This is a genomic window from Cypionkella psychrotolerans (genome assembly GCF_001294535.1).
Classification (GTDB): domain Bacteria; phylum Pseudomonadota; class Alphaproteobacteria; order Rhodobacterales; family Rhodobacteraceae; genus Cypionkella; species Cypionkella psychrotolerans.
Genome location: NZ_LGIC01000066.1, coordinates 56368 through 112434 on the forward strand (window position 1 = coordinate 56368; position 56067 = coordinate 112434).

54 protein-coding genes and 1 riboswitch (2 of these 55 cut by a window edge) are annotated in these 56067 nt (G+C 62.3%); of the genes, 32 read left to right on the forward strand and 22 right to left on the reverse strand.

What is annotated here, in order from left to right; genetic code table 11:
* The 7 genes in view from cobJ to AKV04_RS15130 are tightly spaced (at most 3 nt apart) and all read right to left on the reverse strand, a layout consistent with a single transcriptional unit that may run on beyond the window.
* Positions 1 to 7: the 5' end (the start) of a precorrin-3B C(17)-methyltransferase gene (gene cobJ / locus AKV04_RS15100; protein WP_054007256.1), read on the reverse strand. 725 nt of this gene lie to the left of the window's left edge; 7 of the gene's 732 nt are visible here — the first part of the coding sequence; it begins with the start codon at positions 5 to 7; its stop codon lies off the left edge, out of view.
* Positions 4 to 741, reverse strand: coding sequence for a precorrin-2 C(20)-methyltransferase (locus AKV04_RS15105; RefSeq protein ID WP_054007257.1), 738 nt, complete (start codon positions 739 to 741; stop codon positions 4 to 6). The genes cobJ and AKV04_RS15105 overlap by 4 nt, the downstream gene beginning before the upstream one ends.
* Positions 742 to 1371, reverse strand: coding sequence for a precorrin-8X methylmutase (locus AKV04_RS15110; RefSeq protein ID WP_054007258.1), 630 nt, complete (start codon positions 1369 to 1371; stop codon positions 742 to 744). It abuts the gene before it with no gap.
* Entirely contained in the window at positions 1371 to 2546 is a 1176-nt protein-coding gene (gene cobG, locus AKV04_RS15115) for a precorrin-3B synthase (protein ID WP_054007259.1), read from the reverse strand. Before cobG ends, AKV04_RS15110 begins: the two co-directional genes overlap by 1 nt.
* Positions 2543 to 5785 (reverse strand): cobaltochelatase subunit CobN, encoded by a 3243-nt coding sequence (cobN, locus tag AKV04_RS15120; protein ID WP_054007260.1) that lies wholly within the window; start codon positions 5783 to 5785, stop codon positions 2543 to 2545. Before cobN ends, cobG begins: the two co-directional genes overlap by 4 nt.
* 3 nt (positions 5786 to 5788) lie before the next feature.
* Positions 5789 to 6823, reverse strand: a complete 1035-nt coding sequence (gene cobW, locus AKV04_RS15125; RefSeq protein ID WP_054007261.1) for a cobalamin biosynthesis protein CobW — start codon at positions 6821 to 6823, stop codon at positions 5789 to 5791.
* Positions 6816 to 7181 carry a DUF1636 family protein gene (locus AKV04_RS15130; protein WP_054007262.1) on the reverse strand — a complete coding sequence of 122 codons (366 nt, stop codon included), beginning with the start codon at positions 7179 to 7181 and terminating at the stop codon, positions 6816 to 6818. Before AKV04_RS15130 ends, cobW begins: the two co-directional genes overlap by 8 nt.
* Positions 7182 to 7265: 84 nt before the next feature.
* A riboswitch (cobalamin riboswitch) is annotated at positions 7266 to 7466 on the reverse strand.
* A gap of 39 nt (positions 7467 to 7505) precedes the next feature.
* Here AKV04_RS15130 and cobO point away from each other — a divergent pair.
* Both cobO and AKV04_RS15140 read left to right on the forward strand, forming a co-directional pair.
* Positions 7506 to 8165: a cob(I)yrinic acid a,c-diamide adenosyltransferase gene (gene cobO, locus AKV04_RS15135; RefSeq protein WP_054007263.1), complete on the forward strand. Its 660-nt coding sequence runs from the start codon at positions 7506 to 7508 to the stop codon at positions 8163 to 8165.
* A gap of 275 nt (positions 8166 to 8440) precedes the next feature.
* Positions 8441 to 9886, forward strand: coding sequence for a cobyric acid synthase (locus AKV04_RS15140; RefSeq protein ID WP_054007264.1), 1446 nt, complete (start codon positions 8441 to 8443; stop codon positions 9884 to 9886).
* On the opposite strand, the gene bluB is transcribed toward AKV04_RS15140, so the two are convergent.
* The 5 genes from bluB to AKV04_RS15165 are packed head-to-tail and all read right to left on the reverse strand — an operon-like array spanning position 9883 to position 13832.
* Positions 9883 to 10506, reverse strand: coding sequence for a 5,6-dimethylbenzimidazole synthase (gene bluB / locus AKV04_RS15145; RefSeq protein ID WP_054007356.1), 624 nt, complete (start codon positions 10504 to 10506; stop codon positions 9883 to 9885). The genes AKV04_RS15140 and bluB overlap by 4 nt on opposite strands.
* A complete protein-coding gene (gene cobD, locus AKV04_RS15150; protein WP_054007265.1) occupies positions 10506 to 11465 on the reverse strand; it encodes a threonine-phosphate decarboxylase CobD in 960 nt (319 codons plus the stop codon). The genes bluB and cobD overlap by 1 nt, the downstream gene beginning before the upstream one ends.
* A gap of 8 nt (positions 11466 to 11473) precedes the next feature.
* The gene (gene cbiB / locus AKV04_RS15155) at positions 11474 to 12415 is read right to left on the reverse strand and encodes an adenosylcobinamide-phosphate synthase CbiB (protein WP_054007266.1); all 942 of its coding nucleotides are present in this window, start codon (positions 12413 to 12415) and stop codon (positions 11474 to 11476) included.
* Positions 12412 to 13233 carry a hypothetical protein gene (locus AKV04_RS15160; protein WP_054007267.1) on the reverse strand — a complete coding sequence of 274 codons (822 nt, stop codon included), beginning with the start codon at positions 13231 to 13233 and terminating at the stop codon, positions 12412 to 12414. Before AKV04_RS15160 ends, cbiB begins: the two co-directional genes overlap by 4 nt.
* Positions 13230 to 13832, reverse strand: a complete 603-nt coding sequence (locus AKV04_RS15165; RefSeq protein WP_235815653.1) for a histidine phosphatase family protein — start codon at positions 13830 to 13832, stop codon at positions 13230 to 13232. The genes AKV04_RS15160 and AKV04_RS15165 overlap by 4 nt, the downstream gene beginning before the upstream one ends.
* Before the next feature lie 67 nt (positions 13833 to 13899).
* On the opposite strand from AKV04_RS15165, the gene cobU reads away from it, so the two are divergent.
* Genes cobU through cobS form a run of 3 tightly spaced genes read left to right on the forward strand, consistent with a single transcriptional unit; the run spans position 13900 to position 16174 of the window.
* Positions 13900 to 14418, forward strand: coding sequence for a bifunctional adenosylcobinamide kinase/adenosylcobinamide-phosphate guanylyltransferase (gene cobU / locus AKV04_RS15170; protein WP_054007357.1), 519 nt, complete (start codon positions 13900 to 13902; stop codon positions 14416 to 14418).
* A complete protein-coding gene (cobT, locus tag AKV04_RS15175) occupies positions 14415 to 15422 on the forward strand; it encodes a nicotinate-nucleotide--dimethylbenzimidazole phosphoribosyltransferase (protein ID WP_054007269.1) in 1008 nt (335 codons plus the stop codon). Before cobU ends, cobT begins: the two co-directional genes overlap by 4 nt.
* Positions 15419 to 16174: an adenosylcobinamide-GDP ribazoletransferase gene (gene cobS, locus AKV04_RS15180; protein WP_054007270.1), complete on the forward strand. Its 756-nt coding sequence runs from the start codon at positions 15419 to 15421 to the stop codon at positions 16172 to 16174. The genes cobT and cobS overlap by 4 nt, the downstream gene beginning before the upstream one ends.
* 71 nt (positions 16175 to 16245) lie before the next feature.
* On the opposite strand, the gene gltX is transcribed toward cobS, so the two are convergent.
* Entirely contained in the window at positions 16246 to 17580 is a 1335-nt protein-coding gene (gltX, locus tag AKV04_RS15185; RefSeq protein ID WP_054007271.1) for a glutamate--tRNA ligase, read from the reverse strand.
* A gap of 95 nt (positions 17581 to 17675) precedes the next feature.
* On the opposite strand from gltX, the gene AKV04_RS15190 reads away from it, so the two are divergent.
* The 3 genes from AKV04_RS15190 (at position 17676) to AKV04_RS15200 (ending at position 19747) form a co-directional block, all read left to right on the forward strand.
* The gene (locus tag AKV04_RS15190; RefSeq protein WP_054007272.1) at positions 17676 to 18086 is read left to right on the forward strand and encodes a metallopeptidase family protein; all 411 of its coding nucleotides are present in this window, start codon (positions 17676 to 17678) and stop codon (positions 18084 to 18086) included.
* 119 nt (positions 18087 to 18205) lie between these two features.
* Entirely contained in the window at positions 18206 to 18781 is a 576-nt protein-coding gene (locus tag AKV04_RS15195) for a hypothetical protein (protein WP_054007273.1), read from the forward strand.
* 12 nt (positions 18782 to 18793) lie between these two features.
* A complete protein-coding gene (locus AKV04_RS15200) occupies positions 18794 to 19747 on the forward strand; it encodes a 1-phosphofructokinase family hexose kinase (protein ID WP_054007274.1) in 954 nt (317 codons plus the stop codon).
* Here the strand turns inward: AKV04_RS15200 and AKV04_RS15205 are convergent.
* The gene (locus AKV04_RS15205; protein WP_054007275.1) at positions 19744 to 20055 is read right to left on the reverse strand and encodes a YnfA family protein; all 312 of its coding nucleotides are present in this window, start codon (positions 20053 to 20055) and stop codon (positions 19744 to 19746) included. The genes AKV04_RS15200 and AKV04_RS15205 overlap by 4 nt on opposite strands.
* Positions 20055 to 21713: an NAD+ synthase gene (locus tag AKV04_RS15210; protein ID WP_054007276.1), complete on the reverse strand. Its 1659-nt coding sequence runs from the start codon at positions 21711 to 21713 to the stop codon at positions 20055 to 20057. The genes AKV04_RS15205 and AKV04_RS15210 overlap by 1 nt, the downstream gene beginning before the upstream one ends.
* A gap of 126 nt (positions 21714 to 21839) precedes the next feature.
* On the opposite strand from AKV04_RS15210, the gene AKV04_RS15215 reads away from it, so the two are divergent.
* Entirely contained in the window at positions 21840 to 23357 is a 1518-nt protein-coding gene (locus tag AKV04_RS15215) for an MORN repeat-containing protein (protein WP_082351667.1), read from the forward strand.
* A gap of 28 nt (positions 23358 to 23385) precedes the next feature.
* Here the strand turns inward: AKV04_RS15215 and AKV04_RS15220 are convergent, their stop codons facing one another.
* Entirely contained in the window at positions 23386 to 24027 is a 642-nt protein-coding gene (locus AKV04_RS15220) for an SDR family NAD(P)-dependent oxidoreductase (protein WP_054007358.1), read from the reverse strand.
* A gap of 672 nt (positions 24028 to 24699) precedes the next feature.
* On the opposite strand from AKV04_RS15220, the gene AKV04_RS15225 reads away from it, so the two are divergent.
* From AKV04_RS15225 to AKV04_RS15265, 9 genes are all read left to right on the forward strand, one after another.
* The gene (locus AKV04_RS15225) at positions 24700 to 26334 is read left to right on the forward strand and encodes a 2-isopropylmalate synthase (RefSeq protein WP_082351661.1); all 1635 of its coding nucleotides are present in this window, start codon (positions 24700 to 24702) and stop codon (positions 26332 to 26334) included.
* A 185-nt stretch (positions 26335 to 26519) separates the two neighbouring features.
* Positions 26520 to 27557, forward strand: a complete 1038-nt coding sequence (locus tag AKV04_RS15230) for a rod shape-determining protein (RefSeq protein ID WP_054007360.1) — start codon at positions 26520 to 26522, stop codon at positions 27555 to 27557.
* Between the two features lie 40 nt (positions 27558 to 27597).
* Entirely contained in the window at positions 27598 to 28527 is a 930-nt protein-coding gene (mreC, locus tag AKV04_RS15235) for a rod shape-determining protein MreC (protein ID WP_054007278.1), read from the forward strand.
* Positions 28520 to 29110 carry a hypothetical protein gene (locus AKV04_RS15240; RefSeq protein WP_054007279.1) on the forward strand — a complete coding sequence of 197 codons (591 nt, stop codon included), beginning with the start codon at positions 28520 to 28522 and terminating at the stop codon, positions 29108 to 29110. Before mreC ends, AKV04_RS15240 begins: the two co-directional genes overlap by 8 nt.
* Positions 29107 to 31092 carry a penicillin-binding protein 2 gene (gene mrdA / locus AKV04_RS15245; RefSeq protein WP_054007280.1) on the forward strand — a complete coding sequence of 662 codons (1986 nt, stop codon included), beginning with the start codon at positions 29107 to 29109 and terminating at the stop codon, positions 31090 to 31092. Before AKV04_RS15240 ends, mrdA begins: the two co-directional genes overlap by 4 nt.
* 7 nt (positions 31093 to 31099) lie before the next feature.
* A complete protein-coding gene (gene rodA / locus AKV04_RS15250) occupies positions 31100 to 32239 on the forward strand; it encodes a rod shape-determining protein RodA (RefSeq protein ID WP_054007281.1) in 1140 nt (379 codons plus the stop codon).
* Positions 32240 to 32243: 4 nt separating this feature from the next.
* Positions 32244 to 32867 carry a DUF1345 domain-containing protein gene (locus AKV04_RS15255; protein ID WP_054007282.1) on the forward strand — a complete coding sequence of 208 codons (624 nt, stop codon included), beginning with the start codon at positions 32244 to 32246 and terminating at the stop codon, positions 32865 to 32867.
* A 17-nt stretch (positions 32868 to 32884) separates the two neighbouring features.
* Positions 32885 to 33817 (forward strand): 2-hydroxyacid dehydrogenase, encoded by a 933-nt coding sequence (locus AKV04_RS15260; RefSeq protein ID WP_054007283.1) that lies wholly within the window; start codon positions 32885 to 32887, stop codon positions 33815 to 33817.
* Positions 33818 to 33965: 148 nt separating this feature from the next.
* Complete coding sequence (locus tag AKV04_RS15265) at positions 33966 to 34973, forward strand: DMT family transporter (protein WP_082351662.1); 1008 nt, start codon at positions 33966 to 33968, stop codon at positions 34971 to 34973.
* Here AKV04_RS15265 and AKV04_RS15270 read toward each other — a convergent pair.
* On the reverse strand, positions 34903 to 35772 hold the full coding sequence (locus tag AKV04_RS15270) for a MurR/RpiR family transcriptional regulator (RefSeq protein WP_054007361.1): 870 nt from the start codon (positions 35770 to 35772) through the stop codon (positions 34903 to 34905). The two genes, AKV04_RS15265 and AKV04_RS15270, sit on opposite strands and share 71 nt — an antisense overlap.
* Positions 35773 to 35962: 190 nt before the next feature.
* Here AKV04_RS15270 and AKV04_RS15275 point away from each other — a divergent pair, with 190 nt between their 5' ends.
* From AKV04_RS15275 to AKV04_RS15295, 5 genes are all read left to right on the forward strand, one after another.
* Positions 35963 to 36733, forward strand: a complete 771-nt coding sequence (locus AKV04_RS15275; protein ID WP_235815654.1) for an N-formylglutamate amidohydrolase — start codon at positions 35963 to 35965, stop codon at positions 36731 to 36733.
* Between the two features lie 90 nt (positions 36734 to 36823).
* On the forward strand, positions 36824 to 38188 hold the full coding sequence (locus AKV04_RS15280) for a glutamine synthetase family protein (protein WP_054007362.1): 1365 nt from the start codon (positions 36824 to 36826) through the stop codon (positions 38186 to 38188).
* 73 nt (positions 38189 to 38261) lie between these two features.
* Positions 38262 to 39641, forward strand: coding sequence for an aldehyde dehydrogenase family protein (locus tag AKV04_RS15285; protein ID WP_054007285.1), 1380 nt, complete (start codon positions 38262 to 38264; stop codon positions 39639 to 39641).
* A 3-nt stretch (positions 39642 to 39644) separates the two neighbouring features.
* Entirely contained in the window at positions 39645 to 40805 is a 1161-nt protein-coding gene (locus AKV04_RS15290; RefSeq protein ID WP_054007286.1) for an iron-containing alcohol dehydrogenase, read from the forward strand.
* A gap of 65 nt (positions 40806 to 40870) precedes the next feature.
* Positions 40871 to 42112, forward strand: coding sequence for an NAD(P)/FAD-dependent oxidoreductase (locus AKV04_RS15295; protein ID WP_054007287.1), 1242 nt, complete (start codon positions 40871 to 40873; stop codon positions 42110 to 42112).
* 144 nt (positions 42113 to 42256) lie between these two features.
* Here AKV04_RS15295 and AKV04_RS15300 read toward each other — a convergent pair whose 3' ends face one another.
* The 3 genes from AKV04_RS15300 to AKV04_RS15310 all read right to left on the reverse strand — a co-directional run bounded on the left by AKV04_RS15300 (position 42257) and on the right by AKV04_RS15310 (position 44323).
* Positions 42257 to 42916, reverse strand: coding sequence for a TerC family protein (locus tag AKV04_RS15300; RefSeq protein WP_054007288.1), 660 nt, complete (start codon positions 42914 to 42916; stop codon positions 42257 to 42259).
* 121 nt (positions 42917 to 43037) lie between these two features.
* Entirely contained in the window at positions 43038 to 43334 is a 297-nt protein-coding gene (locus AKV04_RS15305) for a hypothetical protein (protein WP_054007289.1), read from the reverse strand.
* 2 nt (positions 43335 to 43336) lie between these two features.
* Positions 43337 to 44323: a 2-hydroxyacid dehydrogenase gene (locus tag AKV04_RS15310; RefSeq protein ID WP_054007290.1), complete on the reverse strand. Its 987-nt coding sequence runs from the start codon at positions 44321 to 44323 to the stop codon at positions 43337 to 43339.
* Positions 44324 to 44421: 98 nt separating this feature from the next.
* Between AKV04_RS15310 and AKV04_RS15315 the strand changes: the two genes are divergently transcribed.
* The 7 genes from AKV04_RS15315 (at position 44422) to AKV04_RS15345 (ending at position 52440) form a co-directional block, all read left to right on the forward strand.
* A complete protein-coding gene (locus AKV04_RS15315; protein WP_054007291.1) occupies positions 44422 to 44967 on the forward strand; it encodes an SH3 domain-containing protein in 546 nt (181 codons plus the stop codon).
* A gap of 88 nt (positions 44968 to 45055) precedes the next feature.
* Complete coding sequence (locus tag AKV04_RS15320) at positions 45056 to 45964, forward strand: cation diffusion facilitator family transporter (protein ID WP_054007292.1); 909 nt, start codon at positions 45056 to 45058, stop codon at positions 45962 to 45964.
* A 189-nt stretch (positions 45965 to 46153) separates the two neighbouring features.
* Positions 46154 to 46798 (forward strand): TetR/AcrR family transcriptional regulator, encoded by a 645-nt coding sequence (locus AKV04_RS15325; RefSeq protein ID WP_054007293.1) that lies wholly within the window; start codon positions 46154 to 46156, stop codon positions 46796 to 46798.
* Entirely contained in the window at positions 46795 to 47982 is a 1188-nt protein-coding gene (locus AKV04_RS15330) for a pyridoxal phosphate-dependent aminotransferase (RefSeq protein ID WP_054007294.1), read from the forward strand. The genes AKV04_RS15325 and AKV04_RS15330 overlap by 4 nt, the downstream gene beginning before the upstream one ends.
* Positions 47979 to 49547, forward strand: coding sequence for a 5-guanidino-2-oxopentanoate decarboxylase (locus AKV04_RS15335; protein ID WP_054007295.1), 1569 nt, complete (start codon positions 47979 to 47981; stop codon positions 49545 to 49547). Before AKV04_RS15330 ends, AKV04_RS15335 begins: the two co-directional genes overlap by 4 nt.
* Positions 49548 to 49673: 126 nt before the next feature.
* Positions 49674 to 51038, forward strand: a complete 1365-nt coding sequence (locus AKV04_RS15340; protein WP_054007296.1) for an aspartate aminotransferase family protein — start codon at positions 49674 to 49676, stop codon at positions 51036 to 51038.
* 7 nt (positions 51039 to 51045) lie between these two features.
* Positions 51046 to 52440, forward strand: coding sequence for a glutamine synthetase family protein (locus tag AKV04_RS15345; RefSeq protein WP_054007297.1), 1395 nt, complete (start codon positions 51046 to 51048; stop codon positions 52438 to 52440).
* A 129-nt stretch (positions 52441 to 52569) separates the two neighbouring features.
* Here the strand turns inward: AKV04_RS15345 and AKV04_RS15350 are convergent, their stop codons facing one another.
* Positions 52570 to 53283 carry a sirohydrochlorin chelatase gene (locus tag AKV04_RS15350; RefSeq protein WP_054007298.1) on the reverse strand — a complete coding sequence of 238 codons (714 nt, stop codon included), beginning with the start codon at positions 53281 to 53283 and terminating at the stop codon, positions 52570 to 52572.
* Between the two features lie 217 nt (positions 53284 to 53500).
* Here AKV04_RS15350 and AKV04_RS15355 point away from each other — a divergent pair, with 217 nt between their 5' ends.
* Positions 53501 to 54532 (forward strand): phosphotransferase, encoded by a 1032-nt coding sequence (locus AKV04_RS15355; protein WP_235815655.1) that lies wholly within the window; start codon positions 53501 to 53503, stop codon positions 54530 to 54532.
* Positions 54529 to 55848, forward strand: coding sequence for an aspartate aminotransferase family protein (locus AKV04_RS15360; RefSeq protein WP_054007299.1), 1320 nt, complete (start codon positions 54529 to 54531; stop codon positions 55846 to 55848). The genes AKV04_RS15355 and AKV04_RS15360 overlap by 4 nt, the downstream gene beginning before the upstream one ends.
* Before the next feature lie 68 nt (positions 55849 to 55916).
* Here AKV04_RS15360 and AKV04_RS15365 read toward each other — a convergent pair whose 3' ends face one another.
* Positions 55917 to 56067, reverse strand: the end of a protein-coding gene (locus AKV04_RS15365; RefSeq protein ID WP_054007300.1) for an endonuclease/exonuclease/phosphatase family protein. The gene runs 728 nt beyond the window's last position; 151 of the gene's 879 nt are visible here — the last part of the coding sequence; the start codon falls outside the window, past its right edge — the gene reads right to left on this strand; its stop codon occupies positions 55917 to 55919.

Sequence of the window (56067 nt, forward strand, 5' to 3'; positions counted from 1 at the left end):
CGCTCATTCGACACCGCCAATTTCCGGGCGGCGGCCTTGGCCGTGGACCAGCACGATGGCGAAATACGGGCAATCGGTGACATCGACTTCGGACAGCCGGGCGATGCGTTGGGTCGGCATGGTGCCGCGTTCAACCAGCCATGCATCGTTCAGCCGCCCAGCGTGCTCCAACGCGGCGCGCACTTTCGGCAGATTGCGGCCAGTTTTCATAATCACCATCGCGTCAGAGCGCTGCATATGGGTGATCAGATCGGCCTCGGGCAGCGTCGCCATCAACACCGACAACACATCATCGCCCCAAGTAAAGGGGGTGCCAACGGCGTTCCAGCAGCCTGTCATACCCGTGATGCCAGGGATCACCTCGACCTCGGCGCGGCCTTGCAAGCGGGTGTGCAGGTGCATGAAAGAGCCGTAGAAGAACGGATCGCCTTCGCAGAGCACGATCACATCGGCGGTCGTCGCGACCTGTGCCAAACGGTCGGCCCAATCATCATAAAACTGCGCCAAAGCATGGTTATATTCCGGACTGTCGAACGGCATTTCCGTGGTGACAGGGTATTCCATCGCATATTCGACAACACCCGATGCCAGCATCCCCTGCACGATCTGCCGCGCTTGGCCTGCCCGCCCCGCCTTGCGGAAATAGGCGACATGCGCCGCCGCCCGGATCAATCGGTCAGATTTCACCGATATCAGATCGGGGTCGCCGGGGCCAAGGCCTGTGCAGATGATCTTGCCCATTCACTCCACCCGGCTTGCAAGCGCGTTGATCGCGGCCACGGTGATCGCCGAGCCGCCCAGCCGCCCGCGCACGATCAGGGACGGCACCGGAAGCACCTCCATCAATGCCGCTTTCGATTCCGCCGCCCCGATGAAACCGACCGGGCAGCCGATGATCGCGGCAGGGCGCGGGCAAGCGGGGTCTTCCAGCATGTTCAGAAGGTGGAACAGGGCAGTGGGGGCATTGCCGATGGCAACAACGGCCCCGGCGAGGTGGGGACGCCAAAGCTCCAAGGCGGCGGCGGAGCGGGTATTGGCCATTTCCTTCGCCAAAGCGATCACCGCAGGGTCATGCAGCGTGCAAATCACCTGATTGCCCGCAGGCATCCGGCCCCTTGTGACGCCTTCGGACACCATCCGCGCATCACATAGGATCGGCGCACCTGCTTCCAGCGCAGCCCGCGCCGCAATCGCCATGCCTTGGGAAAATTCGATATGCGCCTCAAGCCCAACCATTCCGGCGGCATGGATCATCCGCACCGCGACGATTTCTTCTTCGGGCGTAAATCGGGCGAGATCGGCCTCGGCGCGGATCATCGCGAAGGAACGGCGGTAAATCTCGGCACCATCGGTGATGTAGCTGTGCGGCATCAGGGGAACTCGTTCAGGATATTGGTTTCGGTGAGGTCATCGGCGGATAGCCCTTCGCGCAGCGGAGTGCCAGAGGCGGTGCCGTTGCGGATCAGGGAGAAGCCTGTGGGGGTGGCCGTCAGGGTCAGGGGCGCTGCGGTCGGGTGGGCACAGCCTTTGGCACAGCCCGAGACATGCAGGGTTTCAGTGAGTTTCGGGGCCAAAGCGCGGGCGAGCGGGCGGGTGGCGGCATGGGCTTGCAGGCAACCGGGGGCACCGGTACAGGCGATCACCCGCAACATCGGATCATCGGCGCGGGTGATCAGACCGGGGATTTGCGGGGCCTCGGTCAGCCCTTCGATCAGCAGCATCCGCCAAGGTGTGACGCGTAGAGGGCCTAGGTCGCCAAGCTGGGCGAGGGTTTCGGCCTGCATCTGGCCAAACTCAAAGCCGACCAGTTGGCCTTGCGCGAATGTGCCCGGTTTGGGAGGCGGGGCGTTCCCAAGCATTGCATCGCTGCCTTCCCTAAACCGCAGGGGCAGGCGATCATGCCGGGTATTTCGAGGTTCATTTTGCCAAAGCCGGACCATTCTTCCGCGCCCGCCTTCGACCCCGCCACTGTCCACAAACCAGCGCGCCAATTCTAGTGCGGCGGTTGCGGCAGCTTCCGGAGTATCGACCATTGCGCCAGTGACGAAACTTTCGCCGCGCACCAACCAGCCAGACAGGTGCCACTCGATGCGAATATCAACGGAGGCTGTTCGGATGGTGGAAGACTTGGCAAGATCAATCGAAAAACCAAACTTGCCCGGCAAATTGGGCGCATCTTGAGCGCTAAGTGCTCGGGCCAACGCCGCAGCGATCTCTTGCGAGCCATCCCCCTCCGTCCAAAACGGCGAGACGATAATGTTGCGGCGGGCCTCATCGGTCGCATCGGTGTCGATCAAATCGAACCCGCGCAGGCCGTCGATCAGGGCAGGATGGCTGGCGTCGGTGACGCCGCGCAGTTGCAGGTTGGCGCGGTTGGACAGATCAATCAGCCCGCTGCCATGCAGGGCTGCAAGCTGGGCAATGCCTCGCGCCTGATCGGGGGTTAGACGCCCCCCACGCGGGCGGACACGCACCACCAAGCCATCCCCGGATTGCATCGGGCGCAAGGCTCCGGGGCACCAACCTTGGATGACGGGCGTGCTCATTCCCCTGCCCCCATCATGGCCGCGATGGAATTGCGGCGCGTGATCCACAGGCCTGCATCCTGCAACGCCTGAAACCGCGCACGCAGCGCGGCGAGGGCAGCAGGGTTTTCCGCTGCCATAAAGGCCACCAGATCGGCACGGCCCAAAGTGGCTTCGTGATACAAATCAAAGAGATGCGCGGGCACGCTGCGGGTCAGATGTGCGTAGGCGGCGAGGTTGTCCAAGGTCGCCGTCACTTCGGCAGCGCCCCGGAAGCCGTGCCGCATCATGCCGCTCGCCCAATCTGGATTGGCGGCGCGGGCGCGCACCACGCGACCGATTTCCTCGGCGACAAGCCGGGCTTTCGGGGCATCGGGGCGGGTGGCGTCGATGTGGTAAAGCGCGGGCTCGGCGGCTCCGATCGCGGCCATGGCGGCGGCGAAACCGCCCTCATGGGCGGCATAATCGGGGGCCAGAAGGATGTCGGTTTCCACCAGATCCTGCACATGGGCATAACCGTCAGCGGCCCGCAGGCGGTCTTCCAAAGCGGCCCGGTTGTGCTGGATTTGGCCTTTGGCATCAACGGTCCAATCCGAGCCTGACAGCCAAGCCTCACCCGCCGCAGCACGTCCTTCTGGGGTGTAATCCTCTAACGCAGGCTCCATCCCCATACCGTAAAGCCCCGGTTTCGGGCCGAACACACGGGGACCAGCGGTGATGTAGGGGTTCATATCCGGGGCTTCATCGCGCAGCGATAGGGCTGAGGCCCCGGCGTCGAACAACTGACTGAGCCCGCCGAACACATCGCGGAACAGGCCGGAGACGCGCAGTGTCACGTCAATGCGGGGGCGGTCCAGCAAGGCCAGCGGAACGATCTCAAAGCCGGAAACCCGCTCAGAGCCCTCATCCCATTTCGGCGCAAGCCCCGCCAGATGCAGCGCCATCGCCAGTTCTTCGCCCGCCGTCCGCATGGTGGCAGACCCCCAAAGGTCGATCACCAGCCCCTTCGGCCAGTCGCCCTTATCCTGCAAATGGCGTCGCAGAAGTTCCTCGGCCAGCTTCACACCTTGGGCATGGGCGGCACGGGATGGCACGGCGCGGGGGTCAACGGAGTAGAGGTTGCGGCCTGTCGGTAGCACATCGGTGCGGCCGCGCCATGGGCTGCCAGAAGGACCTGCATTGACACGACGGCCCGCAAGCGCGGTCAGCAAGCCCTCAGTTTCGCCGGGCGCTTGGCCGTAGATATGCAACCCGTCGCCGAACTGGCTTTCCTTGATGTCGCAGACGAAACGGTCAATCCGGGTGATCGCCTCGGCGGGGCTGGCGTTTTGGTCAAGGCCAAGGTCAGCCTCAACCCCCGAGGCTTGTGCCTCATCCCGAATGGTAGCGATCAGGCGGTTGCGGCGGGACGGGTCTAGGCCGTCGGCGGTGGAGTATTCGTCGAGCAGGCGTTCGAGGCGGAGCAGGTTTTCGGGGGTGGCACTTTGCGCCAAAGGCGGTGGGACATGGCCTAACGTGACAGCCCCGATACGGCGCTTGGCTTGGGCGGCCTCGCCGGGGTCGTTGACGATGAACGGATAGACCACGGGCAGCGGTCCGGTCAGGGCTTCGGGCCAGCACTCGGTGGACAGGGCCACCGATTTCCCCGGCAGCCATTCCAGCGTGCCATGTGCGCCGATGTGGATCAGGGCGTGTAGGTTTTGCGCGCGCAGCCAGAGGTAAAAGGCGACATAGGCGTGACGCGGGGTGCGGGATAGGTCGTGGTAGTCGGTTTCGCGGCGGGTCACGGTGCCGCGTTCGGGTTGCAGGGCGATCAGGGCTTGGCCTGCAAGGGTGGCGGCGAAGTGGAAGTGGCCGTTGTGGGCGGCGGGGTCGGATTCAGGTGCGCCCCATGCCGCGCCGAGAGCGGCTTGGAGGGGTTCTGGCAGGCTGGTGAGGGCGGTTTTGTAGGCGTCGAGCGGCCATGTCAGGGTTTCGGTGGTCAGGGCTTGGGCGAGGTTTTCGGCGGGCTGAACTGCGTAGCCTGCGGCGGCTAGGGCCGTGGTCAGGGCCTCGGTGCTGGCGAGGGCATCAAGGCCAACGGCATGGGCAATCTGGTCGGGACGGCCGGGATAGGTGGACAGGATCACTGCCAGTTTGCGCTGCGGCGCAGGCGTGGTGGCAAGGTGTTGCCAGCCGAGGATGCGGTCCACCACGGCATTGATGCGCATAGGATCGGCGCGGTGGGCGAAGCGCGAGAATTGCAGATCGGGGTCGCGTTTTCCCGGCGATTTGAAGCTGACCACGCCCACAAAGATGCGGCCATCGACCTCGGGCAGGACAACGTGCATGGCGAGGTCGGCGGGGGAGAGGCCACGCTCGGAAGCGCTCCAGTCGCGCTTGCGGGCGGTGGAGAGGGCGACTTGGAAGACGGGGCAGCCAGTGGCATCTAGGGGAGTGGTGCCGTCGGTGCCGCGGGCGGAAAAGGCGGTGGCGTTGACGATGGCGGCGGGGTTCAGATGGGCTAGGGCGGCGCGCAGGAAAGCGTCGGCTCCGGTGGCTTTCAGCGAAGGGGCGAACAGGCCGTAGGCTGCAAAGCCACGCGCACGGAAGGCGCGGATCAGGGCATCGACGGGGTCGGTGTCGGCGGCGGTGACGTAGCTGCGGTAGAAGGTGATGGCGATGGCATGGCCTGCAGCAGCGGGCTGAGGGATCACGCCAAGATCGGGGTCATACCAGCCGCAATCGGGGACGGTTTTGTCACCCATCACCGGGCCTGCGTAGAGGCCAGCGGCAAGGGCAAGCTGTGCCAAAGCGGCTTGGGCGGCGACTGCGCCTCCGGCATCGCACAGGGCCGAGAGGCGGCGCAGGGTGCTGATGGGCAGGGTGGAATGGGCGTCGAGCGTCTTATCCTCACGGCCATCTGCAGGCAGGACGGCCAAGGCGATGCCCTGACGACGGGCGAGGTCTTGCAACTGCATCAACCCGTAGGGCCAGTAATTCTCGCCGCCAATCAGCCGGACAAGCATGCCTTTGACGCCGGGCAGGGTCTGCTGCACATAGGTATCGACCGACATTGGGTGTTGCAGCGCCACCAGATTGGCAAGGCGCAGCGTCGGCAGCCCTGCCCCACTTTGCGCAGAGCGGTGCCAGCCTGCCGCGAAAGCCCCCAGATCACTGTCGGAAAACGACAAAACCACCAGTTCGGCCGGGGTCTGACCCAGATCGAACGGGGTTTGCGTATCCTCCAGCCCATGGCTTTCGCGGAAGACGACATGCATGGTTCAGGCCCCCAGAACCGCGCGAATGGCGGCGAGATCAACGTGGTTATGCTCGGCGATCACCACAAGCTGGCCTTGGCGGGGGGCTGACCCCCACGGGCGGTCAAACTGATGTCGCACCCGCGCGCCCACCGCCTGAACCAGCAGGCGCATCGGTTTGCCGGTGACAGCGACATAGCCTTTGACGCGCAGGATGTGCTGTTCATCCGCAAGGCGATGGATCGCGGCCACCAGCGCATCAACATCACTGATCTCGGGCAGATCAATCACCACGGTGTCGAAATCGTCATGCTCGTGATCATCATGACCATCGTGATGCGAGGGACGCGCGGCGAGATCATCCTCGGCCTTTGCGTTCAGGCCAAGGATCAAAGCGGGGTCAATGATGCCTTCGGACATCGACAAGATCGGGATCGAGCGCGGAGATTCCGCCATGATTACGGCGCGGGCAGCGGCAAGGCCAGCTTCCCCCGCCAGATCGGCCTTTGACATCAGGATAATGTCGGCGCAGGCGATTTGATCCTCAAACACCTCGGACAGCGGGGTTTCGTGATCAAGGGAGGGATCAGCGGCTCGTTGGGCATCCACCGCTTCTACATTAGGCGCGAAACGGCCAGCGGCGACCGCCTCGGCATCGGCCAAGGCGATCACGCCATCAACGGTGATTTTCGAGCGGATCGCAGGCCAGTCGAACGCCTTCAACAGCGGCTTCGGCAGCGCCAGACCAGAGGTTTCAATAATGATGTGATCGGGGCGGACGGGCAGCGCCATCAGCGCCTCAATCGTCGGAATGAAATCATCGGCGACGGTGCAGCAGATGCAGCCATTGGCGAGTTCGACGATATTCTCCACCGGGCAATTCGCATCGGCGCAGGATTTCAGAATGTCGCCATCGACGCCAACGGTGCCAAATTCATTGACCAGAATCGCAAGGCGCTTGCCCTGCGGGTTCTGCATCAGATGCCGGATCAGCGTGGTTTTGCCCGCCCCCAGAAAGCCGGTGATCACAGTGACGGGGATTTTTGCAAGATCAGACATCGGGAAGCTCCAAAGGGGGAATACGGGCAAGGCTTTGCTTGCGGAAAATCACCGGGCGCGCACGCCACGGCACGATACCATCGGGGGCGGCGAGATAGGCGGCGGCACCGAGAAGAATATTAGGTGCATCGGCCTCGGTCAGACGGCCATAGACATAGGACCAGCGTCCGGGGGCTGAAAGCGCCACCGCTGCACCAGAATTGCAGGCGGACAGACAGGGGACGCCGACGATGCGCAGACCCTCGGGAATGTCGCCCGCCAACAAGGCCGCATGCAGCCGTGCCCCCGGCAGCGCTTCACCGTCTTCTACGACCTCTCCGGCCTTACAGGTGGTGCAGACATGCAGCGTTACAGTCATCGGCCTATCCAAATTGAGCGATGGGATGGCCAGAAAGGCACGGCCAAGGGGCCTTGCCTGCTGGTTGCGAAACACCCCGTTCGCCCGTTCAGTCGCGCGCTGGCAGGTCTCCCGGCTTGCGGATACAGAGGTTGCCCCCCACGGTGGCCCGCCTTCCCGGATTGCTCCAGTGGCCTCGGGCAACCTCTCCGGTCACGGTCGCGGGGGCGGCAGCTTTCGGGGTCGCCCCCTTTCGCATTCCCTCTTCGCCTGTCATAAACAGGAACCAGCGCATGCCCACCTGTGGCACAACCGCCTCCCTTGTCAAGCAACGGAAAACACCTGATGGCCGACCCAGAGCTGCCCGTGATTGAAGCGACCCCCGATACCGACACTTCGGGCGACGAAAACGCCCGCCACGCACGCAAGATGGCCAAGAAGAAGGCCGCGCGGGATAAGATCATGGCGGGCAAGGCCGGGGATAAAGGCCTGCTGATCGTGCATACCGGGGCGGGCAAGGGTAAATCCTCCAGCGGCTTCGGCATGATTCTACGCTGCATCGCGCATGAGATGCCCTGTGCGGTGGTGCAGTTCATCAAGGGCGCCTGGGATACCGGCGAGCGGCGGATCATCGAGACGCATTTCGCCGATCTGTGCGAGTTCCACGCCATGGGCGAAGGCTTCACTTGGGAAACTCAGGACCGCGCTCGCGATATCGCGATGGCGGCTAAGGGATGGGAGAAGGCGAAAGAGTTGATCCGCGATCCCAGCAACCGTCTTGTGCTGCTGGATGAGATCAACATCGCCTTGCGCTATGATTACCTCGATATCGTCGAGGTGCTGGCATTTCTTGCCGCTGAAAAACCGCCCTTGACGCATGTGGTGATGACCGGGCGCAACGCGAAACCCGAATTGATTGAGGCCGCCGATCTGGTGACAGAGATGACGTTGATCAAGCATCCGTTCCGATCCGGCATCAAGGCGCAGCCGGGGGTGGAGTTTTGATGTGTTGCGCCTGCTGAACTGACAGATTGGGGGTCAGCCCCCAAACCCCCGGGATATTTGAGCCAAGATGAAAGCAACGAAGTGTTAACTATCGTGTGTCAGACAGGTCATGCGGCACAGGGGGGGACCCCGATGGTCGCCCAAGGTGAAAGCGCAACACCTCCCCCGATCTATCGGCCCGAGGTGTTGCGCCCACCTTTGGCTTTCATCTTGGCAAAAATATCCCCGCCGGAGGCTTCCGTAGGTTGTGCAAAAGCGCGGCTGGACGTCCCAAAATGACCGCCCTCATGATCCAAGGCGCGGGTTCGAACGTCGGCAAGTCGCTGCTGGTCGCAGGCCTGTGCCGTGCGGCAAAGTTGCGCGGGCTTTCGGTCGCACCCTTCAAGCCGCAGAATATGTCGAACAACGCGGCAGTGACGGCGGACGGCGGTGAGATTGGCCGCGCACAAGCCTTGCAGGCTCTGGCTTGCGGGCTGGAGCCGCACACCGACATGAACCCGGTGTTGCTGAAGCCCGAGTCCGAGACGGGAAGCCAAGTTGTGGTGCAGGGCAAGCGCATCGCAACAGTGAAAGCGCGGGATTATGCGGCGCTGAAGCCTTCGTTGATGATGCCGGTGTTGGACAGCTTCAACCGGTTGAAGGCGCAATATGATCTGGTGATCGTGGAAGGTGCGGGCAGCCCGGCGGAGGTTAATCTGCGCCACGGCGATATCGCCAATATGGGCTTTGCGCGGGCGGCGGATTGCCCAGTAATCCTGACCGGAGATATAGATCGCGGCGGGGTGATCGCGCAGATTATCGGCACGCAGGCGGTGCTGGATCCTGCGGACAATGCGATGATCGCAGGCTTCCTGATCAACAAGTTTCGCGGCGATCCACGGTTGTTTGACGACGGCTACAACCTGATCGAAAGCCGCACCGGCTGGCGCGGCTTTGGCGTGGTGCCGTTCTTCACGGATGCGGCGAAACTGCCTGCCGAGGATGCTTTAGACCTGCCTAAGGGCGGCGGGGTGGGTGGCTATAAGATCGCAGCACTGGCACTGTCGCGAATTGCGAACTTTGATGATCTCGACCCGCTGGCACAGGAACCCGGCGTCAATTTGCAGATGGTGCGGGCAGGCGAAGCGATTGCCGGCGATACGGATCTGGTGATCATTCCGGGCTCTAAATCCACACGCGGCGATCTGGCTTATCTGCGCGCGCAGGGTTGGGATGTGGATTTGGCCGCGCATCTGCGGCGGGGCGGTCGCGTCTTGGGGATTTGTGGCGGCTATCAGATGCTGGGCCAGATCGTGCGCGATCCTGAGGGCATTGAGGGTGTGGCCGGCGAGACCATCGGTCTTGCAGCTTTGGCGGTGGAAACCGTGATGACGCCGGACAAGCGGCTGACGCGGACCGAGGCCGTTCACGCGGCCACAGGGCTGCCGATGCAGGGCTATGAGATTCACATTGGTCGTACAGAAGGCCCGGATCGCGCCCGCCCGTTCGCCTATGTGGATGGACAGCCCGAGGGGGCAGTTTCAGCGGATGGCCGCGTGATGGGCAGTTATCTGCACGGCATGTTCGCCAATGATGCGTTTCGCGCAGGATTCCTCCGCCAGATCGGTGCGCAGGCCTCAAGGTTAACCTACGCGGCGGGGGTGGATGCGGTGCTGGACGCGCTGGCTGCGCATCTAGAAACCCATGTCGATGTCGATGCCTTGCTGGCCTTGGCGCGCTAGCGACGCGGCCATTCGGTCTGGGTGTTTTCTTGCCAGCCCGTGCGGTGCAGCAGCGGGGTATCATCCATAAATTCGGGGTGACCGAGGCAAAGATAAGCGGCAAACTCCCAATCTTCGGGCACGCCCAGCAACTCCTCGATGTCATGCGGTTCCAAAATTGAAACCATGCCGAGGCCCAAATTCTCGGCCCGTGCCGCCAGCCACAACGTATGGATCGCCATCGCCGTCGATTGGCGCAGGGTTTCGGGCAGGGTTTGGCGGCCAAGACCATGCCCGGCCTCGGGGTGCATCACATTGAACACCGCCAGTTGCACCGGGGCCATCTCGAGCCCCGCCAGCTTTAGCGCCAGATATTCCGCATGCTTTTCGCCAGTGTAAAGCTTGGCGGCCTCAGCGTTGCAGCGGCTGAAATTGGCGCGCACGGCAGCGCGCAGGGCGAGATCATCGACGCGTATCACCCGCCACGGCCGCGCATTGCCGACCGAGGGCGCACAATCCATCGTAGCGCGCAGCCGCTCCAGCACCGCCTCATCCACCGGATCGGGGCGGAAATGCCGCACGTCACGACGCCATTGCAGGATGCGCAACAGGGTGGCGGATTCGTCTGCGGTGAACTGCATCAGGCCTCCAACGCGCGAGTCAGCCGCGCCCATTCGGCGGATGAGCCGGGAAGGCCGATCCGCAGCCATCGGTTCGAATAGGGAAAGATACGGCTCCAAATTTGCTGTTTTGCCAGCCGGATTTGTGCGGTTTCTGCATCCGGCGTCTCATAGCTGCGGAACAATTCGCAACCGCCGATCAGTTGCCAGCCTGCCGCCAATGCCAAAGCATCGGCCTGTACAACTTCAGACCGCAAGCGCTGCACCGTCGCCTCGGCCCAAGCCTTGTCTGCCAAGGCCGTAGCCCCGATCCGCAGCGCCGCACCGTTCACAGGCCACGGCCCGGACATTTCATGCAGCGCCGCAATATCCTCAGCGCAGCCAATCACGAAGCCCAACCGCACCCCAGCGAGCCCGTAGAACTTGCCGAAAGAGCGCAGCACCAGCAGACCCGACTGCCCGGCTTGCGGCAGCAACGACAGCTCTGGCTGTGCATCGGCGAAGCTTTCATCCACCACCAACCGCCCGACCTGCCCCGCCAAAGCCAGCAGGTCGGCGGGCGCGTAGGAACGGCCATCGGGGTTGTTGGGGTTCACCACCACCGCGAGGTCAGCCCCCGCCAACTGGCTGAACTGACTGACCTGTTCAACCCTCCAGCCAGCGGCGCGCAAAGCGGCGGCATGTTCGTTATAGGTCGGCCCCAGCACGCGGGCCTTTCCCGGTTTCGCCAGCCGCGGGATCATCTGAATCGCGGCTTGCGCGCCTGCCACCGCCAGCATCGGGGCGGTGCAGCGGTAGGTTTTGGCGGCCACGTCCAGCAGGGCTTGCTTGGCGGTTTGCGTGGGCAGCATCGTCCAATCTTCAGGCTGCAAAACCGGGATCGGATAGGCCACGCGGTTGATGCCGGTGGACAGATCAATCCAATCGGTGCCGCCAAAGCAGGCGATGGCCCCGTCAATATTTCCCCCGTGATCGCGCATCTGCCCCCTCAGACCAGCGCTAAACCGAGCAGCGCTGCGCCCAGCACAAACATCGCCCGGACATAAAGCGCAAGGCCTCGTTGCAGATCGGCAGGGGTTGGGTCGGCGGCACCCGCATTGACCCAAGGCTCGTCAGCGATACGGTCGGCATAAACCCGCGGCCCCGACAGCCGCACAGCAAGACCTGCAGCCATCGCGGCTTCAGGCCAGCCCGCGTTGGGCGAGCGGTGCAGGCCAGCATCACGCCACATCACTTTCGCGGCTTGGCGCGGGGCGGTGGAGACCAACGCAAATACCGCCCCCGTCAGCCGCGCTGGGATCAGATTGACCAGATCGTCGATCCGCGCCGAGGCCCAACCAAACGCCTCAAACCGGGGCGTGCGGTGGCCGATCATCGAATCGAGCGTATTGATCGCCTTATAGGCAGCAATCCCCGGCAAACCGAATATGGCTCCCCAAAACAGCGGCGCAACGATGCCGTCCGAGGTGTTTTCCGCCAGACTTTCCATCGCCGCCCGCGCCACGCCCGCCTCGTCCAGCACCGCAGCGTTGCGCCCGACGATCATCGACACCGCAACGCGCGCCTGCACAAGATCGTTGTTTTGCAACGGCGAAACCACAGCCGCAACATGGGCATACATCGCGCGCAAAGCCAGCAGAGGCCATGCCAGAACACCGCCAATCAGAATACCCAGCCAACCCGCGGGCAAAGCGCATTGCAACGCCCACGCCGCACCGCAAGTGCCGCCAATCACCACCAACGCTGCCACCACCCCCGCCATCCGGCGCGATAGATCAGGCGCAGCATCGTGGTTCAGCGAAAGGTCCAGCCAGCGGATCAGTCCGCCGATCCACGTCACCGGATGGCCGATCACCGCGTAAAGCCGTGCAGGCCAGCCGATTGCGCTGTCCAACACCATCGCCACAAGCATCATCGCGGCAAAACTCATCTGCCCCCTCCGGCTCGAAACTGGAGGATACCGCGCAAGCCCGCAGCCTGCAAAGCGACGCTGGCGTGCTGCGGAACCTCACCGGGCGCGAAGATCAGCCCCCGCGCCGCCCCAGTATGAGCGATGACATAGCCCAAGGCCCCAAGGTCGGCTGCAAGCGACGCGATAGGATCACTTTGCGCCCCGCGATGTGCCAAGGTGCGGCTTGCCGACAGGCTGGCCAGAGCTGCGATGCGTGGTAGATCGCGGGCAGCGCAGCCGTCCTGCCATTGCGGGATCAGATCCGCAATATCGGGAAAATCCATGTCCCGGGGGTCGGTGCGGCGCGGCGGGCCGAAAAACCCGCCGATGACCTCCATTTCGGGCGGCATCGGCAGCGTGGCAAGAATTTCCCCATGACGTGATGCCCAAAGTGTCTGCGACGGCAGCGGCAGCATCAATGGGTCCGACGCCCCTTCCACCGCAATACAGGCCCGCGCCAGAGCCATCGGCTCCCCCTGCCAACCCGCCAAACCCGCAAGTGCCACCAAGGCAGCCGTCGAGACACCTGCGCCACCGCCGGGGGGCATCTCCGCCGCGAAACCGAGCCTGCCAGAGATTGAAAGACCTAACAAACTCAGCAGTTTGACAGCCCGTTCTTCGGGGATGATCGCAGCGCTGGCCTCGGTGATCGCAAACCCCTGCCCAGCTGCAAGGCTTGCCGTCACCCCCAGCACCGGGCACGGCAAGGTCACCAGCGCCACCGGGCCATCGCGCCCGATCCGCCCTTGCAACAACTCGCCAAAATGCCCCGCGACGCGGAGGGTATCCTGCCTCATCGCCGCATCCGATTGACGCCCGCCACCGAAAACACCCCGCCCGGAAGCGCCACAAGCGTGGTCAGCGACAGTGGCGCGATTTGAAACGCCAACCCTAATTCAGGCACTCCTAAAGCCAGCCCCAAAGCCGCGCGGATCACTCCGGCATGGGCGACGATCACCACGCGACCGCCCAGCGACCCGGCCTCAAGCAAGGCAGGCGTCACCCGCTCATAGAGATCCAGAAAACTCTCGCCCTGAGGTGGGCGATGCGCGGCCAGTACCGCCCCCGACAGCCCCCCCAAATCCGGCAAATCGGTAAAAGGAACCCCTTCCCAAGCGCCAAAATCCTGCTCCCACAACCGCGCATCCTGTTCCGGCGCAAGGTCAGGCCATAGCGCCGCCGCTGTCTGCGCACAGCGCAAGGCCGGACTGATCCGCCAATGATCCACCGCCCCCATCGCGCCGCGCAAAGCCGCAAAGGCCAAGGCATCGCTGCAATCGGCCGCCACATCACGCCGCCCAGCCATCCGCCCTTCGGTCAGCGCGGGTGCGTGGCGGATCAGCATGATCTCGGTCTGGCAATCTGTCGCGGTCTGTGTCGGGGCATCAGCAGGCACGGTCGCATTTCTCCTTTCGCGCTGGCCCCGTTTCTGCTTTGACATCAGCCAAGGGGCAAGGGCCGATATGCACAAAACCATCCTGATCACCGGCGGCGCGCGCTCTGGCAAAAGCCGGATCGCGGAGATTCGCGTTTTGCAGATGGCCCAAGCCGAACGTCGCCCCGCGCATTACATCGCCACTGCGCAGGCTTGGGATGACGAGATGCGCGCGCGTATCGCCGAACATCAGGCACGGCGCGGACCCGAGTGGATCACCCATGCCGAACCTTTGGATTTGCTCGCAGCCCTCACCGCGACCAATGGCAAAGGCCCGCGCTTGGTCGATTGTCTGACGCTCTGGCTGACCAACCTAATGCTGGGCAACCACGATTGGCGCGCGGCGGGTCAGGTTTTGCTGGCCGCCCTGCCCGCCCAGTCCAGCCCGGTGGTGTTTGTCACCAATGAAGTCGGCATGGGCATCGTGCCCGAAAACGCCCTTGCCCGCGCGTTCCGCGATGCAGCAGGCACCCTGAACCAATGGATCGCAGCCGAGGCGGATGAGGTGATCCTCGCCGTCTCGGGCCTGCCAATGAAGGTGAAATGATGAAACTGACCTCTCTCGCCGCCGTCGCCGATCTGGCCGCAACCCTGCCGCAAGCCGATACAAAAGCCGCCGACGCCGCGCTTGCGCGGCAAAACTGCCTGACCAAACCGCCGGGATCTTTGGGGCGATTGGAGGAATTGGCCGTGTTTATGGCCGGCTGGCGTGGCACCGCCCGTCCGCAGATCGCCCGCGCCCAAGCCCTGGTTTTCGCCGGAAACCACGGCATCTGCGCCCAAGGCGTCAACCCCTATCCGCAGGCGGTGACCGCACAGATGGTCGGCAACTTTCAGGCAGGCGGTGCCGCGATCAACCAACTCTGCCGCGCCAATGGGGCGGAGCTGTCGGTAATCGCACTTGAACTTGACCGCCCCACCGCCGATTTCACCCAAGGCCCCGCGATGACCGAGGCCGAGACTTTGACCGCGATGCAGACCGGCGCCGATGCGGTGGATGTGACGGCGGATGTGCTGATCCTGGGCGAAATGGGCATCGGCAATTCAACCGTTGCCGCCGCCATGGCCTCAGCGCTGTTTGGCGGTGAGGTCGCCGGATGGGTCGGGACTGGCACCGGATCAGACAGCGACGGCATCAAGCGCAAGATCGCCGCGATTGAAACAGGGCTTGCGCGCCACAACGGCCTGTCCGCGATGGGCGTTCTGGCGGCCTTGGGCGGGCGCGAGCAGGCCGCGATTTGCGGTGCCGTTCTGGCCGCCCGCGCCGCGCGCATCCCGGTCATTCTAGATGGCTTTATCTGCACGGCGGCGGCCTCGGCGCTTTATGCCGCCGATCCTGCCCTGCTGGATCACTGCCTTGTCGGCCACCAAAGCGCCGAGCCGGGGCATCGCAAGCTGCTGGCCGCACTTAACAAACGCGCGGTTCTGGAGTTCGACATGCGCTTGGGCGAAGGCTCGGGCGCGGCTTTGGCTTTGGGCATCCTGCGCAGCGCACTCGCCTGCCATAACGGCATGGCCACCTTCGGCGAGGCCGGAGTTTCTGAAGCATGACAGGCTTGCGCGCCCGCGCGGCAGAGGTGCAGTTGGCCGTGATGCTGCTGACCCGCCTGCCTGCGGGGCAGATGGCCGAAGCCCCCGCCATCGGCGCTGCGGTCTGGGCGTTTCCGCTGGCGGGGGGGCTGGTGGGGGGGATTGCGGCGGCGGTTTTGGCCGGGGCTTTGGCGCTTGGCATAGCGTCCGCCTTGGCGGCGGGGCTGGCTTTGGCCGCAAGTGTGATCGCGACGGGTGGGTTGCATGAAGACGGCCTTGCCGACTGCGCCGACGGCTTTGGCGGCGGCCGCGACCGCGACCGCAAGCTGGAAATCATGCGCGACAGCCGCATCGGCAGCTATGGCGGTCTGGCGTTGATCCTGTCACTGGGCCTGCGCTGGCAGGCTTTGGCGATTTTGGCCGCGCATCAGCCTGCGTTCGCGCCCTTCGCTGTGATCGCGCTTGCGATATCCAGCCGTGCCGGGTTGGGGTTTGCCCTGCTGTGGCTGCCCGCCGCGCGCAGCGATGGCATGGGGAAATCAGCGGCTGCCACCAGCTTTGCGCGTGCGATGGTCGGGCTGGCGCTGGCAGGCCTTGGCTTGGCGGTTTTGCTGCCATGGCCCTCTGCGCTCTGTGTCTTGGCCGCAATGGCCGCAGCGCAACTGATCTTCGCCCGTATCGCCCTGCGCCAGATCGGCGGGCAAAGCGGGGATGTTTTGGGGGCGATGCAGCAGTTGGCCGAGATCGCAGGCTGGTTGGTTCTGGCGCGCTGATTTGGCGGAGTGACCGGGGGCTAGCCCCCGGATCCCCAGGATATTTTCACGCAGAGGATGACCAAATTTTATTAAAGTTTTGGTCGCTTTTGCAGCAAGGGCATCACGTCAGCCATCTCTGGACCTGCATCCAAGCCCGTGACAGCCCGGCGCAGCGGGCGGAACAGGGTTTTGCCCTTGCGCCCCGTCGCCTCTTTCACCGCATTGGTCCACTCGCCCCAAGTTGCGGTAGTCCACGGCCCTTCGGGCAGCATATCAAAGGCTTGCGCCACGAATTCGCGGTCTTCGTCATCAACGAGCGGAGTTGCTCCATCGCGGAACAGCACCCACCAGCCCTCCAGATCAGCCAGCACGATGATGTTGGCCTTGGCGACGTTCCAGAACAACTCGGCCTTGTCGGCGGGCACGCCCAGTGCCGCGATCTTCTCAGACACATTCGCCAACGGCAGCGATTGCACATGCGCGCGGGTCAGCGGGAACAGGTCTTCGGCGTCAAACTTCGTCGGGGCAGCACCAAAGCTGCCGATATCAAAGCCGTCGATCAGGTCTTGCATCGAGGACGCCAATTCCACCGGCTTCGATGACCCCAGCCGCGCCATCAGCGACAGCAGTGCCATCGGCTCCACCCCCCGCGCCCGCAGGTCGCGCAGGCTCAACGTGCCCAGACGCTTGGACAATTCCTCCCCCTTCGGCCCGGTCAACAGCGAGTGGTGCGAGAAATTCGGCGGCGTGCCGCCCATCGCCTGCATGATCTGAATCTGCGTCGCGGTGTTGGTGACATGATCCGCCCCGCGCACGATCGAGGTCACGCCCATATCAATGTCATCGACCGACGAGGCAAAGGTATACAAAATCTGCCCATCCGCCCGGATCAGCACCGGGTCAGACACCGAGGCCGCATCAATCGAGATCGGCCCGAGGATGCCGTCATTCCACTCAATCCGCTGTTGATCCAGCAGGAAACGCCAATAGCCCGCGCGGCCTTCATCGCGCGCTTTGGCCTTCTCATCTTCCGTCATCCGCAGCGACGCGCGGTCATAGACCGGCGGCTTGTGCATGTTCAGTTGTTTCTTGCGCTTCAAATCCAGCTCAACCGGCGACTCGAAGCACTCATAGAACCGACCCGCGCCGCGCAACTGGTCCGCCGCCTCGCGGTAGCGATCAAACCGCAGAGATTGCTGTTCCACCCGGTCCCAATGCAGACCCAGCCATTCCAGATCGAACAGCAGCCCGTCAATGTATTCTTGTTTCGAGCGTTCCTGATCGGTGTCATCCAACCGCAGAATGAACGTGCCACCAGCCTTGCGGGTGATCAGATAGTTCATCAGCGCCGTGCGCAAATTGCCGACATGGATATAGCCGGTGGGCGATGGGGCAAAGCGGGTAATCGTGGGACGATCGGTCATGTCGGCTCTCCTGCAACCGCCCTTCCCTGTCATATGGCCCGCCGTTTGTCCAGTTATCGCCTTGCAGCTTTCCGCGCGGCGGCTAGGCTGCGGCCATGACCACGCCCCATGCCAGCCTGACCGCCCCAGATGCCGATCAAATCGAGGCCCTCGCCCGCGCGGCCATCGCCGAATTGCCGCTGCCCTATCGCGAGGCTGCCCAGCAAGTCGCGCTGCGGATCGAGGATTTTGCCAGCGATGAGATGCTCGCCGAACTCGGCTGCGAAAGCCCGTTCGAGTTGACGGGCCTGTACGATGGCACCCCGCTGACCGAGAAATCCGTGTCCGATCAACCGCTTCAGCCCGATATGATCTGGCTGTTCCGCTGCCCGATCTTGGATGAATGGGTCGAACGCGGCAATGTCACCCTGCAAAAACTGGTCGCCCATGTCTTGGTGCATGAACTCGCGCATCACTTCGGCTGGAGCGACGAAGAAATCGGCGCGATTGATCCGTGGTGGGAATAAGACAATACACACCACGGCACGCTTGCCGCTTGGACAGCGCGCGAAAATCTTTCTATCATGTCAGTTCTATCCTGCCCGTGCAGTGTGATGATTTTAATCTGAAATTGGGGAGTTGATCCATGTTTGCCAAAACCGTCGCCGCCGTTGTTCTCGGCACAGCGCTTGCAATGCCTGCCGGTGCCGGGCCGGTGCTTGATAAAGCCACTGAAATTGAGGCTTTGATGGCCGCCGATAATGCCAGTGGGGCTATAGATGCAGCGAACGCCCTGCTTGCGACGGTCTGGGACAGCAGCAAGGACATCGGCATTCATCAGACCGTTCTGGTGACGCAACCCGCTGCGGGATATGGCATCTACAACCCGCGCCCGGATGAAAAGTTCAAAGGCGGCGAGCCGATTCTGATCTATGCTGAGCCGTTTGGTTTTGGCTATGGCTCGGGCGGTGATGGGCTTTACACCATTGGTTTTATTGTCGACTTGAAGGTGATGACCGAGGCGGGCGAAGTGCTGGGGGAACTGCCGTCGGTCGCTAATCTCGATCTGACCTCGCGCTACCAGAACCGTGAGTTTCAGGCCAATCTGACCTATACATTGTCGGGTATCGCCCCCGGTCGCTATGTGCTGGAAACCACCTTGCGCGATAAGAATTCTGAAAAGGTAGGCACTTTTCAGAATACCATTGAGATCGTCGAATAAGGCCACGGTCCCATGGTCTCCCAGCAAACGCCTATCCTGACCCTCACCCTGAACCCCGCGCTGGATATGGCGACGGGAGTGGCGGAATTGGTGCCGGGTCAGAAGTTGCGCTGCTCGGAACCGCTGCTCGATCCCGGCGGCGGTGGCCTGAACGTCAGCCGCGCGATTGCGGCTTTGGGCGGCGAAAGTCTGGCACTGGTGGCGTTGGGCGGGCTGACCGGCGATCGTCTGGCCGGGCTGATCCGGCAAGAATCCGTGCCGTTTCTGGCGCTGACCGCCCCCGGTGAAACCCGGCAAAGCCTGACCGTGACTGAGGCCAAAACCGGGCGGCAGTACCGCTTCATGCTGCCGGGGCCGATCTGGTCAGAGATCGATCAGGACCGCGTGTTCATGCTGTTGCGGGCCTCGGCCCGACCCGGTGCGATTGGGGTGATTTCGGGCAGCCAGCCGCCGGGGGTTCCAGTGGATTTTCCTGAACGATTGGCCAGCTCGATGCCCGGTTTGAACGTGGTGCTGGATACCTCGGGCGCGCCGCTGCGCCAAGCGGTCAGCCATCCGATCCCCGGATTGTTTGTGCTGCGGATGGATGGCGAGGAAGCCGAAAGCATCGCGGGGCACACGCTGGAAACGCGCGTGCAAAGTGCTGATTTTGCCTCTGATCTGGTCAAGCGCGGCGTCGCACAGCGGGTGATCGTGGCACGCGGCGCGGATGGCTCGGTGATGGCCGAAGCCGGGCGGCGCGTGTTTGCGAAAGCCGCGAAAGTGCAGGTGGTCAGCACGGTCGGCGCGGGCGACAGCTTTGTGGCGGGCTTCGTGCTCAGCCTTGCGCGCGGGATGGATTCAGCTCAGGCATTGGCCTATGGCGCGGCCGCAGCCAGTGCGGCGGTGACGACGGATGCCACGCAGCTCTGCCACTTGCCCGATGTTGAACGCCTGTTGCCGCAGTGTGAAATCAGCGCGGTTTAGCCCCGCGGGGCCCATAAAATCAGCGCCGCTCCGGCCAAAGCCAAGGCCGCACCGCCAAAATCGGCCCAGTCGGGCTTGCTGCCCTCAACCAACCAAAGCCACAAAAGCGACGCCGCGATATAAACCCCGCCATAGGCCGCATAACTGCGCCCGGCGTGGCTCGGCGGCGTCAAAGCCAGCACATATGCAAAGCCCGCCAAAGCAATAGCACCGGGAACCAGCCACAATACCGATGCCCCCCGCCACCAGCTCCAGACCGCAAAGCAGCCCGCGATTTCGAGGAAGGCAGCGAGGATATAGAGCGGCATCAGGCGTTGTCGCGCCAGCGGTTCGCAATCGGATAGCGGCGGTCGCCTGCAAAGGCGCGGCGGGTCAGCCTTGTGCCGGGGGCGGATTGGTAGCGTTTGTATTCGCTGATATACAGCAAATGTTCGACCTTCTTCACCGTGGCGCGATCAAACCCCTTGGCAACCAGATCAGCGACCGAAAGCTCTTGCTCCACCAGCCCATCCAAAATCGCATCCAGCACCGGATAGGGCGGCAGGCTGTCCTCATCCTTCTGATCGGGGCGCAACTCGGCACTCGGCGGCTTATCAATGACGCGCGGCGGGATCACCACGCCTGCGGGAGCCAGCATCCAAGGACGATGGTTGTCATTGCGCCAGCGGCAGGTGTCAAAAACCCGAGTTTTATACAGGTCTTTCAGCGGGTTATAGCCACCGTTCATATCGCCATAAATCGTGCAATAGCCCACCGCCATCTCGGATTTATTGCCCGTGGTCAGCAGCATCTCACCAAACTTGTTCGACATCGCCATCAGCAACAATCCGCGCAGGCGGGACTGCACGTTTTCTTCGGTCACGTCTTCAGCGGTGCCCTCGAACAGATGTTCCAGCGCGCGCGAAACAGACTCCTGCGCGCCAGAGATCGACACCGTGTCCAACTGACAGCCCAAAGCCCGCGCCACCTGCGCCGCGTCGTCCAGCGAATGCGCCGAGGTATAGCGCGACGGCAGCATCACACAGCGCACGTTTTCCGGCCCAATCGCATCGGCGGCAACGGCTGCCACAATGGCGCTATCAATCCCGCCCGACAAACCCAGCAAAACCTTCTTAAACCCGGTCTTGCCAAGATAATCCTTTAGAGACATCACCATGGCCCGGTAGTCAGCCTCGTAGGAGATCGGCATCTTCTCCATGATCCCCGGCAAAGCCCGCCAGCCATCATCGGTTTCGACAAAATCCACATGCGTCACGCAAGCATCGAACTGCGGCAGTTGCGCCACCAATGCCCCGCCGGGGTTCAGCACAAACGAGGCCCCGTCAAACACCTGATCATCCTGCCCGCCGATCATGTTCAGATAGACCAGCGGTAACCCGGTCTCGATCACTCGCGCCACCATCAGATTGGTCCGCACAGAAGGTTTGCCGCGATGATAAGGTGAGCCATTCGGCACCAGCAAGATCTGTGCCCCCGTCTCGGCCAAAGTCTCACACACATCCGAATGCCACGCATCTTCACAAATCGGCGAGCCGATACGCAGCGGCCCCACCCGATACGGCCCCTGCGGCGGGGCCGAAGCGAACACCCGCTTTTCATCAAATACATCGCTGTTCGGCAACTCATGCTTCAACACCGTGGCCGCAATCTTGCCGCCCTCAAGGACGTAATAGGCGTTGTAAAGTAGACCATCCTTCACGCATGGCCCGCCAATCCCCAGCGCCGGGCCAGCGACAATCCGCTCGGCCAAAGCCTCCACCGCTTGTATCGCAGCCAAATGAAACGCCGGTTTCATCACCAGATCTTGTGTCTGATAGCCGGTGATGAACATCTCGGTCAGCGCCACCATCTGCGCCCCCGCCGCGCGTCCCTGCACCCACGCGTCATAGGCTAGTGCCGCATTGGCCTCGATCGCGCCCAAACTGGGGTTCAACTGGGCGAGGGTCAGGCGGAACGTCGCGGCCATATCATGCTCCGGGCTAGGGTTTTCCCGGTTCTATCAGGTTCAGAGCCGAGGGGAAGGCCAAGCGGGCGACTTGTCAGCAGGGCGCGGGCTCGGCTAGGGTGCGCCGCGACAACAGGGATAATGGTGATGCGCAACACAGGCTTGGCGGCGGCGATGGTGGTGGCTCTGGCTGGGGTGGCACTGGCACAGGACGCAGGCGAGATCATCAGCAAGCAATATGACGATGGCTCGGTCTACGAGGGCACCTTCGTCAATGGGTTGCAAGATGGCACCGGCACCTACCGCTTGCCGAACGGCTATGAATACTCAGGCGAATGGGTCGGTGGCGAAATCCGCGGCATGGGCGTGGCGCATTACCCAAACGGCTCAGTCTACGAGGGTCACTTCGCTGCCGGCAAGCCAGAGGGCAAAGGCAAGATCACCTTCGCCGATGGCGGCACCTATGACGGCGACTGGCGCGGTGGCAAAATGACCGGGCAAGGCCGCGCATCTTATGCCAATGGCTCGGTCTATGTCGGCGCGCTCACCGAGGGCAAACATGACGGTCAAGGCAAGCTGACCGATGCCAATGGCTACAGCTATGCGGGCAACTGGCAGATGGGCGAAAAGCAGGGCGAGGGCGTGATCCGCTATCCTGATGGCACCACCTACACAGGCACCTTGGTCAAAGGCGCGCGCGAAGGCACCGGCACGCTGACCATGCCGAACAAATTAACCTATGTCGGTGCGTGGAAAGATGGTCAGATCAACGGTCTGGGCAAGCTGATCCAACCGAATGGCGATGTCTACGAGGGCGATTTCGTCGAGGGCCTGCGGGTCGGCAAGGGGACTGAGACCTATGCCAATGGCGATATCTACAAGGGCAGCTTCAAGGCTGACAAGCGCGACGGCAAGGGCACATTCACCGCCAAGGATGGCAGCAGCTATCAGGGCGATTGGGTGGCGGGCCAGATGCAGGGTCAAGGCCGCATGATCTATGCCGACCGTTCCACCTATGAGGGCGGCTTCAAAGCCGATCAGCCAGAGGGCGCGGGCAAGATCAGCTATGCCGATGGCTCCAGCTACGCGGGCCAATGGGCGAAAGGGGCGATCACCGGCCAAGGCACCGCCGTTTATGCCAATGGCGCGACCTACATCGGGGCGCTGGTCGGCGAAAAGCCTGAAGGCATCGGCAGCATGAGCTACCCCGATGGCTTCCGCTATGAAGGCGCGTGGAAAGCTGGCCTGCGTGAAGGCGTCGGCACCGCGACTTGGGCGGATGGCACGATCTACAAGGGCAATTTCAAAGCGGGCCTGCGCGATGGCAAGGGCGCTTTGACACAACCCGACGGCTTCAGCTACAGCGGCGATTGGCTGGCAGGCGCAATGCAGGGCAATGGCATCGCGATTTATCCAACGGGGGATCGCTACGAGGGTGGCTTCGTTGCAGGCAAGCGCGAGGGCGCGGGCAAACTGACCTATAAGGGCGGTGAAATCTCGGAAGGCATGTGGAAGGCCGGGGTGCTGGTCGGCCCGCTGCCCAATGCCCCGGCGCAGCCACAGCCACCCGAAGCGCCTGCGGCCCCAGCGGCTCCCGAACCACCCGCCGCCCCTGCAGACGCGTCCCCGCCCGCAGGCGAAACGGCCGCCCCGGCCAATCCCTAAGCGGCAGGCATCGGGCAAGCGCCCGCCGTCACCACGGCACTGCCTTGCCCGCATAATCATAAAACCCACCCGACTGGGCTGGGATCAGCCCACCCAGCACCGCAATCAACCGCGCGGCGGATAGATCAGCGGCGTCCTTCTGCCCCGGATACCCCGCCGTAAACGGTGTGGCCACAGTACCCGGATGCAAACACGCCAGCACCGCCAAAGGATGACTGCGCGCCAGTTCAATCGCCGCCGTATGCACCAGTTGGTTCAGCGCCGCCTTCGCCGCCCGGTAAGAATACCACCCCCCCAAAGCATTGTCGCCAATCGACCCCACGCGGGCCGACAACACCCCCACCCGCGCCACCCGGTCCTTCGGTAACAGGCGAAGCACATGCTTGATCAGCAGCGCTGGCCCCACCGCATTCACCGCGAACTGCTCCAGCATCGCCTGCGCCGACACAGTTTTCAGCGATTTCTCCGGCACCCCCAAGGCCCCCGAGGCGATCAACACCCAGTCAAACCTCCCCAACACCCCAGCCAACACCCGCGCAACCGAGGTTTCATCCGTTACGTCCAACCCATCGGCAGAGCGTGACAAAGCCACCACCTCGCCTTGCGCAGCCAAAGCCACCGCCAAAGCCGCCCCGATTCCGCCCGACGCCCCAATCACCAATGCCCGCATCGCGATCCTCCAACCCTGTGCTGCACGATCTCTGCTGCGCACCAACGGCGCAAAGATAGCCCGTGGCGGCCACTTCGCCATTGCGCATCGAATATTATCCCGATCCACACGATGGCAGATGCCGCAGAACCGGGCGCAACGACACGCCTTTGGTTGCCCCAGCCCGCCGCCGCCTACAAACCACTCAGCCACCTTTGCCGCCAAGTCCACCCGAGCGCATAGGTTAAGATTCTATGAACTTACCCCGGTTAACCCATTGTAATTATTACATCTATAACCCTGTCCACGCGCGGACAAACCCCGACACCTCCTCCGCCCCTCAATCCCGTCTCGCAGAGTTGCTCTTTTCAAAATACTCCCGCCGGAGGCTCCCCCCCTCTCAGCCGCGCACCGCCGCAAAACCCTCCCCCGGCAGCGCCACCGAGCGGGCCCTCGATAGGCCCCGAGGCGGCACCACTTTTTCCTCACACCCCCCCTTCCCTTCCAACAAATCCGCCGTATAGTTGCCGCCATGACACGGGAAACCCTCATCACCTCGACCCCCACCGCGCCCAGCGCGATCCTTTCCTGTGGTCTGCTGCTTCTTACCCGCTTCTGAGCGTGCCCTTGGGTGCGACCGCTCGGAAGTGATCAGCGCCCGAACAGCAGCAACACCCTTCAAGGAATAAACCCATGACCGACACGCCCGCGCAATCCCGCGCCGAAGCCGCTAAATCGCAACCCTCCCGCGCCGAGCAGGCGCAATCTCAGCCCAAAGTGATCATCTTCGACACCACCCTGCGCGACGGCGAGCAATCCCCCGGCGCCACCATGACCCATGATGAAAAGCTGGAGATCGCTAGCCTCTTGGATGAAATGGGCGTCGATGTGATCGAGGCTGGCTTTCCCATCGCCTCCGAAGGTGATTTTGCCGCCGTCACCGAAATCTCCAAACGCTCGAAAAACTCCACCATCTGTGGCCTCGCGCGGGCCAATTACAAAGACATTGACCGCTGCTGGGAGGCGGTGAAACACGCGCCCTCGCCGCGCATCCACACCTTCATCGGCACCTCCCCCCTGCACCGCGCCATCCCGAACCTGACCATGGATGAGATGGCCACCCGCATCCACGACACCGTCACCCACGCCCGCAACCTGTGCGACAACGTGCAATGGTCGGCAATGGATGCGACCCGGACCGAGCATGACTACCTGTGCCGCGTGGTCGAAATCGCCATCAAAGCCGGGGCCAGCACGATCAACATCCCCGATACCGTCGGCTACACCGCCCCGCGCGAATCCGCCGATCTGATCCGCATGTTGCTGGAACGCGTGCCGGGGGCGGACAGCGTAATTTTCGCCACCCATTGCCACAATGATCTGGGCATGGCGACGGCGAACTCTTTGGCTGCGGTTGAGGCGGGTGCGCGCCAGATCGAATGCACGATCAACGGTTTGGGCGAACGCGCGGGGAACACGGCCCTGGAAGAAGTCGTGATGGCGATGAAAGTGCGCAACGATATCATGCCGTACCGCACCGGTATCGATACCACCAAGATCATGAACCTGTCGCGCCGGGTTTCCAGCGTGTCGGGCTTTGCGGTGCAGTTCAACAAGGCCATCGTCGGCAAGAACGCCTTCCTGCATGAGTCCGGCATCCACCAAGATGGTGTGCTGAAGAACATTGAAACCTTTGAGATCATGCGCCCCGCCGACATCGGCCTGACCGCGCATAACATCTCGATGGGTAAACATTCGGGGCGGGCGGCACTGCGCTCCAAGTTGAAAGAGTTGGGCTATGAACTGGCCGACAACCAGCTGAACGATGTCTTCGTGCGGTTCAAGGCTTTGGCCGACAGCAAGAAAGAGGTCTACGACGAAGACCTGCTCGCCTTGGTTGCCGATGAAGCCACCAATGACGCGCACGATTCCATTCAAGTCAAACGCCTGCGCGTGGTCTGCGGCACCGAAGGCCCGCGTGAGGCGGAATTGACGCTGACCATCGACGGGGTGGATCATTCGATTGATGCCACAGGTGACGGTCCGGTCGATGCGGCGTTCAATGCGGTGAAAATGCTGTTCCCACATTCGGCGCGTTTGCAGCTCTATCAAGTGCAGGCCGTGACCGAAGGCACCGACGCGCAAGCCACGGTTTCGGTGCGGATGGAAGAAGACGGTCGCATCGTCACCGGAGCCTCGGCGGACACCGATACGGTGGTCGCATCTGTTAAAGCTTATGTGAACGCGCTGAATAAACTGGTGGTGCGACGGCAGAAATCGGCACCTGATAGTGACAAAAAGTCGGTAAACTACAAAGATCAGGGCTAGAGCAGCCCAGTCTTGCGGCCCTAAAGTGGGAAAACTGCAAGCTTGCTGTCCAAGGCGGAAAGGCGCGACTAAAAAAGCTCGGGCCTTTCCCTACCTCTGGCATGGTCTTATATGAAAGCGCCCGCCTCGGTCACAAGCTGAGTCGCGGGCGTTTGTTTTTCGCGGGCCTCAAGGATCACCTCAGCATGTCTATCCTCTCCAGCATCTTTTCGTCTGACATGGCGATCGACCTCGGCACCGCCAATACGCTGGTCTATATCCGCGGCAAGGGCATCGTGTTAAACGAGCCTTCGGTGGTTGCCTATCATACCAAAGACGGCAAAAAGCAGGTGCTGGCGGTGGGTGAGGATGCCAAGCTGATGCTGGGCCGCACGCCGGGGTCGATCGAGGCGATCCGCCCGATGCGCGACGGGGTGATCGCCGATTTTGAGGCGGCGGAAGAAATGATCAAGCATTTCATCCGCAAGGTGCACAAGCGCACGACCTTCTCGAAACCAAAGATCATCGTCTGCGTGCCGCATGGCGCGACCCCAGTGGAAAAACGCGCGATCCGCCAATCGGTTCTGTCGGCGGGCGCGCGGCGCGCCGGGTTGATTGCAGAGCCGATTGCAGCGGCAATTGGGGCGGGGATGCCGATCACCGATCCGACTGGCAATATGGTGGTGGATATCGGCGGCGGCACCACGGAAGTCGCGGTGTTGTCGTTGGGCGATATCGTTTATGCGCGCTCGGTGCGCGTCGGTGGTGACCGGATGGATGAGGCGATTATCTCTTACCTGCGCCGTCATCAGAACCTTCTGATCGGTGAATCCACCGCTGAGCGTATCAAGACCAGCATCGGCACCGCGCGGATGCCGGATGATGGGCGTGGGGCCAGCATGACCATTCGCGGGCGCGACCTGTTGAACGGTGTGCCGAAGGAAACCGAGATCAATCAGGCGCAAGTGGCCGAGGCTCTGTCGGAACCCGTGCAGCAGATTTGCGATGCGGTGATGCAGGCTTTGGAGACAACTCCACCGGATTTGGCAGCTGACATCGTCGACCGTGGCGTCATGCTGACGGGCGGCGGTGCGCTGTTGGGTGATCTGGACCTAAGCTTGCGTGAACAAACCGGGCTTTCGATCTCGGTCGCCAATGAGCCGCTGAACTGCGTGGCTTTGGGCACCGGCAAAGCGCTGGAATATGAGAAGCAACTGCGCCACGTTATCGACTACGATAGCTAAACCGGTGGTCCTCCGGTCTTTCAAGTGAAACGGGCCAGTCATGGCAAGAAACCGCATTGATCCAGAAGAATTCCACCGCCCGCTGCGCCGGGTTCTGGTGGGATTGCTGATTCTGTTGATGCTGGGGCTGTTCTTTTTGTGGCGCATCGACAGCCCAAGGGTGGAACGCTTCCGCGCGGCTTTGGTCGACCGCTTCGTGCCCAGCTTTCAATGGGCGGCGGCGCCGGTCACATGGACGGCGGGGGTGTTGGACAATTACCAATCTTACGCGCGGCTTTATGAGCAGAACCAGCAGTTGCGCGAGGAATTGCGCCAAATGAAGGCGTGGAAAGAGGCGGCGTTGCAGCTGGAGCAGAAGAATGCCCGGCTGCTCGATCTGAACCATGTCCGGCTGGATCCGATGCTGACCCATGTGACGGGGGTGGTTTTGGCCGATAGCGGATCACCCTTCCGCCAGTCGGTGTTGCTGAATGTCGGCGCGCGCGATGGCATTAAGGATGGCTGGGCGACGATGGATGGTATCGGGCTGGTGGGCCGGATTTCCGGGGTGGGTCAGCAGATCAGCCGGGTGATCTTGCTGACCGACAGCAACAGCCGGGTGCCGGTGACGGTGCAGCCCTCCGGGCAGAAGGCGCTGCTGTCGGGCGACAACTCTGACCTGCCGCCATTGGATTTTCTGGAAGACCCCGATGAGGTGCGGCCCGGCGACAGGGTGGTGACCTCGGGCGATGGCGGGATGTTTCCGGCGGGGTTGCTGGTGGGCTCGGTCGTGCTGGGCACCGACAAGCGGCTGCGGGTGGCTTTGTCGGCGGACTACCAGCGCCTCGAATTCCTGCGCGTGCTGCGCAGCCATGAGTTGACGCCGATCACCGATCCGGGTGCTTTGGTGACATCCCCCCCGGTGCAGGGGCCGCCAAAGCCGCCAACCACGCCAGAGCCCGCCTCCGAGACGGGAGCCAGCAATGGTTGACCCCGCCGCGCGTGAGGTTTGGCTGCACCGCGCTTTGTTCGTGGCCATCGCCCTGCTGCTGCTGTTCTGGCGGCTGCTGCCTTTGCCGATGGCGATGATGTCAGATTGCGCCGAGACTGCCGGGTGGTGCCGTTTCACCGTCTGGCTGAACCGCACGCCGGGCCCAGATTTGCTGCTCTGCATCATCTTTGCCTGGACGATGCGCCGCCCGGATTACCTGCCTGCCCTGCTGATCGCCGCCGTGGTGCTGTTGGAGGATATGCTGCTGGATCGCCCCCCCGGCCTCTGGACAGCACTGGTGCTTTTGGCTTCAGAGTTCGTGCGGGGTCGCGTTGCACTGACTCGTGAATTGAACTTTGGGGTTGAATGGCTATTGGTCTCGGGTCTGATGGTGGCAATGCTGCTGGTATATCGGACGTTCTTCGCGATGGTGCTGGTGCCGCAAACCGGCTTTGGATTTGCAATGATCCAGGTGGTTTGGTCGGTTCTGTGTTATCCTGTCGTGGTGTTCTTGTCGCGCTATGTGCTGGACCTGCACAAGCCTGCGATGGGCGAAATTGATGCTTATGGGAGACGGATGTGAGACGGGCGCCGCGCGATACTGAAGCCACCTCACGCTCGGTGACGCGGCGGGCGTTGTTCATGGGCGGTTGCATGGCGGCGATGGTCGCGGCATTGGGCGCGCGGATGCGGTTTATCGGGGTCGAGCAGGCCGATGAGTTTCGCCTGCTGGCCGAAGAAAACCGTGTCAGCATCCGGCTGATCCCCCCGGCGCGAGGCTTGATTCAAGACCGAAACGGCAAGCTGATCGCTGGGAATGAGCAGAATTACCGCGTGGTGATCACCCGCGAAAACGCCGGCAAAACCGATGCCGAAGTGGAAGAGGTGCTCAACCGCCTCAGCCACATTATCCCGATGACCGCCGCGGATCTTGCCGACGCGATGAAAGAGCTGAACCCAAGGGTGAACTCTGCCTTCGTGCCGATCACCGTGGCCGAGCGTTTGGACTGGGACGATTTCAGCAAAGTCGCCATCAACGCCCCCGCCCTGCCCGGCGTAACACCCGAGTCTGGACTGAGCCGACTTTATCCACGCGATTTTGATTTCGCGCATATCGTGGGGTATGTCGGCCCCGTTTCGGAAAAAGACTTGGAAGAACTGCGCACAAAGCAGCAAGAAACCGGCGAGTCCATCGACCCACTGCTGATGATCCCAAAGTTTCAGATCGGCAAGATCGGGGTCGAGAAATGGATGGAAGACACGCTGCGCGGGACGGCAGGCACCAAGCGCATTGAGGTCAACCATGTTGGCAGGGTGATGCGCGAATTGGACCGCGCCGAAGGTCTGAAAGGCAAAGACCTGCGGCTGACGATTGACGCCGATGTGCAGAATTTCGTCCAAGCCCGCTTAGGCGAGGAAAGTGCCGCCTGCGTGGTGATGGATGTCAACAACGGCGACATCATCGCGGCGGTATCCTCACCCTCGTTTGATCCGAACCTGTTCGTGCGCGGGATTTCCAGCGCCGATTACGCCGCTTTGACCGAGCATGACCACCGCCCGCTGGCGAATAAGGTGGTGCAGGGGGCCTATCCACCGGGGTCAACCTTCAAGATGGTGACGGCACTGTCCGCTCTGGAAGCGGGCGTGATTGATGAGAATACCGCGGTCCATTGCCCCGGCTATATCGAAATGGGCGGCATCCGATTCAACTGCTGGAAGCGCGGCGGGCATGGCTCGGTCAATCTGAAACGCGGCTTGTCAGAAAGCTGCGATGTGTTTTTTTATGATGTTGGTCAAAGAGTTGGCATCGACAAGATGGCCGAAACCGGGCGCAGTCTCGGACTTGGTATCCGCCACGACCTGCCAATGTCGGCAATCTCGGAAGGCAAGATGCCGAACAAGGCGTGGAAGCAGGAACGCTACGGTCAGGCTTGGGTGATCGGCGACACCATCAACGCCTCGATCGGTCAGGGCTATGTGCTGGCCACGCCACTCCAATTGGCGGTGATGGCGTCGCGGATCGCTAGCGGCAAACAAGTAGCCCCCCGCATCATCCATTCGGTGAACGACATTGAAGTGCCCATCGCCGAGGGTGAGGGGCTGGGTGTCGATGGCTCGAAACTGCGCGCGGTGCAGATGGGGATGTATGAGGTGGTGAACGGCCCGCATGGCACTGGGCGTGGCTCGCGGATTGCCGATGACACCATGCAGATGTGCGGCAAATCTGGCACAGCACAGGTGCGTAACTTTTCCGATGCCGAAAAGCGCAGCGGGGCTACGAAGAACGAAGCCTTGCCGTGGCGCTTGCGCGACCATGCGCTGTTTGTCGGCTTTGCCCCCGCCAATGCGCCGCGCTATGCGGTGTCGGTGGTGGTGGAACACGGCGGCGGCGGCTCCGCCGTGGCCGGGCCGATCGCGCGCGATGCGTTGTTGCGGGCGCTGACCGGGGGCATCCCGCCGCTCACCGCCTACCCCGCTGATCAGCGCGGCACGATTGAGAGCCGGATGAACGACTTGCGCCTGCGTCTGCCCGATGGCAGCCAGCCTGCGGCCTCAAAGGTGTGAATGGGCGATGAGTTTTCTGGAATATCGCCTCAAACTAGCGCCCAGTGGCATCGCCAAGGTGTTTTACATCAACTGGGCGCTGATTTTGGTGTTGACCGCCATCGCCGCTATCGGCTGGCTGATGCTGTATTCTATCGCGGGCGGCGATATGGACACTTGGGCTTTGCCGCAAATCAAGCGTTTTGGCATGGGTCTGGGGCTGCTGTTCTTCGTGGCCTTCATCCCGATCTGGTTCTGGCGCAGCATGTCGGGAGTATCTTACCTTGTGGCGATGCTGCTTTTGCTGGTTGTGCATTTCTTCGGCACCGTCGGCATGGGCGCGCAGCGCTGGATTGATCTGGGCTTCATGCGCTTGCAACCTTCGGAATTGATGAAGGTGACGCTGGTGATGATCTTAGCGGCCTATTACGATTGGCTGGATGACAAGAAAGTCTCGCGCCCGCTGTGGGTGGTGATCCCGGTGGCGCTTATTCTGCTGCCAACCTATTTCGTGTTGAAGCAACCCAACCTTGGCACCTCGATGATGCTGGTCTTGGGCGGGGCCGGGGTGATGTTCGCGGCAGGTGTATCGCTGTGGTATTTCGGCGCGGTGGCGGCTTTGGGCGGCGGAGGCCTTGCGGCAGTGATCATGTCGGAAGGCACGCCGTGGCAGGTGCTGCATGATTACCAATACAAACGCATCCATACGTTTCTGGACCCTTCGGCAGACCCTTTGGGCACCGGCTACAACATCATCCAAGCCAAGATTGCTTTGGGATCGGGCGGTTGGGCGGGCAAAGGATTCATGCAAGGCACGCAGAGCCGATTGAATTTCCTGCCGGAAAAGCACACCGACTTCATATTCACCACCTTGGGCGAGGAATTCGGCTTCATCGGCGCGATTTCTTTGCTGGCGCTCTACACGCTGGTCTTGGTGTTTTGTATCATCGCGGCGATCCAGAACAAGGATCGTTTCAGCCAGTTGTTGATCATCGGCGTGGCGATGAACTTCTTTCTCTACCTCGCGGTCAATCTTGCAATGGTGATGGGGATGGCTCCGGTGGTGGGCGTGCCACTGCCGCTGCTGTCGTATGGCGGCTCGGCGACTTTGGTGATTTTACTGGCCTTTGGGCTGGTGCAAAGTGCCATCGTGCATCGACCGAGGTAATCCTATGAAACGTCACATCCGCTTTGTGCTCGCCTTTGTGATCGGCGCAGTCGTTGCCCTGCTGGTGCAACTGACGCCACTGCCGTTTGAGCTGCGCGTGCTGGCGGCGGCCAATGCGTTTTTCGTCAGCTATCTGGGGCTGATGCTGCAATTCGCGGCCACCACATCCTCGGACGAATTGCGCATCCATGCCGAGCAGAATGATGCCGGCGTGGTCGCAATCCTGGTGTTGGCGCTGGCCGCAGGGGCGATCAGTCTCACCTCAATTATTCTGGTGCTCAGCGCGCCGAGTGACAGCACACCCGCGCGGCTGATGGCTTTGGGCTCGGTCCCGCTGGGCTGGGCTGCCGTGCATGTGCTGGCGGGGTTTCACTATGCCTATCTGTTCTATCAGCCCTGCAAGGCCAAAACGCCCGCCGGGCTTGAGTTTCCCGGCACCGATAAGCCAGACCCTTGGGATTTCCTGTATTTCTCTTTCGTTATCGGCATGACCGCGCAGGTCAGTGATGTCACCACCTCCTCAGCGCAGATGCGCAAAGTCGTGCTGCTGCATTCGGTCGGCTCTTTCTTTTACAACACCATCATTCTGGCGCTCGCGGTGAATGCCGCTGTGAGCAGTGCCGGTTGAAGTTACAGGAGCCTGGAATGAGCCTCACCGTGTTTTTCTCTGCCCCCGCCGTGTGGGAGGAATATCGCGACCTGCTGCCGCAGTTGCTGGCGGCTGCCGGGATCGACGCCCAAGTGGTGACCGAAGCCCCTGACCCTGCCACTGTAGATTACATCATCTATGCGCCTTCCGCGCCATTGCAGGATTTCACGCCTTATGTCGGCTGCAAGGCGGTGCTAAGCCTCTGGGCCGGGGTTGAACGCATCGTTGGCAACACAACGCTGACCCAACCGTTGTGCCGGATGGTCGATAACGGGCTGACCGAGGGCATGGTGGAATGGGTGGTCGGTCACACGCTGCGCCATCATCTCGGCATGGACCGCCATATCATCAATCCGGGCCATATCTGGGACGCGACCTGCCCACCCTTGGCACGCGAGAGGAAGGTGGCGATGCTCGGCATGGGCGCGCTCGGCACCGCCTGCGCGGAGGCTTTGGCGGCGTTAAATTTCAACGTGGTGGGCTGGAGCCGGACCGAGAAAGTGACCGCAGGCATTCAGGGCCTTCATAGTGAGGCCGGACTGGAAGCAGCCTTACGCGGCGCGGATATCGTGGTCACATTGCTGCCGAAAACCCCCGAAACCGAGAATATCCTGAACGCGGAACGCCTGTCGTGGCTCAAGCCCGGCGCGTTTATCCTGAACCCCGGACGCGGGCCGCTGATCGACGATGCAGCCCTACTGGCGGCACTGGACTCGGGTCAGATCGGCCATGCCACGCTGGATGTGTTTCGCATCGAGCCTTTGCCTGCAGATCATCCGTTCTGGAGCCATCCCCGCGTCACCGTCACCCCGCATATCGCCGCCGACACCCGCGCCACCGGAGCGGCGAAAGTGCTGGTGGAAAACATCTGTCGCTGTGAGGCAGGCCAACCGTTGCTGCATCTGGTGGACCGCATCCGCGGCTACTGAGGTACCGGAATTCGCGCGAATTCCGTGCACGATTTCCGCGCGGAAATCGGTTCCGCCTGCGGTTTCGGCAGGATCAGTGCGGTAAAGGTCGCGATTGAGCCAGACCTGCGCCCTCACCGCGCCCAACTTGCCGCAAACGGGGGCAGCCATGTCATATCTGAGCGGCGCAATTCTGATCATCCTGGCCGGGGTGCTGTGGTCAACGCAGGGGCTGATCATCCGGCTGATCCCAGATACCGGGTCTTGGGCAATATTGTTCTGGCGCTCGGCGGGGATGTTGCCGGTGCTGGCGCTCTGGATCGGGCTTGCCTCACGCGGCAGCATCATGACTGAAATCCGCTCGGTCGGCTGGGCCGGGGTGCTGGGTGGCCTTGGGCTGGTGATGGCTTTCTCGGGCGCGATCTATGCGTTCCAAGCCACCAGCGTCGCCAATGCCGTGCTGCTGTTTGCGGCCTCACCGTTGTGTGCCGCGATTTTGGGCCGGGTGTTGCTGGGCGAAGACGTGAGCTGGCTTACATGGTTTGCCATTGCTCTCGCCGCCTTGGGCATTCTGGTGATGGTGGGCGGCGGCCTTGCAGGGGGGGCGATGGACGGCAATATTGCCGCTTTGGTCTCGGCGCTTGGGTTTGCAATTTTCACCGTGACATTGCGCTGGGGCAGGCTCGCCAACATGCTGCCTGCGGTGGCCTTGGGCGGGTTTTTCTCGATGATCGCCGGGACGGTGGCTTTGGCAATCCTTGGCAAAGCCGTGCTGATCCCGCTGCCCGAGATTGCCATTTCGGCGCTGATGGGGGCAGTGACGCTGACGGGCGGCATGTTGCTTTATACCATTGGCAGCAAAGTAGTGCCCGCCGCGCAGGCGACATTGCTGTCGCTGGTTGAGGTGCTGCTGGCCCCGCTTTGGGTTTGGCTGTTGTTGGACGAGACGGTGTCGCGCGGCACGCTGATTGGCGGCGCGGTGTTGCTGGCGGCGGTGCTTTTAAATGCTTACGGCGGGCGGTTTCAGCGCGTGCAGGGGCTCGCCCCCTCGGCGTATCACGCCTCACCCCGAGGATATTTGAGCGCAGAGGATGACCTAAGCGGTTCTAACGGTGACGGCGGAAGAAACGAGTTCGGGCATAGAGTTCCTCCAGCCGCTTCATCCGGCCTTCGGTGACATCCCAAGTTAAGTCCTGCACCGCTGCCAGCAGGGTTTCCACCAGCACCATCAACGACACGTTGCTGTCCCAAGCCGAGGGCGCTTCGATATGGCAGGCCAAGGTGTGGCGGGCATGCGCCGAGGCCGGGGAAATCCAGCGGTCGGTGATCAGCACGATCTCGGCCCCGCGTTCTTTCGCCATTTCTGCCACTTGCAGCACGGCGTTTTCATAGCGGCGGATGTCGAACACCAGCAGCACATCACTTGGCCGCATATCCAGCAGAGCGGGCTGCCATGTGGAGGAGCTGTCCGACAGCAGCGTCACTTGCGGCCGCACGATGGTCATCAGCGAGGTAAAATAATCCGCCATCGAATGAGTGATCCGCCCGCCCATCGCGAAGACATGCCGTGCCGGGTCAGCCAACAACCGGGCGGCGGCATCGAATTCGGCATGATCGATCTGGCCCAAGGTGGCTTGCAGATTGGCCATCACCGCATCGGCGAAACGGTTCAGAATATGCGTGTCCGGCACGCCGCCCGCCCAACGGTCGTGCTTGGCAATGGGAGAGACCAGCATCGCCTCGACCTCGCTGCGCAAGGCCGCCTGAAAGTCGGGATACCCCTTATAGCCCAACTTTTGTGCCAGCCGCACCACCGTCGGCGTCGACACGGATGCGGCTTTTGCCAGAATGGTGATCGAGCCCAAAGCCGCCACCGGGTAATGCGACAGCACATGCGTGGCGAGTTGCCGCTCGGCCCGCGTCAGATCGGGCAAAGCTGCGCGCAGTTGCTCGTCTAAACTTAGTCTGGCATCCATCGCGGCCTCCTCTTTCGCCAAGCCTAGCGCAAATTGTAGGGTTTGGAAAAGATTGTATCAGCGCCGCCCCGAAAGAAACATTCTTGACAGAACTGCGGCAAAAGGTGAGCCTTGGAGCAACTCTAGGGGATGACTCGACGCCATGCGAGGTGCAACGAAACTCAAAACGCCCGCGCCCCCCAAAGCGCCCGTGCCGCTGGTCGACGCATTTTTGCCTGTGATCGAGAATGTCGAGGCCGCTGGCCGGATCATTCTGGTCTGCGAACATGCCTGCAACCATATCCCGCCTGCGTGGGGCGATCTGGGGCTGACGCCTGCGCAGCGCATGGCACATATCGCCTGGGACCCCGGCGCTTTGGCGGTCTCTCGCGGCCTCGCGCAGCGCTTGGATGCAGTGTTGATCCACGCCCCGGTGAGCCGCCTTGTCTATGACTGCAACCGTGCGCCGGATATGCCGGGGGCGATGCCTGTACGCTCGGAAATCCACGACATTCCCGGCAATGCCACGATCTCGGCCAGTGAGCGGCTGGCGCGGACCGAAGCCGTGTATCTGCCATGGGCCAACGGCCTGCACAGCCTGATCGCCAAGCGCATCGCTTTGGGGCTGCAGCCTGTGATGATCACCATCCACTCCTTCACCCCGATCTATCACGACAAGCTCCGCCGGGTGGAGTTCGGCGTGATCCATGATGCCGACCCGCATCTGTCGGTGGCGATCTTGAACGCCGCGCATAAGCTGACCGGACTGCAAGCCGAATTGAACGCGCCCTATTCAGCGGCTGATGATGTGACGCATACTTTGCGCGTGCAGGCGACGCCTTATGGCTTGCCCAATGCGATGCTGGAAATCCGCAACGATCTGATTGCAACGCCAGAGGCCGCCGAGGTGATGGCGGATCAGTTGGCGGCTGTATTGAACATGGGTCTGGTGGAAATCCAGCGGCAGGCGAAGGCCAGTTGACGCGCGGCTAAAGGCTTCTCGGCGGGGCTTTGGCCCCAAATGCACATGACCCCGCACCAGACGGGGAACTCAACAGCGGAGATCCCGGACATGCCCGGCAATATGACCCTTTCTGACCTGAAAGCCGCCGTGAAGGCTGGAGAAATTGACACCGTTCTGGTGGCTGGCATCGACATGCAAGGCCGCCTGATGGGCAAGCGCTTTCACGCGCAATTCTTCGTCGATGGCGGATGGGAGGAGACGCATTGCTGCAACTATCTCCTTGCCGTTGATATGGAGATGACCACGGTTCAGGGCTATAAAGCCTCGAACTGGCAGACGGGCTATGGCGACTACATCCTGAAAACCGACATGAGCACCCTGCGCCGGGTGCCATGGCTGGAAGGCACCGCGATGGTGCTGGGCGACACGCTGGATCACCACCACAACCCAGTGCCCCACGCGCCGCGCAACATCCTGAAGCGTCAGGTCGAACGCGCCCGCGCCATGGGCTTTGATGCGATGATGGCGACCGAGCTGGAGTTCTATCTATTTGAAAACAGCTACGAATCCCTGCGCGATAGCAACTTTACCGGGCTGAAACCCGTCAGCGCCTATAATGAAGATTACCACATCTTCCAGACCACCAAGGAAGAAGACGTGATGCGCGCCGTGCGCAACGGGCTTTATGGTGCAGGCATCACCATTGAAAACTCCAAGGGTGAGGCGGATGCGGGGCAAGAGGAGGTGAACTACAAATACTCCGACGCTCTGGACACCGCCGACAACCACAGCATCGTCAAACACGGCATCAAGGAAATCGCTTGGTCGAAGGGCAAGTCGGTGACCTTTATGGCGAAATACGATCACCGCAAGGCGGGGTCGTCGTCGCATTGCCACCAATCTTTGTGGACGCTCGACGGCAAGCCTGCGTTCTATGACAAAAAAGACAAGCACGGCATGAGCCAGCTTATGAAGCATTATATCGCGGGCCAACTGGCCTATGCGCGGGAAATGACGGTGTTCCTCGCACCTTACGTCAACAGCTACAAACGCTTCACCGTGGGCATGTTCGCGCCCACCAAAGCCGTCTGGTCCGCCGACAACCGCACCGCAGGGTTCCGGGTATGCGGCGAGCATACCAAAGCGATCCGGGTGGAGTGCCGTATCCCCGGCAGCGATGTGAACCCCTATCTCACCTGCGCCGCCCTGTTGGCCGCTGGCCTTGACGGCATCGAGCAGAAGCTGGAGTTGGAGCCCGAAATGCAGGGCGATATGTATGCTGCGGGCGATGTGCGGGAAATCCCGCACAACCTGCGCGAAGCGGCCGATTTGCTCAACGCCTCGGCCATGTACCGCAAAGCCTTTGGCGATGACGTGGTGGACCACTACCACCACGCCGCCCAGTGGGAGATTTCGGAGACCGACCGCGTCGTCACTGATTTTGAAATCCAGCGTCTGTTAGAGCGCGCGTAATGTAGGGCGGGGTTCACCCCGCCTTCACTCAAGATTGGCGGGGGAAACCTCCGCCCTACCAAGGACCAACACGATGAAACCCATTCAACTCATCTCGCCAGTGGACGGCTCGGTCTATGCCGAGCGCACACCGCTGACACTCGACGCCGCGAAAGCCGCCGCTGCCCGCGCCAAAGCCGCGCAAAAGCCTTGGGCCGCGCGCCCCTTGGCCGAACGCATCGCTTTGGTCAAAACCGCCGTCGCCAATCTGAACGGCAACGCCCCGAAGATCGTCGAGGAACTGGCTTGGCAAATGGGCCGCCCCACCCGCTTTGGCGATGAATTCGGCGGTGTGAACGCCCGCACAGACTATATGTCCGATATTGCCGCAGCCACTCTCGCGCCGCAAACCATTGAAGACAGCGATAAATTCCGACGCTATATCGCCCGCGAAGCCTTGGGCGTGGTGTTTATCGTCGCCCCATGGAACTATCCGTATCTTACCACGATCAACACTCTGGTTCCCGCCCTGATCGCCGGAAACACGGTCGTTCTGAAGCACGCCTCTCAGACCATGCTGGTCGGCGAGCGCCTAGCCGATGCCTTCCACGCCGCTGGCATCCCCGCCGATGTGTTCCAGAATGTCGTGCTGGATCACGCCACCACCGAACATCTGATCGCCAACCGCGCCTTCAATTTCGTCAACTTCACCGGATCGGTCGGCGGCGGTCAGGCGATTGAGCGCGCCGCTGCGGGCACCTTCACGCCCTTGGGCCTCGAACTCGGCGGCAAAGACCCCGGCTATGTCCGCGCAGACGCGAACTTGGATGCCGCCGTCGATACCCTGATGGATGGCGCGATGTTCAACGCGGGCCAGTGCTGCTGCGGCATCGAGCGGATTTATGTGCATGAATCGCTCTACGATGCCTTCGTAGAAAAGGCCGTGGCTTGGGTGAAGACCCTGAAACTCGGCAATCCGTTTGACGCCGATTCAACCCTCGGCCCGATGGCGAACAAACGTTTCGCCGCCGTTGTGCGCGGCCAGATAGCCGAAGCCGTGGCCGCAGGTGCCAAGGCCCTGATCGACCCTGCCCTGTTCCCGGCCGATGACGGCGGCGCCTACCTTGCGCCGCAAGTGCTGGTGAACGTGGATCATTCGATGCGGGTTATGATGGAGGAAAGCTTCGGCCCGGTCGTCGGCATCATGAAGGTCAAGGACGACGCCGAGGCCCTTAAGCTGATGAACGATAGCCCCTACGGCCTGACCGCCAGCATATGGACCGAAGACTACGACACCGCAGCCGCTCTCGGTGCGCAGATTGAGACCGGCACCATTTTCATGAACCGCGCCGATTACCTCGACCCCGCGCTGTGCTGGACCGGCTGCAAAGACACCGGACGCGGCGGCAGCCTGTCCTATTTGGGTTTCCTCTCGGTCACCCGCCCGAAATCCTACCATCTGAAGAAAGTCTAAACCATGACCCACTCTGTCCCCAACCGGAACTGGTCCTACCCCACCGCGATCAAATTTGGTGTTGGCCGCATCAGCGAACTGGCCGAACATTGCGCCGCCGCCGGGGTGAAAAAACCACTGTTCGTCACCGACAAGGCCCTGGCCAGCCTGCCGATCACCGCCGAGGCCGTAGCCATCCTGAAAGCCCACGGTCTTGGCACTGCGGTGTTTTCCGAAGTCGATCCGAACCCGAATGAAACCAATATGGCAGACGGAATCGCGGTCTATCTGGCTGGCGGCCATGATGGCGTGATCTGCTTTGGCGGCGGCTCGGCCCTCGACCTTGGCAAAATGATCGCCCTGATGGCGCATCAGCGCAAAGACCTTTCGGTGTGGGATCTGGAGGATATCGACGACTGGTACACCCGCGCCGATGCCAGTAAAATCGCCCCGATCATCGCGGTGCCGACAACCGCTGGCACGGGTTCGGAAGTTGGTCGCGCAGGCGTTCTGACCAACTCGGTGACGCATAAGAAAAAGATCATCTTCCATCCCAAACTGCTGCCCGTGGTGGTGATCTGCGATCCGGCCCTGTCGGTGGGGATGCCGAAATTCATCACTGCTGGCACCGGCATGGATGCGCTGGCGCATTGTCTTGAGGCCTATTCCTCGCCGTTCTATCACCCGATGAGCCAAGGCATCGCCTTGGAAGGCATGCGGCTGGTGTTTGAGAACCTGCCGAAAGTCTACGCCAACCCGAACGATCTCGATGCCCGCGCGCATATGATGTCGGCAGCGGCGATGGGGGCGGTGGCCTTCCAGAAGGGTCTGGGCGCGATCCATTCGCTCAGCCATCCTGTCGGCGCAGTCTATGGCACCCATCACGGCACCACCAACGCTGTGGTGATGCCAATGGTGCTGGACATGAACCGTGCGGCCATTGAGGACCGCATCGAGAAAGCCGCCGCCTATCTTGGCATCAAGGGTGGTTTCGATGGCTTCCGCGCCGCTGTGATGGCTTTGCGGGCCGAGTTGAACATCCCCGCCAACCTGACCGCGATGGGCGTGAAGCGCGAAGATCTCGACATGCTGACCGACATGGCGCTGGAAGACCCCTCCTGCGGCGGCAACCCGGTGACGATGACGCGTGGAAACACCCGCGCGTTGTTCGAGGCCTGCATGTAACTTGAAAAGCGGCGGTTTCAGCCTGTAAACCGCAAAAACCGCCGCCTTTACTTACGGACCCCAAAATGACCCAGCACGTCACCACCGATATCGCGATCCTTGGCGCGGGGGTCGTAGGCCTTGCCATTGCCGAGGCGTTGACGGCCGAGGGGCGCGAGGTGGTGCTGGTCGATCCCGGCCAGCCCGGCATGGGGGCCAGCTATGGCAACGCCGGCACCATCGCCGATTATGCGGTGATGCCGGTCGGCAGCCCGGATGTTTTGCGAAACCTGCCGTCCCTGCTGCTGAACAAAAACTCCCCCCTCGCCATCCGCCGCGCCGCCCTGCCCTCGCTGATGCCATGGCTCGCGCGGTTTTCTGTGCAATCGCTGCCCGGCCCAACCCGGCGCAATGCGGCGGCGATTGCGGCATTGGTGGCGGATGCTTGCCCGAGTTGGCTTGCCTTGGCGGATCGGATCGGGGGCTCGGCGATCTTGCAGCACAAGGGGTGCTTGTATCTCTATGAGAGCCAAGCCGCCTTCAAAGCCGCCGAGACAGATATGGCGTTCAGGCGGACACAGGGGATCACTGTTGAGTTGATCTCGCCAGATGTGTTGGCGCGGATGGAGCCGGGGTTGCCTGCTGTGGAGGGCGGCGCTGCGTTCTTTCCGAAAGCGGTGTTTCTGTCCGATCCGGGGCTGATGGTGCAGACCCTTGCGGCCTATGTTTTCAAGCGGGCCGGTTTCGTGCAGGCCGAAGCGCGGACGATCACGCGGCAGTTTGATGGCATCGTGGTTGAAGGTCCAGACCTGCGCCTGCGGGCGCGGCGGGTGATCATTGCCGCGGGGGCGCATTCAAAAGGGTTGGCACTGCAGGCGGGGGATAAGGTGCCGCTGGAGACCGAGCGGGGGTATCATGTGGAGTGGGATATGGCCTCACCGCGCCTGACCCGGCCTGCCTGTCCGACGGCACGCGGGTTTTATTTGTGTCCGATGAGTGGCCGCCTACGGGTGGCGGGGACGGTGGAGTTGGGGGGGCTGACGGCTGGGCCCTCGCCACATCGGATCAGGAAGCTGGTGGAGGGGGCGCGGGCGATTTTCCCAGACCTCGGCGCGCCGGATCGGGAGTGGATGGGGTTCCGGCCTTCGATGCCGGATTCGGTGCCGGTGATTGGGCCGAGCCGGGCTGGAGCGGAGGTTATCCATGCTTTCGGGCATGGGCATATCGGGCTGACCTTGGCCCCGATCACGGCGCGATTGGTGGCGGATTTGGTAGCGGGGCGGCAGCCGGAATTGGATTTGACGCCGTATTTGCCCGGCAGGTTTTAAGGTGGTCCCAACTCGGGACCTTTTTTTATACCTATATATCAGACAGTTGACCTAGCGCCGTTAACAGATTTTTAACACTTCAACCCGTGACAGCAAAAAGCCGCCCCAAACGAAGGGCGGCTTTCGCGGCAGATGCCAGTGGTCTTAGCCCAGATGGGCCAGCACGAAAGGCTGCACTTCGTGCCAACCTTCCCACATCATTTTCAGCGCGACATAGACGATGATCGCAAGGCCGACATAGGCGATCCAGCGGTGCTTGTTCAAAAGGCGCGCGATAAACGTCGCGGCAAGGCCCATCAGCGCGATCGACAGCACAAGGCCGATCACCAGCACGGTCGGATGTTCACGCGCGGCGCCCGCCACAGCCAGCACGTTATCAAGGCTCATCGAAATGTCGGCAATCACGATCTGCCACGCGGCTTGCGCAAAGGTCTTGCGCGGCGCGCCGCCTGCGACGGTTCCATCGGCGTTCAGATCGCGGTCGGTCAGCGATTCCTCGGCCATATTGTCACTGCCGTGGCCCTGTTGCAGCTCGCGCCACATCTTCCAGCAAACCCAAAGCAGCAGGATGCCGCCCGCCAACAATAACCCAACGATGACCAACAAATGCGTGGTGATCAGCACAAAACCGATCCGCATGATGGTGGCCGCGATGATGCCAACCAGAATGGCTTTGTTGCGCTGCTCTTTTGGCAGACCAGCCGCGGCAAGGCCAATCACGATGGCATTGTCGCCCGCGAGGACAAGGTCAATCCCCATGACCTGAAGCAGGGCAATAAAGCCCGGATAAGTGAAGATTTCCATGTCCGTCCCGTTTGGTATGTTGTTGTTGCGGGCTAGGTAAGGGCTGATGGGGTGTATTTCAACCCAGCTTTCAAAGCCAATTCCATCTGTTCAGCCCGAAAGCAGCTTTGCAACCACCACCTCAGGGGCAAGGTGTGGTGATTTCGACGCTATAGGTGGTTTTGCCGGGCATACCAGGCGGCTTGGCGATCAACTTGAGCACAAGATCGCACTCTTGCGTGCGCACCGTCCATTCATCGGCCCCATCGGGGAAACTGCCCGTGTTGCTGATCGCACCGATTGGGGCCTGACGCAGCGCATCTGCAACCGCCCCGTCTTGCAGGATCGTGGTGATCTTTTCGGCGCTGTCATAAAACGGCGACAGCATGGCGAGCGCGGGGGGCGCGGCAAGCGTCAGCAACACTGCAAAGCGCAGCATGATTACAGCATCCCCGGCACGACCTGATCTGGCGGGCGGTGGCCGTCGGCGAAGGTTTTGATGTTAATGATGACCTTTTCGCCCATCTCGATGCGGCCCTCGACCGTGGCGGAACCCATGTGCGGCAGCAGCACAACATTTGGGAGCTCTCGCAGGGTTGGGTTGATCTCGGTGCCGTGTTCGTAGACATCGAGGCCCGCGCCGCCGATTTCACCGGCTTTCAGGCCTCGGGCCAGAGCGTTTTCGTCGATCACTTCGCCGCGCGAGGTGTTGATGATCACCGCCGTTGGTTTCAGCAATTTCAGCCGACGCGCGTTTAACAGGTGGAAGGTGGAGGGGGTGTGCGGGCAGTTCACAGAAATGATGTCCATGCGGGCGATCATCTGATCCAGGCTTTCCCAATAGGTCGCCTCTAGCTCGGCTTCCACCTCGGGGCGCACGCGTTTGCGGTTGTGGTAATGCACCTGCATCCCGAAAGCGCGGGCGCGCCGCGCCACGGCTTGGCCGATGCGACCCATGCCAAGGATGCCCAAACGACGACCGCCGATTCGACCGCCCAGATGCGCCATCGGCGACCAGCCTTGCCACTTGCCCGCCTGCATTTCGGCCAGACCTTCGGGGATGCGGCGGGTGACAGACAGCATCAGCGCAAGCGTCATATCGGCGGTATCATCTGTCACCGTGCCGGGGGTGTTGCTGACCAAAACCCCACGTTGGCGGGCGGTTGCGACATCAATATGATCGACGCCCGAGCCATAATTGGCGATCAGTTTCAGCTTATCCCCCGCCTGCGCGATCAGGCCCGCGTCAATCTGATCGGTGATCGTTGGCACCAGCACATCGCAGCGCCGCATGGCGGCGCTTAGGTCTTCGCGGCTCATCGGCGTGTCGGGGTCGCGCAGCTCGACATCGAACAATTCCTTCATCCGAGTCTCGACGGCTTCTGGCAATCGTCGCGTCACGACAACGTTTAAGCGTGTTGCGGGCATGAAGGCCTCCCTGCACTTCCAAATCAGCGTATTGTTTGGCAAAGTGGCGGGAAGCGGGGCAAGGTACAAGCCCCCGTCTGAAATTGGGGCGCGGCGGGATGAACAGGAAGCAGTTTTTGGTGGGAATGACGGCGGCTTTGCTGGCCGGCGGCGCGCAGGCGCAGGAAGAACTGCCGATGGCCCCGGCCCCGGATGACAAAACCCCGCGCGATCCGAACAAAGGCCCGGTGACCAACCTGCCACTGCCGCGCTATGTCAGCCTGAAGGGGCGCGAGGGCAATGTGCGGCGCGGGCCGGGGATGACGCACCGGATTGACTGGGTGTTCACCACGGCGGGAATGCCGCTCAGGATCACCGCCGAATATGACCGCTGGCGGCGGGTCGAGGATTATCAGGGCATGGGGGGCTGGATGCAGTTCAACCTGCTGTCGGGGTCGCGCTCGGTACTGGTGACGCAAGATATGGCGGAGTTTCGCGACAGCCCGGATGCGCAGGCGCGGGTGTCGTTTCAGGCCGAACTGGGCGTGATTGCTAAGCTGCTGGAATGTAACGCTGATTGGTGTCGGGTGAATGCGGGCGGTGAAAAGGGCTGGATATTGAAATCATCGCTTTGGGGTGTCGATCCGGGTGAGATTATAGACTAGCGCCCTGCGGTTCGGCCTGCGACCGCAGAGTGCTTGCACTGCAGCGGCGGCTTGGGTATGGCGCGGGTCCGGGTTTTAGGAGCGTAAGATGAGCACATCCGCCAGCATGAAGTTGAATCTGTCGGCGGGGCTTGCGTCGGTGGCGATTGCCGGGGTGATGGTGGGGCTGAAGCTTTGGGCCTATGGCACGACCGGGTCGTTGTCGGTGGCGGCCTCGCTGGCCGATAGCGCGATGGATCTGATGGTGTCTTTGGGCGCTATGGCGGCGCTAATCTATGCTGCCAAGCCTGCGGACGAGGATCATGCCTTTGGCCATAGTTCTGCCGAGGATCTGGCGGCTTTGGGGCAGGCATTTTTCGTGCTGATCTCGGCGGGGGTGATCACTTGGGCGGCGGTGACGCGGCTACTGGGCCCGACCGAAGCGCATCTGGTCGGCGAAGGTGAAGGGATGCTGGTGATGGGCGTCTCGGTGGCGCTGACGGTGGTGTTGGTGTGGTGGCAGGGTCGCGTCGCAAAGCGGACCGGCAGCCGCGTGGTGGCGGCCGACCGTCTGCATTACATGGGCGATCTGCTGCCGAATATGGGGGCTATCATCTCGCTGTGGGCGTCGAAAAGCTTTGGGCTGGGCAGCATCGATTCGGTGGTGGCCTTGACGGCGGCGGCGATTATGGCGGTGGGCGCGCTGCGGATCGGCAAGGGGGCGTTTGATGCGCTGATGGACCGCACCGCTGATCCCGCGATTGTCACCGGGATTGCGGATATGGCCGCCGCTTGGCCGGGGGTGCGCGGCTTTCATGATCTGAAAACCCGGATGGCGGGCAGCAAGGTCTTCGTCAACCTGCATATCGAGTTGGATGGCGAGCAGTCTTTGCGCGACGCCCATGCGATTGGGGCGGCGCTGCGGCGGGCGATTTTGCAGGCCTATCCGCAGACCGATGTGATCATCCACAAGGATGTGGCGGATGTCACCGCCGCCTCCAAGCGGCAGAGCCATTAGGGCAAAGCCCTAGCCCGCCTTAGATTTCACCGCTTTGTGGTCAGGCCAATTTGCGCTAAACTAGCGCCTGTGCGCAGCATTGGCGTTTTGCGCACAACCCAGCAAAATTTTCCGTAAGACTTGCAACACCTGCAACTCCGTCTCATATTAAGGTTGAATTACACAATCGTATAACAAGAATGGCCCGCTATGGCAGACCGCCGCCCCTATCGTCGGGAAAGTGAAGAACGTCGCCGCGAGGATTTGATCGCGGCAGCGCTCGATCTGGTTGCGGAAGGCGGGCTTCATGCGGCAACGGTGCGCGCGATTGCTGAGCGTGCGGGCGTCACACCGGGGCTGATCCGGCATTACTTCACCTCGAAAGAAGACCTCACCCGCGTCGCCTATCAACGGCTGATGGAACGGATGACCACGGATTCTGCGGCGGTGCTGCTGGGCGGGCCGGATGATGCGATGGCGCGGCTGGCGAATTTCGTGGTGGCATCGGTCAGCCCTCCGGTGGCGGACCCGGTGGCAGTGGGGCTATGGGCGGCTTTTGTGCATGATGTGCGCCGCGATGCCGCGATGCGCGAGATTCACACCGCGAACTATTTGGCGTTTCGCAACATGTTGCAGGGGCTAATTGCCGCCCTGCCCCGCCCTGTCAGCGACGCCAAGCTGCGCAGTGACGCCATCGCCTGCAATGGGGTGATTGACGGGTTGTGGCTGGAAGGCTCGATCCTGCCCGAAGCCTTCGCCCTTGGCGAAATCCCCGCCATCGCGCTGACTTCGGTCGGCGCCATTCTGAACATTGACCTTGTTGCTGCTTATCAGCCAGATCGGACTTTGCCATGAAATATGCCGCCATCACCGACCGTCTTGCCCATCTGGGTGGAGCGAAATGGGAGGTTCACGCCCGCGCCAAGGCTCTGCAAGCTGCGGGTAAGCCTGTCATTCAACTGACGATTGGCGAGCCGGATGTCGCCACCCCGCCCGCTTTGATCGCGGAAGCGCAACGGGCGATGGATGCCGGGCGTCTGGGTTATTCCAATGGCCGGGGCGAGCCTGCTTTGCTTGAGGCTTTGGCTGCGCGCTATTCCAAGCGGACGGGCCGCGCGATTTCGACGGAGCAAATTGCCTGCCTGCCCGGCACGCAAACCTCGCTTTATGCGGTGCTACTGACGCTGACCGGGCCGGGCGATGAGGTGCTGGTGGGCGATCCTTTGTATGCAACTTACGAGGGCTTGATTGCTTCCACGGGCGCGGTTGCAGTGCCGGTGCCGCTGCGGGCCGAGCATGGCTTTCGGATGCAGGCGACGGATGTGGCCGCCCGGATCACCCCGCGCAGCCGGATGATTTTTCTGAACACGCCGCACAATCCCACCGGGGCTATTCTGACGGGGGATGATATTGCGGCCTTGGGGGCTTTGGCGAAGCAGCATGATCTGTGGATGCTGAGTGATGAGGTTTATGAGGAATTGGTGTTTGCGGGTGGCACCTTTGCCTCACCGTTGGACAATGCCGATCTGGCCGATCGGGTGGTGGTGACGGCCTCGATTTCGAAATCGCACGCGGCACCGGGGTTCCGCTCTGGCTGGTGCGTCGGGCCCGAGGAATTCTCGGCGCGGCTGCTGCCGGTGGCGGAAACCATGCTGTTCGGCAACCAACCCTTCATCGCCGATATGACGGCTTTGGCGGTGTCGGCCCCTTCGGAAGTGGCGCAGGGAATGGCAGAACGCTTCGCGCGCCGCGCTGCGTTGATTTATGAACAACTGAACGGGGTGAATGGGTTGCGGGTGCATAAGCCCGATGCCGGGATGTTCACCGTGGTGGATGTGAACGCCACGGGCCTGAGTGGAGAGTGTTTTGCTTTGGGGCTGCTGGCCGATGAAGGTGTCGCGGTGATGCCGGGCGAAAGCTTTGGCGCGGCACTGGCGGGCTGGATCAGGATCAGCCTGACACAAGACGATGCTTTGGTGATTGAGGCGTGCAAGCGGATCGCACGCTATGCCGCGTTGAAGCAAGGAATGGCGGCATGAAAACGGTTGGTGAGCGTTTGGTTGAAGGTCTGGCTGCGCGCGGGGTTGAGGTGATTTTCGGTATTCCCGGTGTGCATACGGTGGAAATGTATCGCGGGCTGTCCGGCTCATCTGTGCGGCATGTGACGGCGCGGCACGAGCAGGGCTGTGCCTTTATGGCGGATGGCTATGCGCGGGTTTCCGGTAAGCCGGGGGTGGCTTTGGTGATCACCGGGCCGGGGATTTTGAACGCGCTGACCGCGATGGGGCAAGCGGCGGCAGATTCGGTGCCGATGCTGGTGATCTCGGGGGTGAACCGTCGCGATTCTTTGGGGCTGGGGCTGGGCTTGCTGCATGAGTTGCCGGATCAGGCGGCGATGGTGCGGCCTTTGTGTCCAACCCGGCAGATCAGGGATGCGTCTGAGGTCGGTGAGGTTTTGGACTGGGCCTTCGCCGCGATGGCGACGGGGCGGCCGGGGCCTGTGCATATCGAAGTGCCGACCGATGTGATGCCATTGGACTGTGCAGAATTGCCTGCGCCTGCCGCGTTGCCCGTGGCGGCGGTGCCGGATGTTTCGGCGGCGGTGGCGAAGTTGAACGCGGCGCAGTCGGTGGTGATCTTGGCTGGCGGTGGCGCGCGCGGGCAAGAGGCGGCGTTGCAGGCCTTGGCCGAGAAGTTGGACGCTCCGGTTGTGCAGACGGTGAATGCGCGGGGCATGATGTATGGTCATCCGCTGGTGGTGCCTGCCTCGCCCAGCTTGGATGCGCCGCGTGCGCTGATCGCAGCGGCAGATCAGGTGCTGGCGATTGGCACCGAATTTGGCCCGACAGACTACGACATGTATGTGCGCGGTGGTTTCCCGGATCTGTCGGAGATGATCCGGGTGGATATCTGCGCCAAGCAGTTGCGGCGGCACAAGGCTGGCGTTGCGCTGCACGGTGATGCGGGCGCGGTGATGGTGGCGCTTTTGCAGCTCGTCGCGCCGAAGCAGGCCGATGGGGCTGCCCGGGCTGCGGCCGCGCGCAAGGCAGCAAGGGCGGAATTAGCAGAATTGGACGTGCTGATGCCGGGGCGGCTGGAAATGGTCGAGACTATCCGCACTGCCGTGCCGGGGGCTTTGATCGTTGGCGATAGCACCCAAGCGATTTATGCCGCGAACCTCTACTACGATCATGACCGCGCGGGAGGGTTCTTCAATGCCGCGACGGGTTTCGGCGCTTTGGGCTTTGGGCCTGGGGCGGCTGTTGGCGCGGCACTGGCGGCACCGGGCGAACAGGTGATCTGCCTGATCGGCGATGGCGGCTTGCAGTTCAGCCCCGGCGAGTTGCGCACGGCGGTGGATGAGCGTTTGCCGATCACCTATGTCGTGTGGAACAACGCGGCCTTCGGCGAGATCGCCGATGCGATGCGTGGGGCGAATACCGAGGTGATCGGGTGTTCGCCCTCGCCCCTGAACATGGAGCCGTTTGCCGCCGCCTGCGACTTGCCGTTTGCGAGCGTGGCGTTGGACCCAGAAGCGCTGCACGCGGCGCTGATCCAGCCACACAGCGGGCCACGCATGATCGAGGTGCGGGTGGCAAGGTAGCCGATTTTCGCGCGAAAATCGTAGACGGAATTCGCGCGAATTCCGATTTCGGGGCGCGTCTGTCGCGCCCCTTTCTTTTGATCAAATTATTTGGCATAAGGCGATAAGTCCTGAAAGGTGCCCCTGATGTCCGAGTCTCTGATCGCCGGAATTCACCCAGACCGTCTGCAAAAGCTGCGCCTGCGCGAAGCCAAACGTTTTGCGCAGGGCCGCCCAAAGGCCCGCGCGGCACTCGACAAAGGTGCAGATATATTCCTCGATGGTGTGCCTTTGCACTGGATGAAAGACTGGCCGATGCCGCATTTGCCTTTGATCACAAAGGCCAAGGGCGCGCGAATCACCGATATCGACGGCTATGAGATCGACGATTTCTGTCTGGGCGACACTGGCAGCATGTTCGGCCACTCGCCTGCCCTTGTCGCCAAGGCGATCCGCCGCCAAGCCTCACGCGGGCTGACCTATATGCTGCCCTCAGAGGAGGCTTTAGAGGCGGGGCGTCTGTTGACGACGCGTTTTGGCGATTTCCGCTGGCAGATCGCCACCACCGCCACCGATGCCAACCGTTTTGCCATTCGCGTCGCGCGCGCCATCACCGGGCGGGCGAAGATACTGGTGTTCAACGGCTGCTATCACGGCACCGTCGATGACGCGATGGTCGAGCTTTCCAATGGCGTGACGCAGAACCGCGAAGGCTTGATGGGGCAAGTGGCTGACCTTACGCTCGGCGCTGTGGCTTGCGAATTCAACGACCTGAGCGCAGTGGAAGCGGCCCTTGCCAAAGGCGATGTTGCTGCCATCCTGACCGAGCCGGTGATGACCAATTCCTGCATGGTCCTCCCCGATCCCGGTTTCCACGCTGGCCTGCGCGCGCTGTCGCTGAAATACGGCGCGCTGTTGATGATCGACGAGACCCATACGATTTCCAGCGGGCTCGGCGGCTATACAGGCGTGTATGGCCTGACGCCCGATATCTTTGTGGTTGGCAAATGCGTGGCGGGCGGCATGCCCACCGCCGTCTGGGGCCTCACCCCGGAAACCGCTGCCCGCTATGAAGCCGCCAATACCGCCCGCGCGCCGGGACATTCCGGTATGGGCACCACCCTTTCGGCCAACCCGATGCAGTTCGCCTGTCTGAAAGCCACACTTTCGGGCGTGATGACGGCGAAAAACTATGCCCATATGGAAAGCCTCGCACACCGTCTGGCGCAGGGTCTTGGCAAATCCATCGCCCGGCACAAAGCGCCGTGGCATGTGGTGCGGGTTGGTGCGCGGGTGGAGTTCATCTGCGCTCCCGGCCCGTTGCACAATGGCACCGAAGCCGCCTTAGCGCATCAACCATCCGTGGAATCCGCGCTGCATGTCGCGCTGCTGAACCGGGGCTGCCTGATTGCCCCCTTCCACAACATGATGCTGATCAGCCCCGCCACCAAGAAACGCCAGGTCGATCGCCTGATCGCCGCCTTTGACGAAACCCTGTCCGAATTGTTTTGAGATAACCATGACCGATACTCACAGCCCCTCTGGTTCCACCGTCGCCGAGGCTGAAGCCTTTCTGGACGCGCATCCCGAGATCGAAGCTTTTGATATCGTGCTGCATGATGCCAATGGCATCGGGCGCGGCAAGATCATCCGCCGTCACGAATTGCTGGGCATGTTCAAATCCGGGCGGCATTTGCCGATCTCGATTCTGGGGTTGGATATCTGTGGCGAGGATGTGCATGAAACTGGGTTGATCTGGGATCAGGGCGACGGCGACCGTCGCGCTTGGCCGCTGCCGGGAACCCTGCGCCCGATCCACGCCAGCAAGCCGCCGCGCGGCGAGGTGCTGATGTGCGTCTATAACCTTGACGGCACCCCAATGAGTTCCGACCCCCGCCATGCCCTGCAACGCCAAGTCGATGCCTTGGCCGCAGCGGGCCTGCACCCGGCAGGCGCGTTCGAGTTGGAATTCTTCCTGCTGGCGAACGAGCGGTCCCCCGAGGGCAAAATGGTGCCCGCGCGCGATGTGTTGGACGGACGGCGGAACTCGAAAACCGATGTCTATTCGGTGGATCAGCTGCACGGGATGTTGCCGCTGTTTAACGATATCTACGCCGACGCCGCCAAGGCGGGTATCAAGGCGGAAACCTTGATTTCCGAATTTGCCCCCGGCCAGTATGAGCTGACCCTGCATTACCGCGAAGATGTGATGCAGGCGGCGGATGATCTATTGCGGCTGAAGCGGATGGTGCGCTATCACGCCCGCCAGCATGGCGTGACCGCCTGTTTCATGGCGAAACCGAATGAGGATTACGCCGGATCGGGCATGCATTTTCACGTCTCGATGCTGAATGACGCTGGCAAGAACGTCTTCATCGAGGCAGTCGAGGGCCAGTATAACGACACCATCCTGCACGCCATCGGCGGCCTGCGCGCCACCATGGCCGAGTCGATGTTGATTTTCGCGCCTCATGCCAATTCATGGCGGCGGTTTGCCTCAAACTCCTACGCCCCGGTCAGCCCGACGTGGGGGGGGAACAACCGCTCGGTCGCCCTCCGCATCCCTGCGGGCGACATCCGTGCGCGCCGTATTGAACATCGCCCGGCGGGGGTGGATGCCAATGCCTATCTGGTGGCGGCCACCGTGCTGGCCGGGGTGCGGTATGGCATGGCGAACAAGATGGATCCGGGGCCGGAAACCACCGGGAATGGCTACACCGATGCCTCGGATGCGCCACCGATTCCGGTGGATTGGCGCTCGGCGATTGAGGCGGCGAAGGCCTCGACGTTCCTGAAGGACGCCTTGGGCGAGGATATGCACCGCACCTTCACCGCGATCAAAGCAGCCGAATATGCGCGGGTGATGCGGACGGTGTCAGAGGTCGATTTCGATCTGTACCTGCATACCGTCTGAGGCCGCGCGGGCTGACGGTTCAGCAGCCTCCGGTGGAGATATTTGAGCGCAGAGGACGACCCTTTCTCTGCTCTTTCACATTGGCCTAAATTCCCCGCTGGAGGCACGCAACGCTGAGCTAAATGCGCGTTATCCATGCTTAAACCGACAGTCTTGCAGGCAAACCGGGCTTGCCGCGCGGATAGCTTCGGCGATCAGGGCGGGGATTTCCGGGCGCAGGCCGAGGGCGGGGAGTTGGGTTCCGGTGAAACCTGCGCGGAGCAAGGCTTCGGGGATGTCGGTGGTGACGTGGCCGCCGGAGGCTGCGAAGAACGGCAGGCAGAGGGCTTCGGGGCCGAGGCCGGGCAGGTCTTTCAGTTGCGGGGATTGGTCGATGAAGCCCACCTGGACCGCGCAGCCCAGTTCGGCGCGGATTTTGTTGGCGACATGATGGGCGATGTCGGAGGGGACCGAGGTTTTGGAGGAGCCGTGGGCGGCGAGGATGATCGGGCCCGCGCGGGTTTGCAGCGCTTCGGCGGCGGTTTTCACGGCGAGGTCGTGTAGGGTGGTGAGGCAGCCGAGCGGTTCCAGCACTTGCCAGCCTTGCGCCCCTGCGGTTGTCAGGCGGGCGGGAAGGTGGGTGCGGGTGAACCAGCCACCAGCCATGAAGACGGGGAACAGCAGGCCTCCGGGGCCGAGTTTGGCGATGGCTGCGCTGAGGGCCTCGGGTTCGGCGAGAGTGGCGGAGGCGACAGTTTGGCCGGGCAGATGTGCCGCCACTTTGGCCGCGAGATCGGCCAGCTCCGCCGCGGCGGGTCCGGGGCTGGAGGGTTGGCCGTGGGCGACAATCAGGGCGGGGGGCATCGGGGTTCCTTTGTTATCTCGCAACCTAGAGCAAGGCGGGCGCGGGGCAAGGGGGTTGGCTGCGGCGGGGTCAGTGTCCACGCGTGGACAAGACGATGGGTTATATGATTTCAAAGGGTTAGATCCATGGCATTAAGGGCTTGTTAAGCTCTGCGCCCTGCCCTGCCCGATCAAAACTGCGCCGCAGCGCTTGACACTTCGCCACCTTGAAGGCCTGATGCGCCCGACCAGAACCGGGATTGCCATGACCGATACGCGCTTGGGCGAGCTGTTGTCCTCTGCCCCTCCAACGCTCGGCGATGCCGAGGCTGCAAATCTTGCGCGCGCGCATTTTGGCGTGACGGGTGCGCTGAAACGGCTGACATCGGAACGCGATCTGAACATCCGCCTCACCACACCGGGGCAGGCCTATGTGCTGAAACTCGCCAACCCCGCCGAGCCGTTTGAGGTCACCGATTTGCAGACCAAGGCGTTGCTGCATCTGGAGGGGTCGGGGCTGCGGGTGCCACAGGTGATCCGCACCACCAGCGGGGCGACCGAGGTGAGCACGCCACATGGCACGTTGCGGCTGCTGACCTATCTGGAGGGGGTGCCGCAGCATTTGACCCCGCGCAGCCCGGTGCAGGCCCGCGCGATGGCCGGGATGGCGGCGCGGTTGACGCTGGGACTGGCCGGGTTTGCGCATCCGGCGGCGGGCTATGTGTTGCAGTGGGATATCAAGCAAGCCAGTGCATTGCGCCCGATGCTGCCTGCGGTGCCAGATGATTTGCAAGGGCTGGCGGGAGCGGCGTTGAATCGGTTTGACGCAATAGCGCCCGCGTTGGCAGGGCTGCGCTGGCAGGTGGTGCATAACGATCTGAACCCGCATAACGTGCTGGTATCGCCGGACAATCCAGATGAAATCGCCGGGGTCTTGGATTTCGGCGATATGGTACATACGCCGTTGATCTGCGATGCGGCGGTTGCGGCGTCTTATTGCGTTGATGCGGGTAAGCCGCTGGAAAGCCTGCTGAACTTCGCCCGCGCCTATCATGCGGTGTTGCCGCTGACCCTGCCCGAACGGCAGGTGTTCCCCGATCTGGTGGCGACACGGATGTTGACGACGATCACCGTCGCCTCGGCGCGGGCGCAGCGCTACCCTGATAACGCGCCCTATATTCTGCGCAATATGGCGACGGCGCGGGAGGGGTTAACGTCTCTTGCCGCCGTGCCCCGCGCCAATCTGCTTAACGCCTTGGAGGCCCTATGAAAAACGACGGAACCATGGTGAATGCCTATGTGCCCGGCAAAGGCGATTTGTCTGCAGAGGATCAAGCGCTGGTGGCGCGCAGGGCAAAGGCTTTGGGGCCTGCCTATCGGTTGTTCTATGAAACCCCGGTGCATCTGGTGCGGGGGGAAGGCGTTTGGCTGTATGATGGCGCGGGCAACGCCTATTTGGATACCTATAATAATGTCGCGAGCGTCGGGCATTGTCATCCTGCCGTGGTGGCCGCAACCGCCAAGCAGGCGGCGATTCTTTCCAGCCATACCCGCTATTTGCACGACACCGTGCTGGATTATGCCGAGCGGTTGCTGGCGACGTTTCCCACCGAGCTTTCCCATGTGATGTTCACCTGCACCGGGTCTGAGGCCAATGATCTGGCGTTTCGGATTGCCCGCGCCCATACCGGCGGCACCGGGTTTATCGTCACGGAAAACGCTTATCATGGCGTGACTTACGCGATTGCGGGAATGTCTCCGTCTTTGGGTGAAGGCGTCGCTTTGGGTGAGCATGTGCGCACCGTCCGCGCGCCTGATCCGTTGCGGATGACGGGCGACTTAGGGGCGGCTTTTGCGGCAGAAGTGCAGGCGGCGATTGACGATATGCTGCGGCATGGCATCAAGCCTGCGGGGTTGATTGTCGATACGATTTTCTCGTCGGATGGGGTGTTTGAGGGGCCTGCGGGGTTTTTGGCCCCTGCCGTGGCGGCGATCCGTGCGGCGGGTGGGGTGTTTATTGCCGACGAAGTGCAGCCGGGCTTTGGCCGCTGTGGTGACACCATGTGGGGCTTTCAGCGCCATGGGCTGGTGCCGGATCTGGTCAGTTTGGGCAAGCCGATGGGCAATGGCTATCCGGTGGCGGGGCTGGTGATGCGGCCAGAAGTGATCGCGGCGTTTGGCGCAAAAGCGCGGTATTTCAACACCTTCGGCGGCAATGCGGTGGCGGCGGCGACGGCAATGGCGGTGCTGGAGGTGATCGAGTCCGAAGGTTTGCAGGAAAATGCGCGGGTGGTGGGCGGCTATTTTGCCGATGGTCTGCGCGGGTTGGCGGCGCGGTTTGACTGCCTTGGGCCGTTGCGAGCGGCAGGGTTGTTTTTGGGGCAAGAGATTGTCTCGGGCGGGCCGCTTGCTGCGGATGCTGCGAAAACCGGGCGGATCGTCAATGGCTTGCGCGAGGCGCGGGTGTTGATCTCGGCCACCGGGCCAAGGTCGAATGTTTTGAAGATCAGGCCGCCGCTGGTGTTCTCAACGGCGAATGTGGATACGTTCTTGGCAGCGTTTGAGGCGGTTTTGCGGAGAGTGTAACGCGCGGCGGGGTGGACCCCGCCCTACCGGATACCCGACGCTGTTTTGAACAAGGAGTAAGGCGGGGTTCACCCCGCCGCGCCAAGGTCCACCCAAAGCGGGTGATGGTCTGAGGCGATTTCGCTGTTGTCGGTCCAAGCCCGGCGCAGATATGGGGCAAGGTCGCCCGTGACAAAGCAATGGTCCAACTGGCGCTGCCGGGTTACTCCGGCGATGATT

Excerpts from the sequence above, each read along its gene's own strand:
- AKV04_RS15105 (WP_054007257.1), bottom strand. The coding sequence starts at position 741 with ATGGGCAAGATCATCTGCACAGGCCTTGGCCCCGGCGACCCCGATCTG.
- AKV04_RS15110 (WP_054007258.1), bottom strand. The coding sequence starts at position 1,371 with ATGCCGCACAGCTACATCACCGATGGTGCCGAGATTTACCGCCGTTCC.
- cobG (WP_054007259.1), bottom strand. The coding sequence starts at position 2,546 with ATGAGCACGCCCGTCATCCAAGGTTGGTGCCCCGGAGCCTTGCGCCCG.
- cobN (WP_054007260.1), bottom strand. The coding sequence starts at position 5,785 with ATGCATGTCGTCTTCCGCGAAAGCCATGGGCTGGAGGATACGCAAACC.
- cobW (WP_054007261.1), bottom strand. The coding sequence starts at position 6,823 with ATGTCTGATCTTGCAAAAATCCCCGTCACTGTGATCACCGGCTTTCTG.
- AKV04_RS15130 (WP_054007262.1), bottom strand. The coding sequence starts at position 7,181 with ATGACTGTAACGCTGCATGTCTGCACCACCTGTAAGGCCGGAGAGGTC.
- cobO (WP_054007263.1), top strand. The coding sequence starts at position 7,506 with ATGGCCGACCCAGAGCTGCCCGTGATTGAAGCGACCCCCGATACCGAC.
- AKV04_RS15140 (WP_054007264.1), top strand. The coding sequence starts at position 8,441 with ATGACCGCCCTCATGATCCAAGGCGCGGGTTCGAACGTCGGCAAGTCG.
- bluB (WP_054007356.1), bottom strand. The coding sequence starts at position 10,506 with ATGCAGTTCACCGCAGACGAATCCGCCACCCTGTTGCGCATCCTGCAA.
- cobD (WP_054007265.1), bottom strand. The coding sequence starts at position 11,465 with ATGCGCGATCACGGGGGAAATATTGACGGGGCCATCGCCTGCTTTGGC.
- cbiB (WP_054007266.1), bottom strand. The coding sequence starts at position 12,415 with ATGAGTTTTGCCGCGATGATGCTTGTGGCGATGGTGTTGGACAGCGCA.
- AKV04_RS15160 (WP_054007267.1), bottom strand. The coding sequence starts at position 13,233 with ATGAGGCAGGATACCCTCCGCGTCGCGGGGCATTTTGGCGAGTTGTTG.
- cobU (WP_054007357.1), top strand. The coding sequence starts at position 13,900 with ATGCACAAAACCATCCTGATCACCGGCGGCGCGCGCTCTGGCAAAAGC.
- cobT (WP_054007269.1), top strand. The coding sequence starts at position 14,415 with ATGATGAAACTGACCTCTCTCGCCGCCGTCGCCGATCTGGCCGCAACC.
- cobS (WP_054007270.1), top strand. The coding sequence starts at position 15,419 with ATGACAGGCTTGCGCGCCCGCGCGGCAGAGGTGCAGTTGGCCGTGATG.
- gltX (WP_054007271.1), bottom strand. The coding sequence starts at position 17,580 with ATGACCGATCGTCCCACGATTACCCGCTTTGCCCCATCGCCCACCGGC.
- AKV04_RS15190 (WP_054007272.1), top strand. The coding sequence starts at position 17,676 with ATGACCACGCCCCATGCCAGCCTGACCGCCCCAGATGCCGATCAAATC.
- AKV04_RS15195 (WP_054007273.1), top strand. The coding sequence starts at position 18,206 with ATGTTTGCCAAAACCGTCGCCGCCGTTGTTCTCGGCACAGCGCTTGCA.
- AKV04_RS15200 (WP_054007274.1), top strand. The coding sequence starts at position 18,794 with ATGGTCTCCCAGCAAACGCCTATCCTGACCCTCACCCTGAACCCCGCG.
- AKV04_RS15205 (WP_054007275.1), bottom strand. The coding sequence starts at position 20,055 with ATGCCGCTCTATATCCTCGCTGCCTTCCTCGAAATCGCGGGCTGCTTT.
- AKV04_RS15210 (WP_054007276.1), bottom strand. The coding sequence starts at position 21,713 with ATGGCCGCGACGTTCCGCCTGACCCTCGCCCAGTTGAACCCCAGTTTG.
- AKV04_RS15215 (WP_082351667.1), top strand. The coding sequence starts at position 21,840 with ATGCGCAACACAGGCTTGGCGGCGGCGATGGTGGTGGCTCTGGCTGGG.
- AKV04_RS15220 (WP_054007358.1), bottom strand. The coding sequence starts at position 24,027 with ATGCGGGCATTGGTGATTGGGGCGTCGGGCGGAATCGGGGCGGCTTTG.
- AKV04_RS15225 (WP_082351661.1), top strand. The coding sequence starts at position 24,700 with ATGACCGACACGCCCGCGCAATCCCGCGCCGAAGCCGCTAAATCGCAA.
- AKV04_RS15230 (WP_054007360.1), top strand. The coding sequence starts at position 26,520 with ATGTCTATCCTCTCCAGCATCTTTTCGTCTGACATGGCGATCGACCTC.
- mreC (WP_054007278.1), top strand. The coding sequence starts at position 27,598 with ATGGCAAGAAACCGCATTGATCCAGAAGAATTCCACCGCCCGCTGCGC.
- AKV04_RS15240 (WP_054007279.1), top strand. The coding sequence starts at position 28,520 with ATGGTTGACCCCGCCGCGCGTGAGGTTTGGCTGCACCGCGCTTTGTTC.
- rodA (WP_054007281.1), top strand. The coding sequence starts at position 31,100 with ATGAGTTTTCTGGAATATCGCCTCAAACTAGCGCCCAGTGGCATCGCC.
- AKV04_RS15255 (WP_054007282.1), top strand. The coding sequence starts at position 32,244 with ATGAAACGTCACATCCGCTTTGTGCTCGCCTTTGTGATCGGCGCAGTC.
- AKV04_RS15260 (WP_054007283.1), top strand. The coding sequence starts at position 32,885 with ATGAGCCTCACCGTGTTTTTCTCTGCCCCCGCCGTGTGGGAGGAATAT.
- AKV04_RS15265 (WP_082351662.1), top strand. The coding sequence starts at position 33,966 with ATGTCATATCTGAGCGGCGCAATTCTGATCATCCTGGCCGGGGTGCTG.
- AKV04_RS15270 (WP_054007361.1), bottom strand. The coding sequence starts at position 35,772 with ATGGATGCCAGACTAAGTTTAGACGAGCAACTGCGCGCAGCTTTGCCC.
- AKV04_RS15280 (WP_054007362.1), top strand. The coding sequence starts at position 36,824 with ATGCCCGGCAATATGACCCTTTCTGACCTGAAAGCCGCCGTGAAGGCT.
- AKV04_RS15285 (WP_054007285.1), top strand. The coding sequence starts at position 38,262 with ATGAAACCCATTCAACTCATCTCGCCAGTGGACGGCTCGGTCTATGCC.
- AKV04_RS15290 (WP_054007286.1), top strand. The coding sequence starts at position 39,645 with ATGACCCACTCTGTCCCCAACCGGAACTGGTCCTACCCCACCGCGATC.
- AKV04_RS15295 (WP_054007287.1), top strand. The coding sequence starts at position 40,871 with ATGACCCAGCACGTCACCACCGATATCGCGATCCTTGGCGCGGGGGTC.
- AKV04_RS15300 (WP_054007288.1), bottom strand. The coding sequence starts at position 42,916 with ATGGAAATCTTCACTTATCCGGGCTTTATTGCCCTGCTTCAGGTCATG.
- AKV04_RS15305 (WP_054007289.1), bottom strand. The coding sequence starts at position 43,334 with ATGCTGCGCTTTGCAGTGTTGCTGACGCTTGCCGCGCCCCCCGCGCTC.
- AKV04_RS15310 (WP_054007290.1), bottom strand. The coding sequence starts at position 44,323 with ATGCCCGCAACACGCTTAAACGTTGTCGTGACGCGACGATTGCCAGAA.
- AKV04_RS15315 (WP_054007291.1), top strand. The coding sequence starts at position 44,422 with ATGAACAGGAAGCAGTTTTTGGTGGGAATGACGGCGGCTTTGCTGGCC.
- AKV04_RS15320 (WP_054007292.1), top strand. The coding sequence starts at position 45,056 with ATGAGCACATCCGCCAGCATGAAGTTGAATCTGTCGGCGGGGCTTGCG.
- AKV04_RS15325 (WP_054007293.1), top strand. The coding sequence starts at position 46,154 with ATGGCAGACCGCCGCCCCTATCGTCGGGAAAGTGAAGAACGTCGCCGC.
- AKV04_RS15330 (WP_054007294.1), top strand. The coding sequence starts at position 46,795 with ATGAAATATGCCGCCATCACCGACCGTCTTGCCCATCTGGGTGGAGCG.
- AKV04_RS15335 (WP_054007295.1), top strand. The coding sequence starts at position 47,979 with ATGAAAACGGTTGGTGAGCGTTTGGTTGAAGGTCTGGCTGCGCGCGGG.
- AKV04_RS15340 (WP_054007296.1), top strand. The coding sequence starts at position 49,674 with ATGTCCGAGTCTCTGATCGCCGGAATTCACCCAGACCGTCTGCAAAAG.
- AKV04_RS15345 (WP_054007297.1), top strand. The coding sequence starts at position 51,046 with ATGACCGATACTCACAGCCCCTCTGGTTCCACCGTCGCCGAGGCTGAA.
- AKV04_RS15350 (WP_054007298.1), bottom strand. The coding sequence starts at position 53,283 with ATGCCCCCCGCCCTGATTGTCGCCCACGGCCAACCCTCCAGCCCCGGA.
- AKV04_RS15355 (WP_235815655.1), top strand. The coding sequence starts at position 53,501 with ATGCGCCCGACCAGAACCGGGATTGCCATGACCGATACGCGCTTGGGC.
- AKV04_RS15360 (WP_054007299.1), top strand. The coding sequence starts at position 54,529 with ATGAAAAACGACGGAACCATGGTGAATGCCTATGTGCCCGGCAAAGGC.